The following is a 57,671-nucleotide window of genomic DNA, read 5'->3' on the forward strand; positions in this document are numbered from 1 at the left end:
TCTCGTCGCCCGGCATTGACCGGCCCCTGACCCGTCCCATCGACTTCGACCTGTTCGAGGGCGAGGAGGCGCGGCTGGAGACGGACCGGATGATCGAGGGGCGCAAGCGCTTCAAGGGCGTTCTGGCCGGCTATGAGGACGGCAATGTCCTGGTCGATCTGGACGGCGAGGAAGAGACCGCCCTGATCCCCTTCGACTGGTTGAGCGATGCGAAACTGGTCCTGACCGACGCCCTGATGAAACGGGGTGCCGCCATCCGCGCCGCGCGCGGCGAACCTGAAGACGACGGCCTGCCCGAAGGTGAGGCCGCCGAAGACACAACCGACACCACGACCCCTTCTGAGGACAACGCCTGATGGCCGTCACCGGTATTTCCGCCAACCGCCTCGAACTGCTGCAGATCGCCGAGGCCGTGGCCCGCGAAAAGAACATCGAGCGCGAAGTCGTCATCGAGGCGATTGAAGAAGCGATCCAGAAGGGCGCCAAGTCGCGTTACGGCGCCCATCACGACATCCGCGCCAAGATCGACCACAAGACCGGCGAGTTGGCCCTGACCCGTCACGTCACCATCGTCGAGGACGATTGGATGCCGGAAGACGAGCTGGAAGAGTTCAACGACAGCGCCATGGTGCGCCTGACCGACGCCTCCAAGCGCGATCCGGAAGCCGTCGTCGGCAAGGAATATGTCGAGACCCTGCCGCCGTTCGAGTTCGGCCGCGTCCAGACTCAGATGGCCCGCCAGGTCGTGACCGGCAAGGTCCGCGAGGCCGAGCGCGCCAACCAGTACGAAGAGTTCAAGGATCGCGTCGGCGAGATCGTCAACGGCACGGTCAAGCGCGTTGAATACGGCAACACCATCGTCGACCTGGGCCGGGGCGAGGGCGTCATGCGCCGCGACCAGTCCATCCCGCGCGAAGTGTTCAACATCGGCGACCGGATCCGCACCTACATCTACGACGTCCGGCCCGAGGCCAAGGGCCCGCAGGTCATGCTGTCGCGCGCGCACCCCGGCTTCATGGCCAAGCTGTTCGCCCAGGAAGTGCCGGAAGTCTATGACGGCGTGATCGAGATCCGCGCCGCCGCGCGGGACTCGGGCTCGCGCGCCAAGATGGCCGTCCTGTCGAACGACAGCTCGATCGATCCCGTCGGCGCCTGCGTCGGCATGCGCGGCTCGCGCGTTCAGGCGGTCGTCGCCGAACTGCAGGGCGAGAAGATCGACATCATCCAGTGGAACCCGGACGAGCCGACCTTCATCGTCAACGCCCTGGCCCCGGCCGAAGTCTCCAAGGTCGTGCTGGACGAAGAAGCCGGTCGCGTGGAAGTGGTCGTGCCCGACGAACAGCTGTCGCTGGCCATCGGCCGTCGCGGCCAGAACGTGCGCCTGGCCAGCCAGCTGACCGGCTGGCAGATCGACATCATCACCGAGTCCCAGGACTCCGAGCGCCGTCAGCGCGAGTTCAGCGAGCGCACCGGCCTGTTCCAGGAAGCCCTGGACGTGGACGAGGTCATCGCCCAGCTGCTGGTCACCGAAGGCTTCGCCACGATCGAAGACCTGGCCTATGTCGACCCCTATGAAGTCTCGGAAATCGAAGGCTTCGACGAGGAGACCGCCGAGGAACTGCAAGCCCGCGCCCGCGACTTCCTAGACCGCAAGGCCGCCGAGCTGGACGCCAAGCGCGTCGAACTGGGCGTCGAGGACGGCGTGTTGCAGGTGCCGGGCGTGACCCTGGCCATGGCCGTCGCCCTGGGCGAAGGCGGGGTCAAGACCGTCGAGGACCTGGCCGACCTGGCCACCGACGAGATCCGCGGCGGCTACGAAGTGAAGAACGGCGAACGGGTCAAGGTCCCGGGCGTGCTGGAAAGCTTCAACCTGGCCCAGGAAGACGCCGAAATGCTGATCCTCCAGGCCCGTGTCGCCGCCGGCTGGATCGACGCCTCGGAACTGCCGCAGCCTGCGCCGGAAGAGGCCGAGGAAGAGTTCGCCGACGGCGAATACGACCCGGACCAGGTGTTCGGCGACGCGCCGGCTGAAACCGAAGCCGACGCCGACGGTTCCGAAGACGCAACTTCCGACGATACGGAGGTCCTCGCCGAGGACGACTCCGAACCGTCGAACGCGTGATGGGAGACCTGGCCACATATGAGCTTGCGCGACGCAACGATTGATCGGGAACGCCGGGACCTCGTCTCTCACGAGGTCATGGACGAATCTCGCCTGATCCGTTTCGTCGCCGGGCCCGATGGCCAGGTGGTTCCCGACCTGGGCAGGAAACTGCCCGGACGCGGCCTGTGGGTCGAAGCCAGCCGCGCCTCGGTCGAGACGGCGGTCAAGAAGAACGGCTTCACCCGCGCCGCGAAAACCAAGCTGACCGCCCCGGCCGATCTGGCCGATGTCGTCGAACGGCTGCTGTTCCGGCGCTGTCTCGACCAGCTGGGTCTTGCCCGGCGCGAAGGCGTGCTTATCTCTGGCTTCGAAAAATCCGCCGCCAATCTGCGGGCCGGCAAGGTCGCCTGGGTGATCGAGGCCGCCGACGGCTCGGCCGACGGGCGTGGCAAAATCCTCGCCCTGGCCCGTCATCAGACCGCGAAAGTCTGCGGCGCGTTCACTGTGGACGATTTGAGTTTGGCCCTTGGGCTGGAAAATGCGATACACGCCGTCCTGCTTGCGGGCGGACGGGCCGATCGGTGGACCATGGAGGTCGAACGATTGGCTGGATTTCGGCCGCTTCGCCCCTCTCACTGGGATATTCCCAGGGACGGGGACGGATCGGCGGGAGCACCCCCGACTGACCTTGATAAAGGTGGGGCGAGCTAAGGATTTTGGCGGCCGAGGGCCTGTCTCCAAGGGCGGAGACGGGCTCACGGTCGTTCATGTGCATTGAGACGACGGCGGGATTTTCCGCCCTATTAAAGCGACCGTATGAGCGACGAAAACGACAAGACCAACCAAGGCCAGGGTTCGGGCCAGGGCAATTCGGGCGGCACGCCGTCCCAGACGGGGCCGCGCGCGCCGCTGAGCCTGAAGCCGCGCGTTGTGGGATCGGTTCCTACCGGAACCGTGAAGCAGAGCTTCAGCCACGGGCGGTCCAAGACGGTGGTGGTCGAGACCAAGCGCCGACCCGGCGCCGGCGGGCCGCAACGCCCGCAGGGCTTCGACGTCGCGCGCCCGCAACAGGCCGCTTCGCAGAACCGGCCCCAGGGCCAGCGTTCGTCGCAACCTGCCGGCGGCGCCCTGTCGCCTGAAGAGCAGGAAGCGCGTCGCCGCGCCATCGCCATGGCCACCCAGGCCAACGCCGCCAAGGCTGCAGCCGACGCCGCCGCCAAGGCTGCGGCTGAAGCCGCTGCGCGCGAACAGGCCGCCGCCACCGAACGCGCCGCCCAGGCCGCCCGTGACGAGGCCGCCGCCGCCAAGGCCGCAGCCGAAGCCGCCCGCGCCGAGGCCGCCAAGCTGACCGCCGCCGCGCCCGCCGTTCCGGCCAAGCCCGCGCCCAAGCCGGCCGCGCCCGTCGCCGCCGCGCCGACGCCGGCTCCGGCTCCGGTCGCCCCCACGCCGGCCCCGACGCCTGCCGCGCCCGCCGCTCCGGCGCGCCCGGCGGCTCCGGCCCGTCCGGTCGTCAACTTCGGCCAGCGCGTGCCCAAGCCCGGCAATCCCCAACGCGCGGCGCCCGAGCGTCCCGCCTTCGGCGGCCGTTCGGCCCGTGAACAGGCCATGGGCGGCGGCGAACGGTCCTATACGGATCGTCCGCAGACGGATCGTCCGCAAGCCGACCGTCCCCAGGGCGCCCGTCCGGGCCCCGGCGGCGCCGGCCGTCCGCAAGGCGCCAAGCCTGCTGAACCCGTCCGTTACTCGGCCCTGAACCCGCGTCCGGCTCCCGGCGCCGCCCGTCCCGGCGGTCCGCGCAACGGCCCTGGCGGCCGTCCGACCCCGAACGCACCCCCGGCCGAGGCCAATGTTCTGCGTCCGGCCCGAGCGCCCGGCGCCGGCTTCGGCCGTCCGGTCGGCCGCGACGACGATCGCGAGAAGCGTTTCTCCGACGCCGGCAAGGCGGTCAGCCGCACGCGCGGCGAGCCGAAGCGCCGCGAAGGCCGGATGACCATCCAGTCCGTGGTCGGCGACGGCGACGCCGCCGAGCGCATGCGCTCGCTGGCCTCGGTCCGCCGCGCCCGCGAACGCGAAAAGGAAAAGCGCAAGGGCGGCTCGACCGACGCGCCCAACCGCCCGCGCGAAGTGGTCATCCCCGACGTCATCACCGTGCAGGAGCTGTCCAACCGGATGGCCGTGCGCGGCGTCGACATCATCAAATTCCTGATGAAACAGGGCCTGATGATGAAGATCAACGACGTGATCGACTCCGACACCGCCGAACTGGTGGCCGAGGAGTTCGGCATGGCGGTGAAGCGCGTCTCTGAATCCGACATCGAGTTCGGCTTCCTGGGCGACGCCGACGACGCCGAGGCGGCCGACGTCCGCGCCCCCGTCGTGGCCATCATGGGCCACGTCGACCACGGCAAGACCTCGCTGCTGGACGCCCTGCGCACCACCGACGTGGCCGGCGGCGAAGCCGGCGGCATCACCCAGCATATCGGCGCCTATCAGGTGCGCCTGGAAGACGACCAGAAGGTCACCTTCCTGGACACCCCGGGCCACGCCGCCTTCTCGGCCATGCGGGCGCGCGGCGCCAATGTGACCGACATCGTGGTTCTGGTCGTGGCCGCCGACGACGGCGTCATGCCCCAGACGATCGAGGCCATCCAGCACGCCAAGGCGGCCAATGCGCCCCTGATCGTGGCGGTCAACAAGATGGACAAGCCGGGGGCCACGTCTCAGAAGGTCGTCAACGAACTGCTGCAGCACGAAGTCATCGCCGAAAACCTGGGCGGCGACACCCAGATCATCGAAGTCTCCGCCAAGGAGCGGATGAACCTCGACGGCCTGCTGGAAGCCATCCTGGTCCAGGCCGAGGTCATGGACCTGCGCGCCAACGCCGATCGCTCGGCCGAGGGCGTGGTCATCGAGGCCAAGCTGGACAAGGGCCGCGGCCCGGTCGGCACCGTGCTGGTCAAGCGCGGCACGCTGAAGCGCGGCGACATCGTCGTGGCCGGCGGATCGTGGGGCAAGGTTCGCGCCCTGCTGAACGAACGCAACGAGCAGCTGACCGAAGCCGGTCCGTCCGTCCCGGTCGAGATCCTGGGTCTGGACGAGGCCCCGTCTCCGGGCGACGTCTTCGCCGTGGTGGAATCCGAAGCCCGCGCCCGCGAGCTGACCGAATACCGTCAGCGGGTGAAGCGCGAAAAGGCCCAGGTTTCGGGCGGCTCGGTCTCGCTGGTCGACATGATGGCCAAGCTGGGCTCCAAGAAGGCCTCGGAACTGCCGGTCATCATCAAGGCCGACGTCCAGGGCTCCGCCGAAGCCATCATGGGTTCGCTGGACAAGATGAGCACCGACGAGGTGCGCGCCCGCACGGTCTATTCCGGCGCCGGCGGCATCACCGAGAGCGACGTCAACCTGGCCAAGTCGGCCGGGGCCCCGATCCTCGGCTTCAACGTCCGCGCCTCGAAACAGGCGCGCGACCTGGCCGAGCGCGAGGGTGTCGAGATCCGCTACTATTCGATCATCTACGACCTGCTCGACGATATTAAGGGCGTGCTGTCCGGCATGCTGGCGCCGCTGCAACGGGAAACCTTCCTGGGCAACGCCGCCGTGCTGCAGGTGTTCGACATCTCCAAGATCGGCAAGATCGCCGGTTGCCGGGTGTCGGAAGGCGTGGTCCGCAAGGGCGCCCGCGTCCGTATCGTCCGCGACGACGTGGTCGTGCTCGAACTGGGCACGCTCAACACGCTCAAACGCTTCAAGGACGAGGTCAACGAAGTCACGGCCGGCCAGGAATGCGGCATGCAGTTCCAGGGCTTCCAGGACATCAAGGAAGGCGACTACATCGAGTGCTTCACGGTCGAAGAGATCAAGCGCACCCTGGACTAGGTCCGGGGTCGTCAGCACCGACAGAGACAGGCCCGGAACCCAGGTTCCGGGCCTTTTTCTTTGCGTCGGTCCCGCGCATGATGCCAAGCGTGGCGGGAGACGCCGCGCGGGGATCGGTTCATGGCCAGGCCACATCTGTCGTCCGGCGACTTCTTCGGCGCCGCCTCGCGGACGGTCGAGGCCGGCGGGTTTCGCGTCGGCCTGTGGATCGCCGACCGGCCGCCCGAGAGCGTCGTGTTTCACGCCCATGACGACGCCCATTTCATCCTGGCGCTCGACGACGGCTATTGCAGCCTGGCGCACGATCCCCTGACGCCCACGGGCGCCGCCTTCGGCCCCGGCGCCCTGGTGTGGAATCCGCCGGGCGTCGAACACCGCGACTGTTTCACCGAGGCCGGCGGCCGCTTCCTGTCCATCAGTTTCGATCCCCCCAAGAGCGCCGGGCGCGGCGACCCTATGCGGTTGCGCGGCGCCCTGGCCGAAGGCGCGGCGCGACGTCTGATCGGGGTGGCCGGCCGGTTCGCGACGGGCGACGCCGTGGCCATGGAGGGGCTGACCCTGGATCTGGCGGCGGCGGTGCTGACCCCCGGCGACCTGAACGAGGACCCGGCGCCGGAGTGGCTGCTGCGGGCCCATGAGGTTCTGCACGACCTGGCCGACCAGCCGGGGCTGGAGGTGGCGACCGTGGCCCGCCTCGTCGGGGTCCATGCGGTCTCGCTGGCGCGCCGCTATCGTCGTCATTTCGGCCGTTCGCCGGCGGCCGCCATTCGCCAGGCGCGGGCCGATCGCGCCGCCGGACGTCTGGCCCGGGGCGTGGACCTGGCCGAACTGGCCGCGCTCGGCGGCTATGCCGACCAGAGCCATCTGACCCGCGAGTTCGGTCATATCTACGGCCTGACGCCCGGCCGCTACCGCGCCCTCTTCGCCTGAGCCGGTTTCACCTGTTCAAGACCCGGCGCGCGCCGTCTGCGACACGTCGGGTCTCGCCTCTCTCAAGGATTGTCATGCGTTCTCTGCTTGTCGCGGCCCTCGGGCTCGCTCTCGTCTCGTCCCCCGTCGCGGCCGAACCGGCCTGGCCCGTCGCTGCGCCTGAAAGCCAGGACGTCTCCGCCGAAGGGCTGGCGGCCATGGACGCCGCCGTCCGCGCCGGGACCTTCCAGAAGATCACCAGCGTCCTGATCGCCCGCCACGGCCGGCTGGTGCACGAGGTTTATTTCGATGACGCGGGTCGTGAAAGCCGACGCAACACCCGCTCCGTGACCAAGACCGTCACCGCCATGCTGGTCGGCGCCGCCGTCGCGCGCGGCGACATCGCCAGCGTCGACGCCCCGATCCTGCCCTTCGTCGCCGACCACGGGCCGTTCGACAATCCCGACCCGCGCAAGGCCGCGATCACGGTCGAGGATCTGCTGACCATGAGTTCGCTGCTGGAATGCGACGACGACAATTCCTTCTCGCGCGGCAACGAGGAGCGGATGTATCTGATCGAGGACTGGGTCAAGTTCGCCCTGGACCTGCCGATCCGGGGCTTTCCGGCCTGGATCCCCAAACCGGCGGACCAGCCCTATGGCCGGGCCTTCAGCTACTGCACCGCAGGCGTGACCACCCTGGGCGCCGTGGTCCAGTCGGCGACGGGCGAACCGCTTCAGGCCTTTGCGCGCGAGGCCCTGTTCGGCCCTCTGGGGATCGAGGGTGAGCAGTGGCAGATCTCGCCCCTGGGTCTGGCGCAGGGCGGCGGCGGACTGGGGCTGCGCAGCCGCGATCTGCTGACCCTGGGCCAGCTGTTGCTGAACCAGGGCCGCTGGGACGGGCGCCAAGTCCTGCCGGAGGCGTTCGCGAAGGCCATGACCGCCCCCCATTCCACGGTCGATCCCGAACGGGGCGACTACGGCTATCTGATCTGGCTGCCGACCTATCAGGTCAACGGCGTGGCCCACCCGGCCTGGGCGATGGCGGGGACCGGCGGCAACAAGGTGGTGATTGTTCCGGACCTGGACACGGTCGTAGTGGTGACGACCGAGAACTACAATGTCCGCAATCCGCACGGTCTGGCGGACGCCCTAATCGCCGGCCACGCCCTAGCGGCCATGAAATAGGCGGGCGCGCCCTGAAACGACAAAGGCCCGGAACCGCAGTTCCGGGCCTTTTCTTTGGCTTTGCGTTTTTCACAAACCCGCCTCTAGGTCACGCGTCATCCTCTAGGAAAACGGAAGGCTCCAAGGTCATCGTCGCCCCCTTCAGCCGGTCCTTTGCACAGGTGGAGTGAGCGTAAACGTCCTGCGCCGGGTCGTCGTCAGCATTCGATCCGTCGTGCCAAGCCCATAAACCGCGAACATGGACCAGCACGGCGCCGGGATCAGCGCGCTCTATCGGCCGGTCGCAGAACCAACAGGCGTAGCCACCGTCCGTCATTTCTCGCGCCCTATGGTTCCGGGCCTCAGCGCACCGGGCGGGTGACGCGTGTGGACAGGTTCTGGATCACTTCGCGGGCGTCGAAGGCGTTGGGGTCGCCGGCGGGCTTGGGACCGCGGCCCATGATGATCTCGGCATTGGCTTCGTAACGGTCGATCTGGCGGGTGTCGAAGTCGTCGGCGCCCCAGCGGTCCCACGGGCTCCAGAATCCGCCGCGGTAATAGCGCCATGACGGACCCCAGTAGGGGCCATAGAAGCTGTTGTAACGGCTGTAGAAGGGGTCCGGGGTGGTCACGTAGCGGGTGTCGCGGTCGGTGGCGCGGTTGACGGTGGCGAACCAGTCATAGCCGCTTTCGACCGTCAGTTCGGCCGAGCGCAGCAGCAGGCCCGTTTCGACCTGTTCGCGCGAGGTCACCGAGTTTCCGGCGAAGCTGACGCGGAAGCGGTTCGACTCGACCCGCTGTTCGGCATAGCCGCCGCGCTGGCCGTTGAAGCCGGCGGGCTGATAGGGGGTGGCGGTGGCGCAGGCGGCCAGGGTCAGGCCCGCGACGGCGGTCAGGGCCAGGGCCCGGAGCGTCGTTCTGTTTCTGGGTAGGGCTTTCATGAAATCAACTCCTTGATCGCCCATTCGGGCGCGCTGGCGGCTGAACGGCGCATGAACGGCCATGTTCCCCGTCAATCTAGGAGGAAGCTCGACTGCGTCTAGAGCCTTAATACAATCAGTACGGCCGCCGTCAGCAAAAGGATCCCCACGAACAGGCCGAAGCCGCGCCGGAACCGGGGCTGCTGCATCCGCTGAGACAGGGCGGCGCCGGACAGGGCGTAGGCGCTCATCGACATCATATCCATGCCGATCACGGCCAGGGCGAACAGGGCCAGCTGCGGCGCCACGGGCCGCTCGACGTCCAGGAAGGGCGGCAGGACGGCGGTGAAGAACAATATGGCCTTGGGATTGGCGATCTGGACCGCGAAACCGTCGACGAAGGCGCTGCGGCCTTTACGCACCGCGACGGCGTGGTCGGGCTGCTGGGGGTCGGTCGGGGCGGCGTTGCGCCTGGCGCCGCGCAGGGCCTTGATCCCCAGCCAGGCGACATAGAGGGCGCCCAGGATCGCGATCAGGTGGAAGGCGTCGGGGAAGGCCTTGACCAGGGCGCCCAGGCCCAGGGCGGCGGCGGCGAACCAGACCAGGGTGGCGCAGTTCATGCCGACCACCCCGACCAGGGCCGAGGCGCGACCCTTTTCCACCCCGGTCGCGACCGCGAACAGATTGGCGGGGCCCGGGGTTATGGCCATGACCACCATCACCCCCAGGAAGGTCGAATAGAGGTGCGGATCGACGGGGAGGGCGGCCATGCGGCGTCGTGTCGCCGTGATCGCGCGCGCGGTCAAGAAGAGGTCTCTCACCTCCCCGTTCGCGAAGGCGAACGGGGAGGACTGGCGAGAGCGTCAGCGAGCGCCAGGCGGGGGCGAGCCGGTGTCAGATGCTCTTGAGGTCGTCACCGCCGTCAGAGTCGCCCCCTCCTGGTCGCAAGCGCGACCTGTCCTCCCCCCGCGCCTTCGCGCGCGGAGAGGTGACGCCATCCCCCTTTCGTCATTTAGGGCGCAGCGTCAGGCGGTCGGCGTCTCGGGCGGCTCAGGGGCTTCGGGCGCTTCCGGTGCTTCGGGCGCCTCGTCTTCGGACTCGAGGGAGTCGCTCGCCTGATCCAGGGCGTACTGGGCGATCAGGCCGTAGGTCTCGAGCTGTTCGGCGTCGGGATTGGTCCAGGCGCTGTTGCGGACGATGCCGGTGCCGGCGGCCAGACCCTGCTCCATCGCCTGTTTGACCTCGGGGTCGTTCAGGGCCTGTTCGACCAGGGCGTCGACGTCGATGTCCTTCAGGGCCTCGGCGACCAGTTCGGAGGCGTGTCTGGTGGCCTCGGCGGTGAAGGCGGCGACGTCGGGGGCATAGTCGGACCACAGGGCGGCGATCCGCTGACCGCGCTCGCTCTCGCTCAGGCTCTCGTCTTCGGAAATGGCCTCGGCCCGTTCGCCGAAGGTCTCCATCCGCTTCTCGAAGGCGTCGGCGGCGGATTCCAGCCGGGCCTCGGCGGAGCCGGGCTGCGGGGCGGGCGGGGAGGCCGTTCCATCCTGCGCCAGGGCGGAGGACAGGGGCAGGAGGGCCAGGGCGGCGGTCAGGCTGAGTGCGCGGATCATGGGAACCTCCCCGTTGATGACCCGTGCAAACTCCGCCCAAGGCCGCCCCGCCTCAAGTGAAATCGCGGTAAGACTATTGGGGCGTGGCGGGCGCCGGCGCTGCGGCGGCGGCCTCGATCTGGGCGCGCACCATGGCGGGGATCGCCTTGATCTGCGCGACCGCCGCGGAAATCTCTTCCTCGGCCGCGCCCTGGTCGGCCGCGAAGGTCTGGAGCTCGGCGGCGAAGGCGTCGACTTCCGGTTGATACCTGGCCTGGAGAGCGTCGAGGTCGGTCTTGGCCTTGGCCGTGTCCGGCTGGGCGGCGGCGGCCTGCATCTCGGTCGACATGGTCTCGATCGACTTGCCGAAGGCCTCGGCGCGCGCCTCGAAGGCGGTTTCGTCGGGGGTCTCGGCAGACGGCGCCGCCGGAGCGGCGGGTGCGGTCTGGGCCGAGACGAGGCCAGGCGTGGCGCCCAGGATCAGGGCCGCGGCGGCGGCGCAGGAGAGAAGACGCATGGGCGGACACTCCAAAAGAGCGGCCGGTCGCCGCAGAATCCGTAGCTCATCGTAAGGTTGGTCGGCCGGCTTGAGCAAGACGAACCGCCTATGCGTGTTTCTACCTAGTTCTGAAAGAACGGGATTCTTACGCAATCTCCGTCAATTGAGCGGTATGGACGGGAGCAGAAAGACCTTGAGATGGGGGCGTTGGCGATTCTTCCGGCATGACGCCGGCCGCGAGGCGGGGCCGCCGCCCTGGCTGTATGTCCTGCTGTTCGTCACCGCCCTGGCCCTGGGCCAATGGAGCGTGGCGACGCTGCACGTCACCGTCATGTGGCCTGCCAACGCCGTCCTGCTGGCCGCCGTGCTGCAACTGCCCCGCGACAAGGCCCGGGGCGTCCTGATCGGCGGCGTCCTGATCAATCTGGCCAACAACATCGTCCGGGGCGATCCGACGGTCTTCGCGGTCGCCAATGTCGCCTTGAACCTGTTGCAGGTGGTGGTTGCGACCCTGCTGGCCCGGCGTCTGTGCGGCGCGGCCCTGGACATGAGGCGGCCCAAACGCCTGTTTCGTTTCGCCGTCGGCGCCGCCATCCCGGCCGTTGCCCTGTCCACCTTGCTGGCGGGCGTCATCCTCCTGATCACCCGGCGGCTGCCGCTGGAGGTGATCAATTTCCGCCTGCACCATCTGTTCGACATGGAACTGCTGGCGATGATGATCGTCACCCCGGCCCTGCTGCTGGTGGCGCGTCGGCACCGGTTCCATCATGACGCCCAGGCCTCTCGCGTCGAGGTGGGGGTGCTGATGGGGCTGATGTGCGCCGCCGCCCTGTGGGCCTTCGGCCAGACGACGGCGCCGATCCTGTTCATCATCTTCCCGCCCCTGATCCTGCTGGCCTTCCGCCTGTCCCCGCCGTGGACCGCCGGCGCGGTCGGCCTCATCTCCGTCATCGCCGTAGGGGCGACCCTGGTCGGCAGCGGCCCCGTGGTGCTGACCCGGCTGAGCCAGGATACTGCCCTCGCCTCCATCCCGACGGTGATGCGCCAGATGAATGTGCTTCACCTCTTCCTGCTGACGGTCGTGGCGACGGCCCTGCCGATCACCACCCTGTCGACCGAGCGCCGACGTCTGTTCGCCCGGCTGCATGACCGGACAGAGACGGCGCTCGCCGCCCTTCAGCGCGCCGAGAAGGCCGACGCCGCCAAGTCCCGCTTCCTGGCCATGATGAGCCACGAGATGCGCACCCCCCTGACGGGGATCACCGGCTATGCCGACCTGCTGTCGCGCCATCCCGAACTGGACGCCGAAGGCCGGCGTCAGGTGGAGGCCGTCCACCAATCCGGCGAAACCATGTTGCGGCTGATCGAGGATCTGCTGGAGGTGTCGAGCGGCGGCGTCGAAGTGACGTCAAAGCCCGTGGACATGCGCGCCCTGCTGGACGAAGCCCTGGGTTCGGCGCGCGAATGGGCTGCCGTGCGCGGTCTGGACTTCGTCGTGACCTTCGCGCCCGGCGCCGACGGCCCGGCCCTGACCGACGGTCGCCGCCTGCGCCAGATCCTGCATCATCTGGGGAGCAATGCGGTCAAGTTCACCGGCCAGGGCGGGGTGCGCATTCTGGTGGAGCGGCGCGAGGATCGGCTGCGGTTCGAGGTTCATGACACCGGTTGCGGCATGACCCAGGATGTCCTGACCGGGATCTTCAGCCTGTTCGAACAGGCCGACGCCACCACCCGCCGCACCCACGAGGGCGCCGGCGTGGGCCTGGCCCTGGCCAAGACCCATATCGACCGTCTGGGCGGCGCCGTCTGGGTGGAGAGCGCCCCGGCGATGGGCACGACCTTCACCATCGAGATTCCCGCCCCCGCCGTCGAGGTCGCCGCGACCCTCGACGCCCTGCCGGTTCAGGATCGGCGCATGCGGGTCCTGATCGTCGACGACCATCCGTCCAACCGCGACCTGATGCGGATCATGCTGGAGGCCGCCGACTGCGAGACGGCCGAGGCCTGCGACGGCCGCGCGGCGGTCGAGGCCGTGCGAGCCGGCGCCTTCGACCTGGTGCTGATGGATGTGCGCATGCCGGTGATGGACGGGGTCGCCGCCACCCGCGCCATCCGCGCCCTGGACGGGCCGGCGGCCGAGATCGCCGTCCTGGCCGTCACCGCCGAGGCCATGCCCGAGGACGTGGCCCGTTGCCTGACCGCCGGCATGGACGCCCATCTGGCCAAGCCCATCACCCAGGCCAAGCTCTACGCCGCCATGGACCAGGCCATGGACGCCGCCGAACACAGGGTCGACGACGTCCGGGCGGCCTGACGCCTCACCAGGTCAGGTTGACCCGCGCATAGACGAACCGCCCGTTGAAGCCGAACGGCGAGTTGTAGGGATAGCCCAGCACCCCGTTCGAGTTCAGCGACGCTGGCGTCGCGTCCGGATATTCGTCGAACAGATTGTCCGCCCCGACCGCCAGCCCGACCCGGTCGGTCAGCTGATACCGGCCCTCCAGATCGATCACCGTCTTCTCGCCGGTATGATAGTCGTTCGCCGCCACCGACCCCGGTTGCAGCACGTCGCCGTAATAGGTGGCCCGCAGGGTCGCGCCCCACTTGTCCAGATCCCAGTCGGCGCCGGCCGAGACCTTCACGTCCGGCGTGCCCTCTTCGATGGTCAGGATCCGCTGCCGGCCGAACAGGCGGGGCGCCAGGTCGGTGTCCAGCGAGACGTCGTTGAAGTTGGCGGCCACGGTGAAGTCGAAATCGCCCGCGCCCTCGGTCGGCAGGCGATAACGGCCGACCACGTCCACCCCTTCGGTCGAGGTCGAGACCCCGTTCAGGAAGAAACGCGCCGCCTGAACCCCCAGCGGGGTCAGCAGGGCGGGATCGCGGATCAGCTCGGACAGGACGATCTGGTCCTCGATGTCGATCTTATAGGCGTCCACCGTCAGGTCGAAGGCCCCCAGCCGCACCACGGCGCCCAGCGAGTAGTTGGTCGAGGTCTCGGGCTTCAGCGGCCGTCCGCCCAGGGCCGTCCCCACCGCGCTGACCGACGGGAAGGTGCCGGTCTCCACCACCGCCCCGTCCTGGATCACCGACGAGGTCGAGGTGAAATAGGATTGTTGCAGCGACGGGGCGCGGAAGCCGGTCGAGACCGAGCCGCGCAGGGCGAAGTTGGGCGAGAAGTCATACCGGCCCGACAGCTTGCCCGTCTGGGTGTCGCCGAAGTCGGAATAGTCCTCGAACCGCACGGCTCCGGCGACCGTCAGCTTGTCGGTGATCGGCAGTTCGATATCGGCATAGGCGGCGAAATTGTCGCGATCCACGTCCACTTCGTTCGACGGCTGGAAGCCGGGGAAGCCCTGGGCCCCGCTGGCCAGTACGACGGCCGGGGTCACGGGGCTGAAGTTCAGCGGGCCGCGATTATAGCTTTCCGGCTGCCCCGCCTCGATCTGATAGCTCTCCCAGCGCTGCTCCAGACCCCAGGCCAGGTTCAGCGGCCCGCCCGCCAGGCCGGCCTCGAACGGACGGCTGAAGTCGGCGCCCAGCACCAGCTGGTCATAGATCAGGCTGCCGGAATCGAAACTGGTCAGCGACGCCGCCCCATAGGTCGAGTTCAGCGTGTCCTCGGTGCGGAAATCCAGGGCGTTGCGGCCATAGACCAGGCTGACGTCGGCGTCCCATCCGGCGATGACGCCGCGGAGGCCGCCGGCCAGCGACGCGTCCTGTGAATTGACGGCGACCTTGGGCAGGAAGCCGTTCGGATAGACGGCCGTGACATTGTTGACGTTGTCCGACAGGCGCGGGAAGGCGGCGCCTGAACTGTCGCGGTCCTGGTAGCCAGCCCAGCCATAGGCCTCCCAACCGTTCCCCAGCCCCTTGCCGGCGTTGGCGAAGACGGTCCACTGCTCGACGTCCGGATCGCCGAACCGGGCGGTGACGGCGCCGTTGGCGGCGGCGCGGGGATCATAGTCCGAGCGGTTGGTCGATTCGCGGTTCAGATATTCGGCCGACAGGGTCAGGAAGCCGTCGTCGCCCAGGGCGAAACCCTGCCAGGCCGAGGCGGTCGTCGTGGCGCCGTCCTCCTCGTCGCGCTCGCCGCGCGCGGTCTTCACCGTGGTCAGATACTGGCCATAGGTGACGCTGGCGCCGCCGCCGCTGGAGGCCGCCTTCAGCCGCAGGTTCACCACCCCGGCGATGGCGTCCGAACCGTACTGGGCCGAGGCCCCGTCGCGCAGCACCTCGACCCGGTCCAGGGCCGCGGTCGGAATGGCGTTCAGATCCACGGCGGCCGAGCCGCGTCCGACGACGCCGTTGGTGTTGACCAGGGCCGAGGCGTGGCGGCGCGTGCCGTTGACCAGGACCAGGGTCTGGTCGGGCGACAGGCCGCGCAGGGTCGCCGGACGGATCGAGTCGCTGCCGTCATTGGCCGAGGGGCGCGGGAAGGTCAGGGACGGCACGGACTGGGCCAGGGCCGTCGCGAACTCGGTCGTGCCCCGGTTCTGCAGGCTCTGGGCCGTGACCACATCGACCGGCGCCAGGGTGTCGAGGCGCGAGCGATTGGGGACGCGGGTGCCGGTGACGACGATCTCGTCGACGGTCGCGGCGTCATCGACGGCGGCGTCTTGAGCGAAGGCGGGCGCGGCGCTCAGCAGGGCGACGGCGGAGACGGTGGCGAGAAGCGCCGGCGAGGCGGCTCGGAAGGCGGTGCGCATTGAGAGATTTCCTGATGATTGTTTCTTGGCGCGCACGGGCGCGCTGAACCGGCGTCTTCGACGTCCGGCCTAGGGGGTTGGATGTGACGGATCGGGCGGCTTCAGCCGCTACATCGTCCGCCGCGCCGATAAGGGCCGGCCTGTGTCAGGACTTTGGACATCGTCGTCTCCGACCGCGCGGTCAGGGGGAGCGCCTCGCGGTCATGGCCATATCAGGGCGGAGATGCGGCGGGTCAATGCGCGGGAGCGGCCATGTTTGCTGGGGGGATGGAATAGAAAATCTGCAGGTCGGCGTCGCCTCTCAACAGACCTTCCTCCGCTTGCGGGGGAAGTGTCAGCTCGTCGAGCGAAGCGAGACGGCTGACGATGGGGGAAGTCTTCTTGTTGAGAGACACTTCCCCCTCCGACCCTGGTCCGCTGCGCGGACGCCGGGCCACCTCCCCCGCAGGCGGGGGAGGGTCTTGGTGCGGCTCCGACGATGGGCTTGACCGGATCCGCTCACCCCGCCTCAAACGGAAACCGCTCCGCCCAGAACCCCCTGAGCTCCGGCAGTTCGTCCACCCGCTTCACCACCGCCGCCATCTTCGGCGCGACCTCATAAAACCGCGCGCGTTTCGGCGTCCACCGGCTGGCCACGGCCACATAGAGGTCCAGCACCGTCAGGCTCTCGCCCAGCAGGAACCGCCCCGGTTCGATCTGGCTGTCCATCATCCCCCAGCACTCCGCGATCCGGTCCTCGGTGCGTTGCAGGATGCGCGCCTGATCCTCGGGATCGTCGCCCGCCAGCCGTTCGGGCACGTCCCGCACCCAGTACATCGAATAGATGGCGGCCGGCACGAAGCTCATCCAGCGCAGGAACTGCCCGCGCCGGGCGTCGTCCGGCGCGGGGGCCAGCCCCGCCCCGGCCCGTCGAGCAGGGTGATGACGGTCCGCCAGCCAGATCAGTATGGCGGCGCTCTCGGTCAGGATTTCGCCCTCGGGCGTGACCAGAACCGGCAACTGCCGCATCGGATTGACCGGCGCCACCTTGTCCCGCTCGGCCTCCCCCTCCCAGGTCGGCGCCTCGACCACAGTGTAATCCAGCCCCAGCAGGGTCAGGGCCGCCTCGACCGGAACCGATCCGGACCCGGCGGCGCCATAGACGGTGAAACTCATCCGATCCTCCTGAATGTCGGGCATGATTTTATAGCTGACGCTCCCGCCTGTCCTCCCCGCCGGCCTTCGCCGACGGGGAGGTGAGCGAGAGCGCGGAACTGTCGCGGACTCGATCTCTCAGCATCCCCCGACAATGGTCATCGAAACAATTTTGCCCGACGGTCCAGCTTCTCAAATTTCAGTGCCTTAACCTCAAAAACCACCCTCTGAATATCCGCGTTCGGAACCGGGCTTACACTCGCGCCCATGACCGATGAACCCGATACCCAATCCGATCTCTGGCTCCGCATCCGCCACGACTTTCAATCCGGTGAAGCCGCCGCCGTCGTGCCGAACGTTACGGGGTGTCGGAGCGCTCCGTGCAACGCCACGCCGCCGCCGGGGGATGGCGACGCCAGGACCAGAGGCGCGACCCGGCGCGCGAACGCCTGGTCCGCCGCGGCGTCGTGCCGGACTTCTCCCTTCCGCCGGGCGACACGGAGCTGGAAAAGGCCCGGCTGGCGCATGAGAAGGACCTCTTCACCCTGCTGGTGGACCCCCAGCCCGCCGAACTGCGCCGCTACGCCTTCAAACAGGCCTGCGAGGCGGCGGCCATGCGGCGACCGGCCGAGGCGGCGAGCTGGATGCGGCTGGTCGTGCTCAGCCAGCGCACCGGCCGGACCCTGGAGCAGGAGGCCGGGCCGTTCCGCGACACCGACCATATCCTCGCCGCCTTCCTGGAAGCGACCAAGGCGGTGGAGGCGGTAGACGCCCTGGTGGCCGCGACGGCCGAAAGGGCGTCCGGCGTCTCAGGGCCTCCGGACGACGCGCCATGAGACTGCATGGATTTGGCGGTTTGGCGGTTTGTCACCCTGTTTTTACGACACGCCGCTGCATTCGCCGGCAGGAACGGTCGGCGGACCATCCCCAGGCCCGTCCCCAGTTTCCTCAATCCAAACCACAAGATGTAGCGGGTAGGACAATTTGTGATCACCAAATAGGTGATTTCCGACTTGGCGCCGGGCGCGTCGAGTCGCATGGTGAACCCCTCTCCGGAATCGCTCTTTCAGGTCCAGTTCGATGAACGCCATCACCCCGATCATCCGCCCCGACCGCGCCGGTCTTCTGACCCCGTCCGCCGCCTACAAGCCGTTCCGCTATCCGTGGGCGTTCGACATGTGGAAGAAGCAGCAGCAGGTCCACTGGATGCCGGAAGAGGTGCCGTTGGGCGAGGACGTCAAGGACTGGGCCTCGACCCTGAACGACAATGAACGCAATCTGCTGACCCAGATCTTCCGCTTCTTCACCCAGGCGGACATCGAGGTTCAGGACAACTACATGGAACGCTACGGCCGGGTGTTCAAACCGACCGAAGTCAAGATGATGCTGGCCGCCTTCGGCAATATGGAGACCATCCATATCGCCGCCTACGCCCTGCTGCTCGAGACCATCGGCATGCCCGAGAGCGAGTTCGGCGCCTTCATGGAATATGAGGCCATGCGGGACAAGCACGACTATATGGGCCAGTTCGGCGTGGATTCAGACGCCGACATCTGCCGGACCCTGGCCATGTTCGGCGGGTTCTCGGAGGGGGTTCAGCTGTTCGCCTCCTTCGCCATGCTGATGAACTTCCCGCGCATGAACAAGATGAAGGGCATGGGCCAGATCGTCTCCTGGTCGGTGCGCGACGAAAGCCTGCACTGCGAGGGGATCATCAAGCTCTACCACGCCTTCAACCAGGAGACGGGGGCCGTCACCAAGACCGTGGCCGACGACATCGTCGACTGCTGCAAGACGGTGGTGAACATGGAGGACAAATTCATCGACCTGGCCTTCGAAATGGGCGCGGTCGAAGGCATGACCCCGGACGACATCAAGCAGTATATCCGCTTCATCGCCGACTGGCGCCTGCGCCAGCTGAAGCTGCCGGAAGTCTATGGGGTCAAGGAAAACCCGCTGCCCTGGCTGCAGTCCCTGCTGTCGGGGGTCGAGCACGCCAACTTCTTCGAGGCCCGCGCCACCGAATATTCCAAGGCGGCGACGCAAGGGAACTGGCACGGCGCCGACGGCGTCTGGACCGAGTTCGACCGGATGATGGCCCGCCGCGACATGAGCCTGGTCGCCGGCTAATCCCGTTTATGGCTGCGGCCTGACCCAGGCGGGTCGGGCCGTGCAGGCCTCGCGGAAGCCCGACTGGCACAGCCGCACCTGCTCGCGCCAGGCCGCATAGTCGCGGTCATACTGGTCCTGGGCCGCCCGGGTCGCCTGGGCCGCCGCCCGGGCCTGATCCTCGATCTGGCGGACCTCGAGCTGGTGACGGGCCAGGGCCGCGTCATATTCCAGCCGGGCCGCCGCGTCGGCCCGGTCGGCCAAGCTGTTCTGGGCCGCGATCTCGGCGTTCAGGGCCCGGGTCAGCCGCAGTTCTTCCTCGGTCTGTTTGGAGTCTTCGGCCCGGTGATAGGCCTCGCCCCGCGCCCGCTCCATCGCCTCGCGCGCCGCCGGGTCGTTGGGATCGGGCAGGGCCCGCTGGTCGCGGTAGGGGTCGGGGGCCGCCTGAGGGCCTGCCTGCACCGGCGCCGCCGCTAGCAGGGCGCAGATCAGGGACGCGCGGATGATCATGGATATCTCCAGGGTTCGGACCCAGCTTGGCCTTTGCAAAGCTCCGCCGCAACAACGTCCTCGTGACGAAAAGGTGGCGCCCGGCGCGGCTTCGGGTCATGGTTCAGGTCCTCTCTGACGTCATCCCCGCCACCGAGCCCAAGCCATGATCCTAAGCACCTCGTCCGGAGACTTCCCCATCCCCGCCGAAGTGGCGCGCCAGCTGCCCAACATCCCACCCCTGCCTGATCCCGCAGCACCCAACGCCAAGCTGCAGATCGAGGACTTCCGCCACTGGCTGGACGCCTCGCCGGAACACGCCATCAACTATGAACGCCTGCGCCGCTGGCATCTGGTCCAGGACGAACTGGCCGCCCAGGCCAAGGCGTCGAACCGGCCCTTCGTCGTCTCCGACGACGGGCTGGAATAGGGATCAGATCTAGGCGGGCAGCCGGAGCTCGAAGACCGCCCCGGCTCCTTCGCTGGGGACAAGCCTCAGCTCGCCGCCGTGCAGGGCCGCCAGTTCGCGGGATATCGTCAGGCCCAGACCCGATCCGTCGGAACTCTTGGAGCTGACGAAGGGCTCGAACAGCCGCTCGGCCAGGCGTGGCGGAATGCCCGGCCCGTCGTCGGCGATGCGGACCACGCAGAAGCCGTCCTGCCCGAAGGCGCTGACGGTGATCGCCCCCTTGCCCCGCCGCTCGGGCGAACGCCCCGCATCGGCCTCGATGGCCTGCCGCGCGTTGCGCATCAGATTGACCAGGATACGATACAGCTGATCCGGATCGGCCTCGACCGCGAACCGGGCGGGCAGTTGCTTGACCAGCCGCACCCCCTCCGGCTCCAGCCCCGCATCCTCGGCCGCCAGGGTCAGGGCCTTGGTCAGGACCACGCGGGTCTTCTGGGGCGCCGGCTCCTCGCTGCGGCCATACTCCAGCACATTGCGCGACAGGCTTGCGGCCCGGCTCAGCGCCCGCTCCAGTCGAGGCAGGGCCTTGGCCACCTGCGGATCCGCCGAGGTCGCCAGCCGTTCGGACGCCATCTGGGCCGAGGTCAGCATGTTGCGCAGGTCGTGGTTGATCTTGGCCACCGCCTCGCCCAGGGCGACCAGCCGCGCGCGAGAACGCAAGGATTGACGGACCTCCTCCTGCATCCGCGACAGCTCGCGCTCGACCCGGCCGATTTCGTCATGCCGGTCGGAGGGCGCCTCAGCCTCGCTCTCGGGGTCGGCGGCGAACCGCTCCATCGACCGGGTGACGCGCCGCAGGGGCCGCAGCACCAGCAAGGCCAGACCGCCATAGAGCAACGCCCCGGCCGTCAGGGACACCAGCAGGGACACCAGCAGGCTGTTGAGCAGGAAGGATTTCAGCTCCAGTTTCAGCGGCTGGGCCGGGGTGACGATCTCGATGAAGTCGCCCGAGCGATAGCGCGGCTTGGCCTGGACGCGTAGCGACCGGTCCGGGTGGCCAAACAGGGTGCGCCAGGGATCGGTCAGCCGCGCCCAGCTGTTTTGCTGGCGCAGGTCGATCAGCTCGGGCGCGCGCGGCAGATTGGGGGCCTGCAGCAGCAGCCTGCGCACCCCCTGTTCGGTCAGGGCCACGGCCTGGACGCCGCCGATCCGCATAAGCTCGGCCGCCGTATCGTCCTCGACCGCGCTGTAGGGCAGGGCCTCGACCCCGACCGAGGCCAGTTCGGCGGCCTGGAGCCGGTCGCGCAGCCAGCGCTCGTGGAAGGCGGCCAGATTGGGCCCCATGATCAGGGCCTCGACCGCCAGGGTGAAGGCCACGGTCAGCAGCAACAGCCGGGCCGACAGGCCGTCGGGCGCGCGGGGCCGCAAGCGTTCGCGCCAGGTCTCCACCGCCTCGGGCGACAGTTTCAGCGCCGCCGCCGCCTTGTCGAACAGAGGGCTCATGCCGGGGCGGCCTCCGCTCGTCGGGCGCGGATCATCTGGACCAGTTTGATGCCGATGGGCAGCAGCAGCGACAGGAAGACCACCCCCATCAACGGCCAGAAGAACTGGCGCAGCAGCATCGGCAGGTCCGGCCGCACCCCGGCCCGCAGCAGGTCGCCCAGCTGCGATCCGATCCAGGTGTAGATAAAGGTGGAGGGCAGCAGGCCGATGAAGGTGGCGATCACATAGGGCCGCAGCGGCACCGCCATCATGCCCGCCGTGGCGTTGACCAGGACGAAGGGCACGCTGGGGATCACACGCAGGGTGAACAGGGTGGTGAAGGCGTTGCGGTCGATGCCCTTGGCCAGCCGATCCATGAAGCCGGCGTCGGCCTCGAACTTGGCCCGCAGCCAGGTCCCGATCGAGGTGCGATAGACAGAATAGATGACGACCGAGCCGATTGTGGCGCCGCTGGCCTGGGCCAGGGCGCCGACATAGGGCCCGAACATCATCCCTCCCAGCAGGGTCAGAAAGACCGGCCCGGGGATGGTGGAGGCGGTGGCGAGGGCGTAAACGGCGATGAAGGCGACCAAGGCGATCCACCAATGGGTCTGGGCGTAGGCTTGGAGATTCAGCCCGTGCTCGCGGATAAGATCCATCGATAGACAGCGGTTCCAGCCCAGGGCGAAGAAGGCGACCACCAGGCCGGCGATGACCGCCAGCGGCAGCAATCGCAGGCCCCATTCCTTCGCCGTTCGTTTCGCCATACGCGCTTCATTCCCGAAATGCCGTCCGAGCGTTGACTCACGCGGACATGCGACTTATACGCCCGCCCTTCCTGCGACGGACGCCTCTTGCCCCGTCGCCCAACCTTTTAACGTCAGGAGCCGACCGTGAAGCGGACCTATCAGCCGTCGCGACTCGTGCGCAAGCGCCGTCACGGCTTCCGCAGCCGGATGGCCACCAAGAACGGCCAGAAGATTGTTGCGCGCCGTCGCGCCAAGGGCCGCAAGCGCCTGACGGCGTAAGCGGCTCTCGCGTCCGGAGCCAAGGACGCATGAGCGACCCTTTACAGATCAAACGTCTGTTGCGGCGGCCCCAGTTCCTGGCGGCCGCCAAAGGCGTTTCCGAGGCGCGCGGCGGCGTGGTGATCCAGAGGTTGGAGCGCGGCGACGGTTCGCCGCACATCGGCCTGGGCTTCACCGCCACCCGCAAAATCGGCGGCGCCGTGGTGCGAAATCGCGCCAAACGCCGGCTGCGCGAGGCTGCGCGGGCCATGTTGCCCGTGTATGGCGTGCCCGGCAGCGACTATGTCTTCATCGCCCGCATGGGCACGACCGAGCGTGCGTGGGACCGTCTGCTTGACGACGTGAAATCGACGCTTACAAGGCTGGCGACACCGAGAAACGATCGGGGGGCCGCCCGGCCTTCGCCCGCCCCCGCCCCCTCCGGCCAGGACCGCCCGAATCCATGAAAAACGAGAACTCGCGCAACACGATCATCTTCATCGTGTGCTCGGCCCTGATCCTGGGAATTTACTGGTTCACTGTGCTGCGTCCGCAGGCCGAGCGCCGCGCCGTCCAGCAGCAGGCCCAGGCCGAACAGTCGCAGACGGCCGAGAACGCCGCCCGCACGGCCTTGAGCCCGCAGGGACCGACCTTCGTCACCGACCGCAGCCAGGCGCTGAGCACGGCCGCACGCGTGCCGATCCAGTCGGGCACGCTGAAGGGCTCTCTTTCGCTGCAGGGCGGCCGCATCGACGACCTGTTCCTGACCGACTACAAAGAGACGCAGGACAAGCCCGAGCCGGTCGAGCTGTTCCGCCCGCAGGGGATGCAGAACGCCTATTTCGCCCAGTTCGGCTGGACCGGCCCCAATGTGGTCGGCGGCGTGCCGGGACCGAACACCGTCTGGCGCCTGACCGCCGGTTCGACCCTGACGCCGACCAGCCCGATCACCCTGACCTGGGACAACGGCCAAGGCCTGCGGTTCACCCGCCTGGTGTCGGTCGATGACCGCTATGTCTTCTCGGTCAAGGACACGGTCCAGAACCTGGGAACCCAGGCCATCACCATCGCCCCCTACGGCAGCGTTCAGCGCCAGGGCGTGCCGCCGCTGGCCGGTTCGTCCCACATCGTCCACGAGGGCGCCATCGGCACCTTCGGCAAGCCGGGCGCCTATCGCACCGAGCAGAAGAAGTACAAGGACTGGCTGAAGGAGCCGCGGATCGAGAACGCCTCGACCGGCGGCTGGCTGGGCATCACCGACAAATACTGGCTGGCGGCCCTGCTGCCGCAACAGAACGAGGCGGTCGAGACCGAATTCCGCGTCCGCGACGTCAACGGCGGCCAGCAGCTGGAAGCCAATATCCTGGGCGCGAGCCGCACCATCCAGCCGGGCGCGACCGCGACCGAGACCCAGCGCCTGTTCGCCGGCGTCAAGCGGGCCGAGGTGCTGAAGACCTATGAAGAGAGCCTGGGCCTGCCGCGGTTCGTCTATGCGATCGACTGGGGCATGTTCTGGTTCCTGACGCGTCCGATCTTCTGGATCCTGGAGAACGTCTATGGCCTGGTCGGCAGCTTCGGCGTCGCCATTCTGGCCCTGACCGTCATCGTCAAGCTGGTGATGTTCCCGCTGGCCAACAACGCCTACGCCAGCATGTCCAAGATGCGGAACCTCCAGCCCAAGATGGAGGAGATCAAGAAGAAGTTCAAAGACGATCCGCAGAAGCAGCAGCAGGAGACGATGGCCCTTTACCAGAAGGAGAAGATCAATCCGGTCGCCGGCTGTCTTCCGCTTCTGCTGCAGATCCCGGTCTTCTACGCCCTGTACAAGGTGCTGACCGTCACCATCGAAATGCGTCACCAGCCCTTCCTGGGCTTCATCAACGACCTGTCGGCGCGCGACCCGTCCGTGGTGTGGAACCTGTTCGGCCTGATCCCGTGGGATCCGGCCAACCTGCCCCTGCTGGGCGCCCTGCTGGTTGGGCCGCTGGGCATCGGCCTGCTGGCGGTGGCCTATGGGCTGACCATGTGGCTGCAGACGGCGATGAACCCGCCGGCGGCCGATCCGGTCCAGCGCCAGATCTTCCAGTTCATGCCGCTGGTCTTCACCTTCATCATGGCGCCCTTCGCGGCGGGCCTGCTGGTCTACTGGGCCTGGTCGAACATCCTGACCATCCTGCAGCAGTATTACATCATGCACCGCTACAAGGCGGAGAACCCGATCGACGACTTCATCGCGCGCATCCGGAAGACGAAGGCCGCGTGATCGACGAAACCGAGTTCACCCCTGAGGACATCGAGGCCGCGCGGATCCTGTTCGCGCGGCCAGCGACCTTCATCATGGGCGCCGCCAAGATCGAGCAGCTGCCCGATCCTGACCTGCCCGAGATCGCCTTCGCCGGTCGCTCGAACGTCGGCAAGTCCAGCCTGATCAACGGCCTGGTCGGCATGCACAAGCTGGCCCGCGCCTCGAACGAGCCGGGCCGGACGCGCGAGGTCAACTTCTTTGACCTGGACGGACGGATGCGTCTGGTCGACCTGCCCGGCTACGGCTGGGCCAAGGCGTCCAAGACCACGGTGAAGAAGTTCCAGGATCTGGGCCGCGACTATCTGCGCGGCCGGGTGACGCTGAAACGGGTCTATCTGCTGATCGACAGCCGTCATGGGCTGAAGAGCGTGGATAAGGAGGCGCTGGACGCCCTGGACTTGGCCGCCGTCAGCTATCAGATCGTCCTGACCAAGGCCGACAAGCTGAAGAAGGGCGAGGGCGAGGTCGTTCAGGAAGCCACGCTGAAAGCCATCTCCAAACGCCCCGCCGCCTTCCCGGTCGTGGCCCTGACCTCGTCCGAGAAGGGGTTGGGCCTGCCCGAACTGCGCGCCGAGATCATGCGCACGACCGGCGCGACGATCGACTGATATCTTTCGTCATCCTCCGGCGAGCGTAGCGAGACCGGAGGACCCAGCGGCGCCGCAGGCGATGTTTCCGCCGGGGGATCCTTGAAGACCGAATCCGCGACAGGTTCGCGCTCACGCGCGCCGCTGGGTCCCCCGGTCTGCGCCGCGAAGACGCGGCTTGCCGGAGGATGACGAAAACAGGATCGCACGAAAAAGGCCCGGAGATCGCTCTCCGGGCCTTCTTCGTTTCAGGCTGTGGCCCGCCCTACTGGGCCGGAGCCGCCGAGCGGACCTCGACCGGCAGGCCCAGGGCGTCGAGCTGGGGCTTGACCACCGAGGCGTCGCCGACGACGACCCAGACGAAGCGCGACGGGTCGAGGGCGGTTCTGACCGCCGCATCCATCTGCGCCGCCGTCAGGGCGTTGGTGCGGGCGGCGACCGTCTCGGGATAGTCGTCCGGACGGCCCAGCATGTCGTTGCCGCGCATGGCGCCCAGAACCGCCCACGAGGTCTCGTAGCTGCCGGCCAGACGACGGGTGTTGCCGTTGACGGTGCGCTCCAGCTCGGCCGGGGTCACACCCTTGCCACCCTTCAGGAAGTCGTTGAACTGGGTGTTCAGCGCGGCGATGGCGGGGCCGGTCTGGTCGGCCTGGACCGGGGCGGTGACCAGATAGGGGACGCGTCCGGCGAAGCCGGCGGCCGAGGCGTTGACCCCATAGGACCAGCCCTTGGTTTCACGAAGGTCGGTGTTGATGCGCGACAGGAAGTCGTTGCCCAGCACATTGTTGGCCGCATTGAACACCAGCAGGTCGTCCGTGCCCCGCGCCGCCAGAACCTCGCCGCCCAGGATGTAGGACTGGGGCGATTGCGGCCGGTCGATCAGCACGATCCTGGACGTGGTGGCGGGGATCGAACCGGAGAAGTCCTTCATGCCCTTGGCGACGGCCGGGGCGGTCCAGCGGCCGAACTCGGCCTCCAGAACCGGGGTGATTTCCGACAGGGGCTTGTCAGAGACCACGAAGATCTTGGCGTTGTCCGGTCGGATCCACTCGGCGTAGTCGGCGCGGATATCGGCCTCGGTGATCGACTTGACGCTGGCTTCATCGCCATTGCCGCTGAAGGGCCGGCCATAGGGGCTGGACGCGCCGTAGATCAGTTCCGGCAGGGCGCGGCTGGCCAGGGCGGCCGGCTGGGTCCGTTCGGCGGCGATGCGTGACAGGCGGGTGGCGCGCAGACGCTCCAGCTCGGACGCGGCGAAGGCCGGGTTCTTGACCACATCGGCCAGCAGGGCCACCGATGGCTGCAGGTTCGGCGTCACGGCCGAGAGCTGGACCACCGAACGGTCCATCGAGGCGCCGGTCGAGATGGTGGCGCCCAGGGTTTCCTGGGCCTCGGCCAGCTGGGTCGCATTCAGGGTGCGGGTGCCCTCGTCCATCAGGTCCAGCATCAGGCTTTGCAGGCCCAGTTTCGACGCGTCGTCGGCGGCGAGGCCGGCGTCGAAGTCGATGGCGATCTTGGTCGCGGGCACGGCGTCACGCTGGGCGTAGACCACCTCGACGCCGTTCGACAGGCGGGTGCGCTGGACCGACGGGAAATCGACATTGGCGACTGCGGCGATCTCGGGCTTGGGCATGCGGGCCACGCGCTCGATCGGTGGGGCCGGGGTGTGGTTGGCCCCCGACGGCGCCTCGGCCGCCTCTTCATAGGCTTCGCGTTCGCCCGGCAGGGTCGTCAGCGTATAGGCCGGACGGGTCAGCCACTTCCGCATGGCCGTCTGGACCTGGGCGGGTGTGACCGCCGCATAGGCCTGAAGCTCCTTCTTGTAGTGTTCCGGATCGCCGGCGTAGAGCTGGCCCTCGGCTAGGGCGACGGCCTTGCCGCCGAAGCCGCCGACCTGTTCCAGCCCCTGGACGGTGCGCGAGACATACTGGGTCTTGACTCGCTCCACCTCGGCGGCGGTCGGACCGTCGGCGATCAGGCCATTCAGGATCTCGCGGGCGCGGGCCTCGACAGCCGCCGGGTCCTGGCCCGGTTTGACGTCGATGGTGATCTCGAACATGCCGACGCGGTGATAGGCGCCGTTGGAGGCGCTGACCGAGACGGCGCTCTGCTCGCCGCGCACCAGGGCGTTGTCGAGGCGTGAACTGGCCAGGCCGCCCAGCACCGAGGCGCCGACGCTGAGGGGCACGGCGTCCGCGTCCAGCATGCCGGGAACAGCCCAGCTGATCTCGACCCGGGCGTTCGAGACGCGGTCCTGGGTGGTTTCGCTGATCGGGGCCGGCAAGGTCGGGACAGCGGCCTGGGCCGGGGTGTTGACCGGACCGCGCGGGATGGGGCCGAAATATTTCTCGGTCAGTTCACGCGCCTTGGCGGGCGTGATGTCGCCGGCCAGGACCAGCACCGAGTTGTTCGGGCCATAGTTGGAACGGAACCAGTCGCGCACCGTCTCCATCGACGCGGCGTCCAGATCGGCCATCGAACCGATGGTCGAGTGACGATAGGGATGGCCTTCGGGGAACAGGGCCTCCAGTTGCTTGTACTGGTTCAGGCCATAGGGCTGGTTGTCGCCCTGGCGTTTCTCGTTCTGGACCACGCCGCGCTGCAGATCGAGCGTCTCCTGGGTGATGGCGCCCAGCATATATCCCATGCGGTCGCTTTCCATGAACAGGGCCTGTTCCAGCGCCGGGGTCGGGACGGTCTCGAAATAGTTGGTGCGGTCGAACCAGGTGGTGCCGTTCATGTCCGTCGCGCCCATGTTGCGCATCGGGGTGAAATAGCTGCCCGGCGCATTCTCGGACCCGCCGAACATCAGGTGTTCGAACAGGTGGGCGAAGCCGGTCTTTCCGGCCGGTTCATCCTTGGACCCGACATTGTACCAGACCGACACGGCCACGACCGGGGCCTTGTGGTCCTCGTGCACCAGGACGGTCAGGCCGTTCTCGAGGGTGAACTTGGTGTAGGGAATATCGACTTCGGCGACCAGTTCGGACACCGGCGCGGCCTGGATCGCGGGCGCGGCGGCCAGAGCGGGGGACGCCTGAACCGGTGCGGCGGGCGCCGAGGCCCAGACCGGAGTGGTGACCGCCAGAAGGGCGGCCGCAGCGACGAGGGAACCTGTGCGGCGCATGGAAGACATCCTTGGGTTACAGTTGGATCGGACCATAACGACGGTCGGTGCGCTGGCAACGCGACCCATTGAACATGAACAAAGCTTCATGTTCGCGCGCCCGAGCCCCGGAAAAGGTTGCATCCCCGGACCCCCGGTCTTATGCGCGCGTCAACTCCCCGATCCCTGATGCTGAGTTTACCGAAAGAGCCGCCATGTCCGCCCCCGCCGACAAGCCCGTGAAGAAAGTCGTCCTCGCCTATTCCGGCGGGCTGGACACCTCGATCATCCTGAAGTGGCTGCAGACCGAATATAACGCCGAGGTCGTGACCTTCACCGCCGACCTGGGCCAGGGCGAGGAGCTTGGCCCGGCGCGCGAGAAGGCGCTGAAGCTGGGCATCAAGCCCGAGAACATCTTCATCGACGACCTGCGCGAGGAGTTCGTGCGCGACTTCGTCTTCCCGATGTTCCGCGCCAACGCCCAATATGAGGGCGACTATCTGCTGGGCACCTCCATCGCCCGTCCGCTGATCTCCAAGCGCCAGATCGAGATCGCCCGTCAGGTCGGCGCCGACGCCGTCTGTCACGGCGCCACCGGCAAGGGCAACGACCAGGTCCGTTTCGAGCTGGGCTATTATGCGCTTGAGCCCGACATCCGCGTCATCGCCCCCTGGCGCGAGTGGGAGTTCCGCAGCCGCGAGGCCCTGCTGGACTTCGCCGAGAAGAACCAGATCCCGATCTCCAAGGACAAGCGCGGCGAGGCGCCGTTCTCGGTCGACGCCAACCTTCTGCACTCGTCCTCCGAGGGCAAGGTGCTGGAAGACCCGGCGGTCGAGGCCCCCGAGTTCGTCCACCAGCGCACCATCTCGCCGGAAGACGCGCCGGACGTGGCGACCGTCATCGAGATCGGTTTCGAGAAGGGCGACGCCGTCTCGATCAACGGCGAGGCCATGAGCCCCGCCACGATCCTGACCGCCCTGAATCAGTATGGCCATGACAATGGCATCGGCCGTCTGGACCTGGTCGAGAACCGCTTCGTCGGCATGAAGTCGCGCGGCGTCTATGAGACTCCCGGCGGGACCATCTTGATCGCGGCCCACCGCGGCATCGAAAGCATCACCCTGGACGGCGGCTCCATGCACCTGAAGGACCAGCTGATGCCGAAATACGCCGAGCTGATCTACAACGGCTTCTGGTTCTCGCCTGAGCGCGAGATGCTGCAGGCCGCCATCGACCTCAGCCAGGAAAAGGTCTCGGGCACGGTCAAGGTCAAGCTGTACAAGGGCAATGTCTCGGTCATCGGCCGCGAGAGCCCCAACAGCCTGTACGACCAGGATCTGGTGACCTTCGAGGAAGGCGTTCAGGCCTATGACCATAAGGACGCCGCCGGCTTCATCAAGCTAAACGCTCTGCGCCTGCGCGTTCTGGCCAAACGCGACGCCCGCAAGGCCTAGCGCCAGACCGCCCGAGGAAGCCGATGACCGTCAAGGACCGTCTCAGGATCCATGAGACCCGGCTTCTCTCGGACAACTGGTATGTGCTGAAGACGACCCGGTTCGACTGGAAGCGGCGCGACGGCGTCTGGCAGACCCAGAACCGCGAACATTACGACCGGGGCAATGGGGCGGTGCTGTTGCCCTATAATCCGGCGGCGCGCACCGTGCTGCTGGTGCGGCAGTTCCGGCTGCCGGCCTATCTGAACGGTTACGACGACCTGTTGATCGAGGCGGCGGCCGGCCTGCTGGACGACGCCGAGCCCGAGGTGCGGATCCGCGCCGAGGTCGAGGAAGAGCTGGGCTATCGGCTCGGCGCGGTGCGCAAGGTGTTCGAGGCCTTCATGAGCCCCGGCTCCGTCACCGAAATCCTGCACTTCTTCGTCGCCGAATATGACGCGACCATGCGGATCGGCGACGGCGGCGGTCATCCGGACGAGGGCGAGGACATCGAGGTGCTTGAGCTGACCCTGGATGAGGCCCTGGCCATGATCGCCGACGGTCGTATTCGCGACGCCAAGACCATCCTGCTGTTGCAGCATCTGGCTTTGACGCTTCGGACCTAGGCGCGCCGTTCCGGCCTAGTCGGCGATCTCGGACCGGGCGATCCTGAGGATCGCCCGGCTGCGGTCGTCCGTGACCCAGATCGACCCGTCGGCGGCGACCGCCAGGACCACGGGTGATCCACGCGGCTGGCGACCCGCGACTGTGTCCCAGCCCGGCGTCAGCACCTTGCCGCGCACGCTGGGCGCGCCGGCCGGATAGGGCAGGGCGCCGCGCGGGTAGATGGCGTAGCGTCCGCCGATGTCGGTCAGGGGACGGCCTTGCGCGTCGGTCTCGGCCGCCACGATCCGTCCGGCGGCGCGACGATACCCGTGCCAGCTCATCAACAACCGGCCGCGCAGTTCGGGGAACATCGCCCCCTCGTAATAGATCAGGTCCAGCGGCGCGGCGTGCGGCGGCAAGAGGGCGACCGGTTGGTCGCGCCGGTCGCAGCGGGCCCGGGCCGCGCTCCAGCCCGGCAGGGGCGTCGTCAGATCCACGCAATAGGGCCAGCCGTAATGGCCGCCCTGACGCAGCACATTGATCTCGTCATAGGGATGGTCCGGCGTGGTCAGGTCGACCGAGTTCTCGCCTTGCAGGATCGTCCCCGACCCATGCCGCACCAGGGCGATGGAGTTGCGCAGGCCCGAGGCGAAGACCGTGCTGTCCTCGGCCCACCGGCCATTACCCAGATAGGCGTGGCGCCGCACCTGGGCCGTTTCGGCGCTGTCGGCGCATCCGCCTGAGCCATCGGTGCGCGGCCGACCCCGAACGTCAAGGCAACGGTCGCTGGGCGCCCCGACATTGACCAGCAGGGCGCCGTCGCCGTCGAAGACGAAACTGGACAGGGGATGGCGGTTGTCGTGCAGCCGGTTGTCCGGCAGGTCGCCGATCACCGTCCGCACCGTCGCCGCCGGATCGGCCGCGTCGGGGTCCAGGGTCAGGATTCGGTTCATCTCGGACACATAGATCCGTCCGTCCGGTCCCCGCGCCACCGTGTGCGGCATGGAAAGTCCGTGGGCCAGTCGCCGCCAGCGCGCCGCGCCGTCCGCATCGAACGACAATCGCCAGACCGCGCCGCGTCCCGGTTCCCACCCGCCCAGATCGGTGACCAGCCAGTCGCCGCCGGACAGGGGCAGCAGTCCGCGCGGCATACGGGGGCCGTCAGTCCCCGCGCCCTGCCAGACGAGGCCCAGGCAATAGCCTTGCGCCATCCGCACCGTGGTCGCGGGCCGCCCGCCGCAGTCGCCGTCCACGGCATAGGCGCGCGAGGCGGCGTGGGCGCTGGCCGGAAGGCTCAGCAGGGTGAGCGCGAGGAGCGTAAGCAGGGTGCGGATGGGACGGCGCATGGCCTCTTGGTAAGGCCAGGCTGGATAGATTGCGAGCCTTGGGGGCAGTCCCTAGGGGGCGAACAGGATCCACAGGCCCGTGGCGGCGAAGCCGACGGCGGCGGCCAGGCGAATCCATTTCAGCGGCAAGGTCTTCGCCGCCTTTTCCCCCAGCAGGACGGCGGGGCCGTTGACCAGCATCATGCCCAGGGTGGACCCGGCCACGACCAGCGGCAGGTTCTCGAACCGGGCGGCCAGCATGGCGGTGGCGACCTGGGTCTTGTCGCCCATCTCGATCAGGAAGAAGGCCGAGGCGGTGGTCCAGAAGATGGCCCAGAAGCCGCGCTGAACCTCGCCCTTCTGTTCGTCCAGGGTGTCGGGGATCAGGGCCCAGGCGGCGAAGCCCAGGAAGGCCACGCCGACGATCCAGCGCATCCATTCGCCGGTGATGAAGTGGGCCAGAACCGTGCCGGCCAGGGCCGCAAAGGCGTGGTTCAGCAGGGTGGCGGCCAGAATACCCAGGATGATGGGCGTCGGCCGTCGCCAGGTCGCCGCCATGACGATGGACAACAACATGGTCTTGTCCCCGATCTCCGCGATGGAGACCAGGCCGGTCGAGATCAGAAAGGCTTCCAAAACGGAATCATATGCGCGGGAGCCTCGGCGGACGGACCTGTGGCGTTCGCAGCCGGGCCCCGCGTGGACGTCCCTGCGAAAGCCGCCGGTCTTGCCGTAGTCCCGGACCCCCAAAAGGGCCTCGGACCGTTCCCGCGCCATCCTCTCCGGGAGAGGAAGTATGTTGACGCGAGCCCCGCTGATCGCTGCGGGCGGCTACTCCCCGATGACGAGGCGGGGTTTAGGCCGCGCTGTCGGAAATGAAAAGTCGATAACGACTCGCAAGATTTGGTTCAGATCAGACCCTGTCGCCCGGCCTCCGCCGTCAGGTCGTCGCGGAACTGGGGCGCGGCCAGGGCGATCAGGGCGCGGGCCCGCTCGCCGGTCGACTTGCCCTTCAGGTTGGTCCAGCCATGTTCGGTGACGATGATGTGGACGTCGTTCCGAGGCGTGGTGACCGGGCCGTCCAGCCGGGCGACGATGCGCGAACAGGTCCCCCTGGCCGCCGTCGCATGACAGGCGATGATCGACTTGCCCCCTTCGGAGCCATAGGCCCCGCGCACGAAGTCCAGTTGTCCGCCCGAGGCGGTGAACTGGCGGCCGTTCAGGAACTCCGAACAACAGGCGCCGCTCAGATCGATCTGAAGCGTGGCGTTGACCGAGACCATCTTCGCATTGCGGGCGATCACCGCCGGGTCGTTCACATAGGAGACGGGACGGGCCTCCAGGCCGCGATTGCCGTCCAGGAAGTCATAGGTGTTCTGGTCGCCCATCGAGAAGGCGAAGACCCCGACGCCGGGGTGCAGGGTCTTGCGGGCGTGGTTGGCGACGCCGGCCTGCATCAGTTCGACCAGGCCCGGCGTCAGCATTTCGGTATGAACCCCCAGGTCGCGGTGGTCCATCAGGGCGTCGCAGACGGCGTTGGGCAGGGCGCCGATCCCCATCTGCAGCGTCGCTCCGTCCTCGACCAGGTCTGCGATGATCCGGCCGATGGCGCGGTCGGCCTGCTGGGGCTCGGCCCTGGGCACGACCAGCAGCGGGGCGGCGTGTTCGACAATGCCGGACACCCTCGAGACATGGACGGTGCAGTCGCCGAACACCCGCGGCATGTGCGGATTGACCTCCACCACGATGGTCCGGGCCGTCTCCGACACCGGCTTGGCGTAGTCCGTGTTCGTCCCGAACGAGAAGAAACCGTCGGCGTCCATCGGCGAGACGGTGCAGACCAGCGTATCCACCCCGACTTCGTCGCACAGCAGCCGGGGCGACTGCTGGAAGCCGGTCGGGATGAACTGGACCGGATTGGGCCGCCCTTCCTCGAAGGCGCGCTGTTCCAGCCGGCGCTCGACGGCGCTGTGGAACAGGCTCCAGGGCCGGATCCGGTCCATCAGTTCGTAGCGCAGCACGGTGTCGCCGGCGATGGCGGTGGAGAGCAGATAATAGAGGTTCACGTCCTCGACCTCGCCCCGCTCGGCCCGTTCGGCCAGGGCCTTCAGCAGGGCGGGGGGCTGGGCCACGCCCAGGCCCATGGCGACCTTGGCCCCCGACCGGATCAGGGCCGCAGCCTGGTCCGGCGTCTTCAGCCGTTCGGCATAGAGGGCGGCAGGGTCCATGGCGTATCTCCCGTCTGCGCGCCGCCCCTGTTCAGATCGAGGCGGCGTCGTAGGGCAGACTATCCTGCGTCTGGCGGCGGAGCGGGTCTAGACTTTGGTCGGAACGTCCATGGTTTCCGGCTCTATCGGCGTCGGCTCGTCCTGCAGGGGCGCCTGATGGCCCTTCTGCCAGCGGGCGACCCCATAGGCGACCAGCCACAGGACCATCGCCCAGGCCGAACCCACCGCCCAGCCGGCGAAGACGTCCGTCGCCCAGTGGGCGCCCAGATAGATGCGGGTCAGCCCCACCAGCAGGGCCATCAGAATGCCGACGCCCAGGACGAAGATCTTGAACCTCTGGCGCGGAAAGGCCCGCGTCAGCATGACGGCGACGCTGAGATAGAAGACCGTCGCCAGCAGGGCGTGGCCGGAGGGGAAGCTGGCGTTGAGCGTCTCGACCGCCTGCATGAGCTGGGGCGGGCGCTCGCGTTCGAACACCGCCTTCAGCCCTTCGCTCAGCATCACCCCGCCGACGAGGCCCAGGGCCAGCAGCAGGGACGACAGCCATTTCCTTTGGCTGATCAGGAAGACGATGACGATCAGGGCGAACAGGCCCAGAACCGATATGCCGCCCAGAGAGGTGATGTCGGCCGCCGCCTCCTTCAGCCACCACGGTCCCCAGGGGCGGCCGGGATCGTCGGCATAGGGGCGCAGTAGGGCCAGCACCTGCTGATCGAACGCCTGACCGTCGGCCTCGGTCATGTCATCGGCGATCTCGATGAAGGTCATGACGCCCAGCGCCGCGACGAACAGCGCGGTCATCGCCGCTATTTCGGTGCGCGCGACCGTCAGGGCGCGTATCAAAAAGGGACGAAAATCTGAAACAGCCATGGGGCGTCGAAACGGCCAAGCTCGGCTTGTGTTCCGATCACGCGTTCGTGATATCGCAACTGCGAAGGCCTATGAGGGGTTTGCTGGCTTGCTCGCTGGATTTTCCCCAGGCGTGGACGACTTGTCCGACCGATTCGCCGACAAAGCGAGCGTCAAGGCGTTGACGGGTTATTAGGCATGTGCGCCCTATATGTGGGCTCGGGGAGCGTTGAAGCCACTAGATGATGTGGTTACAGCGCAGGTGGCTCTAGGCTCTTTATTGTTCAGGACGCAGATGACCATGGCTGGCGGCGAGGCTTTGAAGACGACGGAATTCCAAGGTGTTGTGACGAATACGACCCCTGAGAAGCCGCATCTGACTGTCGTGAAATCGGTCCAGGTGGATCGTTCGCGCGACGCCCTGCTGACCGACTTCGGCAAGAAGACGCTGGAAGACCGCTATTTGCTGGCGGGCGAGAGCTATCAGGACATGTTCGCCCGCGTCTCGACCGCATTCTCGGACGACGCCGAGCACGCCCAGCGCCTGTACGACTATATGAGCCGCCTGTGGTTCATGCCGGCGACCCCGGTCCTGTCGAACGGCGGCGCGGATCGCGGCCTGCCGATCTCCTGCTTCCTGAACGCGGTCGGCGACAGCCTGGACGGTATCCAGAGCGTCTGGAACGAGAACGTCGCCCTGGCCTCGAACGGCGGCGGCATCGGCACCTACTGGGGCGGGGTCCGCTCCATCGGCGAGAAGGTCAAGGGCGCGGGCAAGACCTCGGGCATCATCCCCTTCATCCGCGTGATGGACTCGCTGACCCTGGCGATCAGCCAGGGCTCGCTGCGTCGCGGCTCGGCCGCCGTCTATCTGGACATCCATCACCCCGAGATCGAGGAGTTCCTCGAGATCCGCAAACCCTCGGGCGACTTCAATCGCAAGTCCCTGAACCTGCACCACGGCGTCAACGTCACCGACGAGTTCATGGAGGCGGTGAAGGCCGGCGCCACATTCGACCTGAAGTCGCCCAAGGACGGCGCGGTCATCAAGACCGTGGACGCCCGCTCGCTGTGGACCAAGCTGCTCGACATCCGGATGCAGACCGGCGAGCCCTATATGATCTTCTCGGACACGGTGAACCGCCAGATGGCGCCGCACCAGCGCGACCTGGGCCTGAAGGTCAAACAGTCGAACCTGTGCGCCGAGATCATGCTGCACACCGGCCGCGATCACCTGGGCGTGGACCGGACCGCCGTCTGCTGCCTGTCGTCGGTCAATGCCGAGACCTTCCTGGAATGGCGCGAAGAGCCCCGCTTCATCGAAGACATCATGCGCTTCCTGGACAATGTCCTGGAGGATTTCATCCGCCGCGCGCCGCCGGAAATGAAGGCCGCCGTCTATTCGGCCAAGCGCGAGCGTTCGGTCGGCCTGGGCCTGATGGGCTTCCACTCCTTCCTGCAGGGCCAGGGCGTCGCCTTCGAAAGCGCCATGGCCAAGTCGTGGAACATGCGCCTGTTCAAGCACCTGCGTCGCGAGGCCGATAAGGCCAGCCGCGTCCTGGCTGAAGAAAAGGGCCCCTGCCTCGACGCCGAGGAGCGCGGCGTTATGGAGCGGTTCAGCCACAAGCTGGCCATCGCCCCGACCGCCTCGATCTCGATCATCTGCGGCGGCACCTCGGCCGGCATCGAGCCGATCCCGGCCAATATCTACACCCACAAGACCCTGTCGGGCTCGTTCGCGGTCAAGAACCCCTATCTGGAGCGTCTGCTCGACGAGAAGGGGATCAACACCGAGGCGGTCTGGAACTCGATCCTCGAACATGAGGGGTCGGTCCAGCACCTGGACGCCCTGAACGAGGACGAGAAGGGCATCTACAAGACCGCCTTCGAACTGGACCAGCGCTGGGTGGTGGAACTGGCCGCCGACCGTGCGCCTGAAATCTGCCAGGCCCAGTCGCTGAACCTGTTCATCCCCGGCGACGTCAACAAATGGGACCTGCACATGCTGCACTGGTCGGCCTGGGAGCGCGGCGTGAAGTCGCTGTATTATCTGCGCTCCAAGTCGGTGCAGCGCGCCGCCTTCGCCGGCGCCGAGGACAAGGCCGAGGCGGTCATCGACCCGAACCAGCCCGACCTCTTCTCCATGCCCAAGACCGACTACGACGAGTGCCTGGCCTGCCAGTAGGCGGTTAGGCCCAAGACCAGAAAGGGCTCCGCGCAGGCGGGGCCCTTTTTTCACGCCTGGAACCGCCGCGTGGCGGCGTCGTTTCAAAAGGGACCAAAGAGTGTCGTGAAAATGTCTGTTGGACTCTGATTGCATCTGGTGCAAGCTGGATAACAGCGGACGGTGGGGAGACCGAATGCGCGTTGCGGTGTCGAGCCTTGGAGTGGGAATTGTCCTGGCGACAGTCGGTTTTGCCGACTCGCGCGCCCAGGCCTGGATCCCCGACGCCTTCGACGACGCACCTGCTACGGCGCAAGGTCTGACGACACGTCTCAATGAGCAGGGTGGTTTCCGGGTCACGCCCGACGCCCGCTTCGGGTCCGAAATCGAGATCAGCGCTCCAGTCAGGCCGACCGAGACCGAAGGTTTGGCCGCCACCAGCCGGAACGACATCTGGATCGATCGCAAGGCCTTCACCGACCGGGTCACCCTGGAAACCGCCGGGCGGCTGCGTCGCGCCGACGGTTCGCCCCTGCCGGTCACGCCGATCGACCGGGCCGAACTGGAGGCCGAGGCTTATGACCTGCGCTATGTTCGCGGCTTCCGCGGCGCCGTCGGACGCACCCCTTCCGGTCTGGAGGTCAGCCTGACGCCCCACGCCGGTTTCGGCCTGGGCAGCGACGGCGGATCGGCCGAGGCCGGCGCCACCCTGAAGATCGGCGAGGGCCTGGATCGTCTCGCCCCCGACGGAACTGCACGCTTCGGCGAGCGTCCCCGGTGGTATCTCTACGCCGCCGGGTCCGGCCGGGCGGTCGGCTATAATTTCGCGCGCACCCGCGACGGCGACTACGCCCGCTCCGGCTATACCCAAGATCGCGGCGGTTTCCTGGGCGACGCCTCGGTCGGCGTGGCCTATCGTCGGGGCGACGTCCAGACCTCGGTCGGCCTGGTCTATCGCGAGATCGACGCCGGCAAGGGTTTGCGCGGCATGAACGGCCTGGACACCGATGTGGACGAGGGCCTGATCGCCTTCCAGCTGTCGATCAAACCGCGCCGCTGATCCGCCGACAGGTCTCCGAACCTCAGCGGACCTCCGACACCGCCACGCCTTCTCGCCTTGGATCGGCGCCGCCGTCCCAACGGCCGTCGCGCCATATCGCTCCGTGCAGGCCCGAGGTCTCGGTCGCATTGGGCCGCAGGCTGATCCCCGCCGCCGCCAGGGCGTCGCGGATGTCCGGCGCGATCAGGGCGGTGTCCGCGCCGACCATTTCGCCCCGCACCACCAGATTGGGCAGATTGATCGCCGCCTGCACCGACAGGTCCCAGTCGATGATCCCGACCAGGGCCTTGGCCACATAGGCCAGGATGCTGGACCCGCCCGGCGAGCCGATGGCCCCCACCAGACGGCCCTGGCGATCCAGGATCAGCACCGGCGTCATCGACGAGCGGGGCCGCTTGCCCGCCGCCACCGCATTGGCCGCCGGGTGGCCGTCCTCCATCGGCGTGAAGGAGAAGTCGGTCAGCTGGTTGTTGAGGAAGAAGCCTTCGACCATCCGGCCGTTGCCGAAGATGCTCTCGACCGTGGTGGTCATGCTGACCGCATTCCCCTCGGCGTCGATGATGACCATGTGCGAGGTGCCGCCCGGCTCGGCCGTCCGGTCCTCGCTGCGCGGGGGCGAGCCCGTGGGGGCGCCGGCCGTCGCGGGACCGTTCAGGCTGGGAACCAGGGCCGCGCGGGCGGCTACATAGTCGGGGTCCAGCAGGCCGGCGATCGGCACCCCGACGAAGTCCGCATCCCCGACATAGCGGTCGCGGTCGGCGTACATCAGCCGCTGCAACCGGCCGAAGGCGACCCAGGCGTCCTGACTGTCGGCGCCCTTCTGCAGATCCGGCGTCTGTTCGGCCATCTCCAGAAACTGCAACAGGGCCACGCCGCTGGACGGCGGCGGGGGCACGCAGACGACATAGATCCGATAGGGCCGGCACAGGGCGTCGCGCCGCAAGGGCCGATAGGCGGCGATGTCCGCCTCGGTCAGACCGCCGGGACGCGGCCCTTCCGCCACCGTCCGCGCGATCTCCTGACCGATGCGGCCGCCATAGAACAAGCCTGGCCCTTCCTCGGCCAGGGCCGCGACTGTCCGGGCGTAGGCAGGGTTCTTCAGTATGTCGCCGGCCTGATACCGCTCGCCGTCCGCCTTGGTGAAATAGGCCTGGGCCCACCGGCTGCGCGCCTGGGGCACGGGGCCGTTGATCATGCCGGCCAGGCGCGGGCTGACCACGAAGCCGTCGCGCGCCAGCCGTTCGGCCTCGCCGAACAGATCGCGCCACGCCAGCTTGCCGTGATCCTTCTGCGCCATGGCCAGCATGGCCACGACGCCCGGCGCGCCGGTCGAACGCCCCGACAACAGGGCGTCGACGAAGCTCAGCGGCTTGCCGCTCTCGTAGAACAGCTCGGGCGTGGCCGAGGCCGGCGCCGTCTCGCGCCCGTCATAGGCCGTCACCTGCCCGGTGGCCGCCTCATAGCTCATCAGGAAGGCCCCGCCGCCCAGACCCGACGACTGCGGCTCCACCAGGCCCAGAACCGCCTGCACGGCCACGGCCGCATCCGCCGCCGAGCCGCCTTGCCGCAAGACCTTCATCCCCGCCTCGACCGCCAGCGGATTGGCCGCCGCCACGAAGGGGCCGCGGGCGGGCGTTGCAGCCTGTGTCTGGGCTTGCGGCTGAACTGGGCTCGGCGCGGCTGCGGTCCGTGTCGTCAAGACGCCGGTCTGACACCCGGCGACCAGGAGGGGAATGAGCAAGGCGACGAGGCGACGGCTTAGCAGATACATTGGCGTGGTCCGGACGAGGGAGGGCGTCGCCTCCCGACCTAGGCCGTCCCGGCCCCCACGCCAACCGCCGGCCGCGCATAAACTGCACTCCCCCGCTTGCGCCCGCCGATTTCTACCGCTAAAGACCCGCCCTCGCCGCAAGGCAGCCGCACCCGTAGCTCAGCTGGATAGAGCACCAGACTACGAATCTGGGGGTCGGGCGTTCGAATCGCTCCGGGTGCGCCACTTCGGTTTAAAACCGAGAACTCCGCCAGCGGCGGCATAACTTCCACCATCGCTAGACGCCAAGGCCCTCAGAAGCTCGGTTCGTGAGCCAATGATGCGCGCCTCGGTCTTGCTGATGACCTCCACCCGCTGCGTCAGGGCGCGCAGATGATCCCGACGATAGCCGCTGGAGCGATCCCGTAGCTTGCGCCGTGCGGTGGTGGCGAAACGCGCCAAGGCGTCCGTTGTGATCGTGGGAGCCAGCCGATCCACGGACGCGCTGATCCGCTCAGCATCCGCTCTGGCCTGATCGCGGACGCTGGAGAGTTCAGCGACGCGATCCTTCAGCGAGGCGCCGTCCGGCGACAGCAGACCGTTCTCGATGGCTTCATAGAGCCGATTGAGCTTGGCGTCGGCCTCGGTGGCGCGCTTGCGCATCTCCGCGATGTGGCTGCGCCGCTGGTCGGCCCATTCCTCCCGACGATCCAGAAGCTGCTCCATCAGCGCGGCGAGGCGCTCCGGATCAAGTAGACGGGTTTCGAGGTGATCAATGATGGCGTCGTCCAACTTGTGCATGGGGACGGCGAGGCCCTTGCAGCCCGCGTCGCCCATGCGGGCATTGGTCGAGCAGGCGTAGTAGCGATACTGGCCGCCCGCGCCGCCTTTGCCCGTCCTCAAGGTCATGGCCCCGCCACAGGCGCCGCAGAAGCAGATGCCCGTCAGCAGGTTCGGCCCGGTCGAGACACGCGGCGGCGTCCACTGGGGATTTCGCGACGTAAGGCGCGCCCGGACGGCGTCGTAGTCCGCCTTGGACACAATGGCTGGCACCGCCATGATGGCGTGCTCGGACTCGGGCTTCGGCGCCTTGGTTTTGTGGTCGCGGGTGTTGAACCGGTGCTCGCCCATATAGGTCGAGCGGGTCAGGATCTGATGGACAGCGCTGATGCCCCAGCGCCCGCCGTCGCGGGTTCGAACGTTCTGTTCGTTCAGCCGGGTGGCGATGGTCTTCAAACCCATCGGCCCCAAGCGTGCGATTGGCTTTGTCATCGGCTCATGCATTCCCCAAGGGATCGTGCGAAAACGCTCGCAGACAGCGATCTACCTCCGCCCAATGAGGGCCGCCCCCGCTGGGTACCAAGCGCCGTAGTCGTGTCGATAGTTGAGCCCATTTCGAACTTTCGAAAGAAAACTGCCGTTCGGATTGTCATGGGCCAACAGGGAGGCCAAGTGCGCGAGAAAGCCGCTGACTTCCTGGGCCGTGAGGGTCAGCGTCGCATCCGTTACCATCCTTGTCTGCAGGTCGCCCAGCAATAGGCGAAGTTGCTTCCACGTGTCCAAGTGGGGACCGCCATCAAATGGCTGCGCCGAAATGGTCCGCCCGTCGGCCGACAGTGAGAAAACGTACAACTTCTCGTGCGCTTGAAAGTCGGGAATGCCGGACTGGCGGGCCGTAATACGGAGAGCTGCCGTCTCATCCCTGCCAAGAGTCGAGAGACTGCGGCCGAAGATTCTGGTGAAAGCGTGAGCTGCGAAGAATGCGGCATAGTACGCGCGGATGTCGTCGGCGGATCGGCAGGTGAGAATCCTCCGCCCGATTGTTCTCTCGCAGTCGGCCGGGGGAATGCAGATGGCGCAGCCCAAGTTGGCCCAAGGCCGCCTGGTATGATGGGAGCCCATCGGTCACGATCTTCTCTGGCTCGAGCGGCTGGTTTCGCAGCAGACGCCGGAGCAGCTTCAAGGCCGCATCATTATCCCGTCGTGGCTGAAAGACGACGTCCAGCGCGTCGCCCTCATCATCCACGGCGTGCCAAAGGAACATGCGCTTCCCACCGATCTCCGATCAAACCGTTCGGCGGTCCTGAAGTGGAGACAAGGTCGCGTTGGACTGACAGCACCCCATGTCGGCCTAGCCTGAAAGCGCTGCCGGAGTCGTTCTGCGCTCGAAACTGCGAAGGGTGTTGATGATCCCGACATGGGTGAAGGCCTGGGGGAAGTTGCCGACCAGGCGCCCGGCGACGGGGTCGTACTCTTCGCTGACCAAGCCGAGATCGTTGCTGACCAAAAGCACCCGGTCGATGACGGCCCTAGCCTCAGTCCGTCGTCCCAGGCCGATCAGATTGTCGGCGTACCAGAAGGTGCAGGGGAGAAAGGCCCCTTCGCCTCCCGACAAACCGTCGGTGGTCTGGTTCGATGTTTGGTATCGAAGAATGAAGCCGTCCCGCATCAGGTCGCGGCCGATCGCTTCGACCGTGCCTATGACGCGGGGATCGTCCTGTGGCAGAAAGCCGGTGTGAGAGATCAGCAGCAGGCTGGCGTCCAGCGCCTTCGATCCATACGACTGTACGAAGCTGTTCAACCCGAGGTCGAAGCCCTTCTCACAGACCTCGGCGTGGATCGTCGCGCGGATTTCGCGCCATCTCGCGACCTGTTCCGCTTCGGCGAATGTCGGAGTCTTATCTTGAATGCGCAGGGCGCGATCAAAGGCGACCCAGGCCATGACCTTAGAATGAACGAAGTGTTGGCGACCCCCGCGCACCTCCCATATGCCTTCGTCGGGTTCGGACCACGTCTTTTCCAGATGTCCGATGATGGCCCGCGCCACCTTCAACGCCTCTGGGCTGATGGAAAGGCCACGCGCTTCGGCCTGATGCAGGGCGTTGAACAGCTCTCCGAACACGTCGATCTGGAACTGGGTCGACGCGGCATTGCCCACACGGACGGGCTTGGAGCCTTCGTAGCCGGGCAGCCAGTCCAGTTCGGCCTCGGGCAGCATGCGTTCGCCGGCGATGCCGTAGAGGATCTGCATCTGATCGGGATCGCCAGCCACCGCCCTGACCAGCCACGACAGCCAGCGGCGAGCTTCCTCGGTGAAGCCGCTTTCCATCAGGGCGATCAGGGTCAGGGTCGAGTCCCTGAGCCAACAATATCGATAATCCCAGTTTCGGACGCCTCCGAGGTCTTCCGGCAGCGCCGTCGTCGGCGCGGCGACCATTCCACCGGTGGGATGATAGATCAGCGCCTTCAAGGTCAGCAGCGAACGCCGCATGACGGCGTCCCACTTGGAACCCGTCTCGCAGCGCTTCGACCACTCCCGCCAATGTAAATCCGTGGCCTCCAGCTCAGCCATCGGCTCGATGGCGGCAGGGTCAGCCTCGTGGGAGAGACCGTAACTCAGCGTGAAATGCCGCCGGTCGCCACAGCGGATCGTGAACTCGGAGACCAGATCGGCAGGGTCGCCGTCATCGACGGCCAAGTCGGATCGCAGCACGACCTTGTGCGGCCCCGCGATGGCGCGAAGGTCGCCTTGCTCGGAGCGCGAAACCCAGGGATGGGCGGAGCCGTAGTCAAAGCGGATGGCCAGCGTCATCCGCATCGCCACTTCGCCACGGATCCCCTCGACGATTCTGACGAGATGACGACCGGATCCCACCGGCATGAAATTGATGACCAGAACTTCGCCCTGCGGCGTGACGTGCCGCGTTTCCAGAACGAGGCTGCCGTCCCGGTATGACCAACGGCTCTGCGTTTCGGCCGCCGTCGGAGCGAGCGTCCACGATCCGTGTCGAGCCGACCCAAGCAGCGCGGTGAACACCGAGGGCGAATCGAAGCGCGGCCAGCAGAGCCAGTCCACGTTGCCGTTTCGGCTCACTAGCGCCGCCGTGTGGCCATCTCCGATCAAAGCATAGTCTTCGAGGCGTGACGCCATCAGCATTGAGACCTTTCGTCTGTGCGACCGGTTCGTGTCAGGCGCCCCCGAGCCCCGTCGGGGCCCGATCCCAGCGCCACCCATTGTCGTCCGTCGCGCGCCATCAAGGCGTCTGCGGCCGCCGGGCCATCCCCGCCCGAAACGTAGGGCGCTGGATCGCCGGAGGTCCAGGCTGCGATGACGGGATCGAGCGCCTGCCAGGCCGCTTCTATGGCGTCGGCGCGCTGGAACAGTGTCGCATCGCCGGTCATACAGCTGTGCAGCAGGGTCTCGTAGCCGACGTTCGGCGAGCGAGCGAAGGCGCCGTTGCGACGGAAGGTCTCGACCACCGGAGCCGTGTCCAGGGCCAGCCCCGGCGCCTTGACCTGAAATTCCGTACTGACGCCCGCGTCCCCATCGATGTGGATCACAAGGCGGTCGGGACGGGGAGGGCCGCCATCCCCACCCTGGAACAACGTGTGGGACGGCGGCTTGAATTCGACGACCACCTCCGTCTTATGCGCCGCCAAATGCTTTCCGGTGCGCAGATAAAAAGGCGAACCTGCCCAACGCGGCGTGTCGATGTCCAGCTTCAGCGCGACGTAGGTTTCTACGCGGCTGTCGGTCGCGACGCCGGGCTCCGCCCGGTAAGCATCCACCGGGCGCCCATCGACCGACCCTGTCCTGTACTGACCCCGAACAGCGTCCTGGATGCGAACGGGCGCGATGGCTTTCAACACGTCGGCCTTGGCGTCGCGGAAGGCTTGCGCCTGCAGATCGCGAGGCGCTTCCATCGCCGTCATCGCCAGCATCTGAAACAGGTGGTTCGGCACCATGTCGCGCAGCGCGCCCGCCTGCTCGTAAAAGCCGCCCCGACCCTCGACGCCGAGCGTTTCGGCGGCGGTGATCTGGACGTGATCGATATGCTCAGACGACCAGACGGGCTCGAATAGCCTGTTGGCGAATCGCAGGGCCAGGATGGACTGCACCGTGTCCTTGCCCATGAAATGATCGATCCGATAAATCTGCGTTTCGTCGGCGATCGCAAGAAGGCGTTGGTTCAAAGTCTTGGCGGACGCCAAGTCATGGCCGAATGGCTTTTCGAGGATGATGCGCCGAAACGCGCCGGCGTCCTCGTTCAGCAAGCCTGCGGCGGCGAGCCCCTCCGCCGTCGTGGCGAAGAAGCGGCCTGCGAGGGCGAAATAGAAGATGGCCGGTCCCTGAATGCGATCAGCCAGGACTTCGAATGTCTCGGGCTTGAGAATGTCGCCCTTGAGATAGGAAAGCCTTGCCGACAGATCGCGCCAGATGTCCTGACGAAGGCTGTCAGCATGAAACTCGGCGTCTGGGTCGGCGGCGAGACGGTTCAGCATGGTCCCGAGCTCATCGCGCCAGCCGTCGTCGTCCAGATCCTTGCGGTCCACGCCGATGACCGTCGTGGTCGGGTCGATGTGTCCCGCGACAGAGAGATTATAGATCGCCGGCATCAGGAGACGTTTGACCAGATCGCCGGCCGCGCCGAACAGGACCAAGGTGCAGGCAGGGGCGACCTCGGAAGCCAAGGGACGGTTACTCATGATGGCGCGACTTCTCTCGTCAGGTTGGTTGGCCCCAAGCGAGCGGCGATGTGATCGGCCACTCTCAGGGCATTAGCGATGATGGTGAGCGTCGGGTTCACGGCGCCGATAGAGGGAAAGAAACTGGCGTCGGCGACATAGAGATTGTCGATGCCATGAACGCGGCAGTTCAAGTCCAGGACGCTGGTCCTGGGATCTTCGCCAAACCGCATAGTGCCAGCCTGGTGGGCCGTGCCGCTGATGGGCGTGTCCTTGCCGAGGTAGAGGGAGCGGTCGAACAGGTGCGGATGGATCTCCACCTTGTCGCAAATGTCACGGAGCGTGTCCCTCAGCAAAGCATGCGCTTTCATGTTCGTGGGGGTGACGTCCAGGTGCACGGAGCCCGCCTTATAGTGGATCCGGTTATCGACGAGCGGCAGGTCTTCTGATGACAGCCAGAAGTCGATCGCATGCTCGGCCAGCCAGTCAAAAGGTTTTTCGGGAAGCCACTGAAGCAGACCAGGCAGTCCTTCGATCTCGATCTGCGCGCCATCTGATTTGCCCACCATCTGAATGTGGCCGAGAGCGAATTCATGAGGGTTCGACGGCGACAGCGCGTGGCCGTGGTAGAAGTCGTTCAAGCCGAGCGTCTTTTGAAACTGCGTCGGATTAGGCGTCCGGGAGATGGCCAGAACCGTCGAGTTGTTGTGGCGCATGTAGTTGCGGCCGACCAGGCCTGAGCGATTTCCGAGTCCGTCTGGATGACGGTCATTGCTGGAGCGGAGAAAGAGCAGGGCGGAGGAAAGCGCACCGCATGCAACGACCACGATGTCGCCGTGAATGGTGTGGTGGCGGCCCTCGATCATCGTCTCGACGCCGAGGATCGTGGAGCCCGCCGCGTTGGTATTCAGGCGTTCAACATAGGCGTTGGTCAGAAGCGTCAGGTTCGGATGCGCGGCCAGGGCGGGATCGACGCATATAACTTGAGCGTCGGCCTTGCCGTTGGTCAGGCTGGGATAGCCGTCGAAGGGATCGCAGCGCAGCAGGCGCGACTGCGGGGTCGCCTGGCCGGTCTCGTCCTGATCCAGTAGGCCGCCGATGGGAAGGTGGAAGGGGTGGAGACCTTCACGTTTCAGGCCTTCGGAAAGCGCTTCGATCCGGGCCTCATGCCGGATCGGTGGATAGGCGTAGGGGCTGGCCGCAGGTGGTTCGGTCGGATCTTCGCCGCGCTGACCCCGAACCTGAAACAGCTCTTCGGCCGCCTGATAGTAGGGCTCGAAGACATCGTATTTGACGGGCCATTCCGGCGACACCCCGTCGGCGTGACGAATGGCTGAGAAGTCGGTTTCGCGAAGGCGGAACAGGGCGGCGCCGTAAACCTTGGAATTGCCGCCGACACAATAATGGAGGCCTGGCCTGAACTGGTCGCCGCTGGCCGAGGTCCAGGTCTCGTCAACCTGATAGCGCGCCTTGCCGAACACTTCTCGCGTGTCCCAATTCTGTCGCTCGCGCTTCAGGTAATCGCCGCGCTCGATCAGAAGCACGCGACGGCCCGTCTGTGCCAGTTTCCAGGCCACGTTTGCCCCGCCGGGACCAGAACCGACGATCACGACGTCGTACCGATCTTCGATCAAACCTTCGCTCCCTCGTCCGGTTCACCGATTGGAAAAGCCCCCGAGAGGGTTGTCATGAAGCGACGTGGGCCGGTGGACCGTTAAGCGGACGTCGTTTGCGTCCAGCCAAGCTGTGAACGGTCACGCTTTTGGCTCGTTCCTCGAGATCAGGAGATTCATTCTTGAACGTGGCGTTGAACGTTACGAAAGCGCGCGCGTCTGGAGGACACAGACAAATCGACGGGCGAAACACCCATCGGCTACGAGGATCGACCGATAACGGTTTCACCGAAATGCGATCTCCGGTCAGAGCGTTAAGTGGACCTGAAGTGTAGACAAGTTAGCGTTAGGCTGACAGCACCGCCACTTCAGTCCCAAGCTGGACATCCCGAAGAACGACCCATGCCGATATGGCTGATGCTGCGGGCAGTGAGCGCAGGGAGCAGCAGCATCCTTCGGAGCCAGATCGTATGCGAGTTCAATCTGAAACTCGCCCAGGTTGGCTGGGATCGAGGGGTGGACGTTTGGTAGGGACATTGGGTCGTCGGTCGACCACTGAACCAACAGAAGCTGATCATCCGTTAGGCTGTCCCAGCCTTGCTCGACATATGAGGCTGACGCGCCCGCGTGGTTTTGGATCGTCTTGGGCATTAGAAGCCTTCCGAAAATCAAGCAGGCCGCGCCGCACGCGTCTATGGACCGACGACGGCATGGCGTCCTCATCGATCAGGGCGTCACTCATAATACCTTTACTGCGGGACCGCGCAGTCGAATGTCGTGTTGACGGCGTGCAATCAGTGGCGGCTTCTCGCGCATTCTAGACTTCACCCCGCCAGCGTGACGCTGGCGAAGTAGTTCTCAGTCTCGTCCACGGCGGCGCGCCATCTATTTTCTTATATAAATTATTTGCTTGGGTAGGTTGTGCTGTGAGTGCAGCCGCTGGTCCTCGCCGTAACATTGCCCAGCAGTCATATCCAAGTCTCTGGTTTCTAAACGTGGCCCCGGTCGGTTCAGTCTGGAGCTCCCGAAGAGGCTCGACGCTCGGGACCGCATCCGGTGTTTCCAGCGACCACAACGTCTCAAGTCAGCCAGCGCCTCGCCTTGGTCTGCATCGAACATGCACACCGTTTGCGATGACAATCCACGGTCGGCGCAATCGATCTGAACGGCCATAGCAGAGAAGTCCTTCCCGAAAGGGAGGCCCCGATGCTTCACATAACCGTTCTGCCTCGATCATCATTCTGGATCAGGGTCGGCGTCGGCGCCGTCCTTGTCGGGCTCGCCGACCTGCTGTTCCTCGCTCATGCTCCCGGAACGAGCCTCGGCCTGTTCGCCTTCGCGGTCCTGGGGGGCGCGCTCTTCGGTCGGAAGGACCTGCCGCGAAATCGTCGCGGCCTGGGCTTCATCCTGGCCGGCGCCGCCTTCGCCCTGGTCCTGGCGGATCGACCTAGTCTGCTGGCCTGGGCCCTGTTCGGGGCCTCGATGAGCCTCGGGGCGTTGTCGAGCCGGGTGGGGCCGAAGGAGACAGCCTGGGGCTGGACCCAAAGACTGGCTCTTCACTGGGTTTTCGCCCTGTTTGGCCCCGTCGTCGACCTGTTCAAGGTTTCACGGCTGCGGCGCGGTCGCGGCGGAATGTCCGCCCTTGGCCAGCTCGGCCTCCTCGTCATGCCCGTGGTCGGCGGCGTGGTCTTCCTCGCCCTGTTCTCGGCGGCGAATCCGGTCATCTCGAACGCCCTCGCCAACCTTTCCCTGCCGTCTCTATCGCCCCAGAACGCCCTTCGCGTCCTGTTCTGGGCCGTCGTCTTCATCGGCGTTATGAGCCTCTTGCGGTCGCGCTGGCGCAAGCCCTTGCTCGCCCTGCCTGAACGCAAGATCGGCAAGCCTTCCGCCTTCCTGACTCGCACGATCACCCTGTCCCTGATCGTCTTCAATGGGGTCTTCGCGCTCCAGAACGGCCTCGACCTCGCCTTCCTGTGGAGCGGCGCGCCGCTTCCCGGCGACATGGGCTTGGCGGAGTACGCCCATCGCGGCGCCTATCCCCTGATCGTCACCGCCCTGCTCGCCGGGCTGTTTGTGCTGGCAGCGCTCCAGCCGGGTTCCGACACAGCGAGCAGGCCGCTGGTTCGTCGTCTGGTGGTCGTCTGGATCGCCCAGAACATGATCCTGGTCGCGTCGAGTCTGTTGCGCACCGCCGACTATGTCGAGGCCTACGCCCTGACCCGTTTCCGCATCGCCGCGATGATCTGGATGACCCTGGTCGCGGTCGGGCTGATACTGATCTGCTGGCGTATGCTGGCTGGCAAGTCGGCGCATTGGTTGATCAACGCCAACGCCATGGCTGCGCTGGTCGTGCTGGCGGTCGTCAGCGTCGTCGACCTCGGCGCCGTCGTGGCCGGCTGGAACGTGCGGCATGCCAGGGAGGTCGGAGGACGCGGGGTCGCCCTTGATCTCGGCTATCTCCATACGCTGGGCGCGCCCGCTCTCGTTTCGCTAGTCGAACTGGAAACGACCCTCGACGACGCCGTTCTGCGCGACCGGGTCGCCGCCGTCCGCCAGGACATCTTGCTGAACGTCCGGCGGCGACAGAGCGAATGGCGCGGCTGGACCTGGCGCGATCAGCGTCGTCTGGATCGTATCGCCGCTCTGCAACCGAACGGCGCATTGGCGGCGCCGGCGCCGGGCGCCCGTCACTGGAACGGGCGGCTCATCCAAATGCCGCCGCCTGCAGCCCCAACGCCCGTCGTCGCCCCGCCGTCTGTCCCGTTGACCTCGCGGACGGAAGGCTGAACATGGCCATCATGCAAAGCACCGTCCTGGTGGTCGATGACGACCCGCACATCCGCGACCTGCTGACTTTTGCCCTCCAGAAGGCGGGTCTGGCGACGCGTGAGGCCGCCGACGGCGAAGCCGCGCTGGCCGACATCGCCTTGTACAGGCCGAACCTTGTCGTGCTGGACATCAACATGCCGCGCATGGACGGGATCGAGGCCTGTCGTAGAATCCGCGCCCAGGGCGACCTGCCGATCCTGTTCCTGTCGTCGCGCGACGATGAGATCGACCGGATTCTCGGCATGGAGCTGGGGGCGGACGACTATGTGACCAAACCCTTCAGTCCGCGCGAGGTGGTGGCGCGGGTCGCCGCCATCCTGCGCCGGATCGCGCGAAGCCCGCCCCTGCCGACGCCGGGTCAGTTCGCCTTGGGCGGCCTTGGCCTGGACGCGGACGGATGGCGGGCGACGTGGCGCAATATCGAGGTGCCGCTGACCGTGACGGAGTTCAGCATCGTGCGCACCCTGGCCGATGCGCCGCGCCGCGTCTTCACGCGAGACGCCATCATTGACCGGGTTCATGGCCCAGGCTTCGCCATGACCGACCGTACGATCGACAGCCATGTCCGCAACCTGCGGGCCAAGTTTACAGCGGTGGGCGGGGCTGACGTGATCGAGACCAGACCGGGCATCGGCTACCAGCTTGGCCCCTGCCTTGGCGCGCCGGGGGCGTCGGAGGCGTGATCGCACGCCTGCGCGCCTTCGTCCGCCGTCACTGGCCGGCGCTCAGACTTCGGACGATCCTGCTGTCCGTGCTGATCTTCGCGGGCGTCCTGCCAGGGCTCAGCGCCATCTTCCTGCGGGTGTACGAGAACACCCTCGTGCGCCAGACGGAGGCGGAACTGGTCGCCCAGGCCGTCGTCCTGTCGGCCGTCGCCGCCTCGGATTGGCCCGGCGCCGTCGTGGTCCCGCTCGATCCCGCCCGGCGCGAGGATCCGGGCTATTACAGGCCGGAACCCGCGACGATCGACCTGGGGTCCACGCCGGTCCTGCCGGCTCGCCCCTCGCCACGCGCCGCCGCTGCGCCTGAGGCCGGGGCGGTCGAAGTCTCCGCCCGGCTTGGTCCCGTCATCGAGCGCACCAGCCGCACCACCCTGGCCTCGATCCTCTTGCTGGATCGCAACGGGACGATCGTCCACGGCTACGGCCAGGGCGGCGGTCTTGCCGATCTGACCGAAGTGCGGTCGGCGCTTGCGGGCGAGCCCCGGACGGTTTTGCGCCGCAACGACGCCTATCATCCGCGCTATTCCATGGAATGGCTCAGTCGCGCAGCGGGCGTCCGCATTCACCATGCGCGGCCGGTCATGGTGAATGGCCGGGTCGAGGGGGTCGTCGTGGCGTCCCGCTCACCCCGCGCCCTGTTCAAGGGTCTGTACCAGGACCGGATCAAGATCGGGCTGGGCGTCGTCGGAACCCTGGGGGTGATCGCCCTGCTGGCGGTGCTGGTCTCGCGCGGCATCGCCCGTCCGATCGAGGCGCTCAGTCGGGCGACGCGCGATGTCGCCAGCGGCGGCGGCGTACTTCCCCCCGCGCCGGCCACCGCCGCCGTCGAGATCCGGACCCTCTACGAGGACTTCGGCCGCATGGCCCAGGCGGTCGATCGCCGGTCCCGCTATCTGCGCGATTTCGCCGCCGCCGTCAGCCACGAGTTCAAGACGCCCCTGTCCGGGATTCAGGGCGCCGTCGAACTGCTCCAGGACCACGAGATGGACCCCGCCCAGCGTCGGCGGTTCCTCGACAACATCGCCGCCGACGCCCGCCGTCTCTCAGCCCTTGTGACGCGCCTGCTTGACCTGGCGCGAGCCGATATGGCGCGCCCTCAAGCCGGGCTTTCGGTCGATGTGCGTCCTCCGATCGCCAAGGCGGTCGATGCGAGATCAAGCCAACTGGCGATCTCGGTTACGTTCGCGGACGAAACGCCGAGGGTCGCCCTCCCGGCTTCGACCATTGAGATGGTGGTCTCGACGCTACTGGAAAACAGCCGACAGGCGGGGGCGACAGCCGTCAATATCAGCGCTGCGGCCTTGCCCGACCGACTGGTCGTCACCTTGGCGGACAATGGCCCAGGCGTCGCGCCGGCCGACGCCGGTCGCGTCTTCGAACCCTTCTTCACCACGCGACGCGGGGAGGGCGGCGCGGGTCTTGGCCTGTCCATCGCCCGCGCCCTGCTGGCGGCCGACGACGCCACTCTCGACCTGCTGCCGACGACTGAGGGCGCTGTATTCGAGCTGGTCATGCCGCTCGCCGACTAATATGCGCGACGGCGCAGCATAGGGCTGGGCGCGGTCTCGAGACACATGCTTGCTCCCCCCTCAGGCCAGATCGGGTTTAAGGGGCCGGCGCCGCCAGACCCGACCGGATTGATAGACGGGGCTTCGCTTGTCGATAGGGGGTGGCGGGCGTCTGCGGCTGCTTGCGGTCACAGACGCCGTAGGCCATCCAGAGATCATGTTGAGATCGGAGCAGGGTATGTCGGCCAGAAAGCCCACCATTGATGATGTGGCGCGCCTGTCCGGCGTCGGGCGGACGACTGTGTCGAGAGTTCTCAACGGCGGGCCCAACGTCCGCGAGCCTGTTCGGCGAAAGGTTCTGGAGGCGGTGCAGGCGCTGGACTACCATGTAAACCCGCAAGCTCGATCCCTGGCCGGAGGCGGCAGCAGAGTGCTGGCGCTGGTTCTCGCGTCGGATCTGGATGCGGAACCCAACTCCTTCTACGCCTCCGCGCTGGAACTGGGGGCGGTGCGTGAATGTCTGCAGTCCGGGTTCCAGCTGATTACGCGTCATGTGCCGCAGGACGATCCCGCTGCGGTCCAACAGGTGATCGACATCGCGATGAACCAGAGATGTCAGGGGGTGATCCTGACGCCGCCCTTTTCGGATAACGCGGACCTGATCCAGCAGCTGCGGGCGCGCGGCGTGCATCTGGCCGCCATTTCGCCGGGCGGCGGCGGGCGGGGGCTGGTCGACGCCGTCGGCATCGACGACGAGGCCGGGGGCCGCGACATTGCGCATTATCTGCTGGAACTCGGCCATCGCCACATCGCCTATCTCGGCGGCATCCCCGGACACTTGTCAGCCGAAAGCCGGCTGGACGGGGTAAGACGGGCGATGCGGGAGGTGGGGCTGCCCGACGACGCCCTTCGGGTGGAGCGCGGGGACTTCACCTTCCGGTCAGGAGGTCTGATCGCCGCACGCCTGCTGGCGCTTTCGCCACGGCCCACAGCGCTGATCTGCGCCAATGACGATATGGCGGCCGGCGCGTTGTCGGTCGCTCATGCCCGGGGTTTGCAGGTGCCGGGCGACCTGTCGATCTCCGGCTTCGACGACACCCCGGTCTCGGCCATCGTCTGGCCGCCCCTGACCACTGTCCATCAGCCGCTGAAGGCCATGGGCGGCGAGGCTGTACGACTGGTCTCGCGGCGGATCACCGGGGCTGCCGGGGACTGGGCGTTCCGCACCTTGCCCCATGCCGTGGTGGTGCGGGACTCTGCGGGAGCCTGGCCGACCTAATGAGGCGGGCGCTTGACGATCTCGTTCGCGGCGTCATTATGGAAGCGCTTCCAATTTTAAAGGGCGCGTCCGAGACGTCCACAGGGAGGAAGGCATGAAACGACGGGATCGGCTGCGGGTGACAACCTGCGCCCTGGTTTTGGCCACGCTTTCAGCGGCCGGATGCGCGTCGGCTCCGGACGGAGCCTGGGTGACGTCGGGCGATCAGTCGCGGCTGTTGTCGCCGGAGCGGCTGGTGATGAAAGCCGAAGACCGGGGCGCTGCAGCGCCGGCGATTCTCCTTGATCCGGCTACGCCGCTTCAAGCCATGGTCGGGTTCGGCGCCGCCGTGACGGATGCGACGGCGCATCTGATCCAGACCCGGATGACGGCGCGTCAGCGTGACGCCCTGTTACGTGATCTTTTCGGACGGGAGAACGGCGGCCTCGGGTTCGATTTCACGCGGGTGACGATCGGGGCGTCGGACTTTTCGCTGAACCACTACAGTCTGGCGGACGCCGAGGATCCGTCGCTGGCCGGCTTTTCGGTTGAGCCCATGGCGGCCGAGGTCTTTCCGACGGTGCGCCAGGCGCTGGCGATCAATCCCGAGCTCAAGGTGATGGCCACGCCCTGGAGCGCGCCGGGCTGGATGAAGTCCACGGGGGCGATGATCCAGGGCGAGCTCAAGCCGGAATACTATTCCACCTACGCCGACTATCTGACCCGCTATATCTCGGCGGCCGCCGCCGAGGGCGTGCCGACCGACTATATCAGCATCCAGAACGAGCCGGACTTCGAGCCGGATTCCTATCCCGGCATGCGCTGGGGCGCCGAGGGGAGGGCGCGGTTTATCGGACGCGACCTGGGACCCCGGCTGCAACAGCACGGTCTGGAAACGAAGATCCTCGACTGGGATCACAACTGGGACAAGCCGGAACAGCCCCTGGGCGTGCTGAACGACGCCACGGCGCGGTCCTATGTGTCCGGCGTGGCCTGGCATTGCTACGCCGGGAACGTGGCCGCCCAGTCCCGGGTGTTTGACGCTCACCCTGACAAGGATGTCTTCTTCACTGAGTGCTCGGGCGGAGACTGGGCGCCCGGCTTCAAGGACAGCTTCGTCTGGACGATGAAGACCCTGATCATCGGTTCGGTCGAGAATCATGCGCGCGGCGTGCTGATGTGGAACATCGCCCTGGACGAGAACCATGGCCCTCATGCCGGCGGATGCGGCGACTGCCGGGGCGTGGTCACGATCGACAGCCGCACGGGCGCGGTTCAGAGAAACCAGGAATATTACGCCTTCGGGCACGCCAGCCGGTTTGTGCGCCAAGGCGCCCGCCGCGTCGCCGTCTCCAAGACGGACGGACTTGAGGCGGTCGGCTTCGTCAATCCCGACGGCCGACGGGTGCTGGTGGTTCTCAACGCCTCTGACGCGGAAGCACGGTTCGAGATCGGCGAAGACCGGCTAAGGGCCGCGGTCGCCTTGCCGCCGGCAAGCGCTGCGACCTACGTCTGGAGCGGACCCCGCTAAAGCCTGTGTTGCCAAAAACGAATAAGGCGGTATTGTATTGGAAGCGCTTCCAATATGGCGCCAAAAAGATGGACGTCGGGCTAAAAGGGTCCGCGCCAAGGGAAACGTGAGGGGAGATCACATGCGCAGCGCATTTGCTGGGTTTCATTCAATTCGTCCGCGCGCGAGCGCGCTTCACCTGACGGCCTCGGCCCTGGCGCTGGCCATGGCGCTGCCGGCGGTCGCCCTCGCCCAGACGGCGCCTCAGGCCGAGGATGGCGCGACCGAGGTCGAGGAGATCGTCGTCACGGGGCTGCGCCGCGGCCTGGCGGACTCCATCGCCACCAAGCGCCGGGAGACCTCCATCGTCGAGGCGGTCTCGGCCGAGGACATCGGCAAGCTGCCGGACGTCTCGATCGCCGAGTCCATCGCCCGCCTGCCGGGTCTGGCGGCGCAGCGCGTCAACGGCCGGGCCCAGGTCATCTCGATCCGCGGCCTGGCGCCGGACTTCACCACCACCTTGCTGAACGGCCGCCAGCAGGCCAGCTCGGGCGACAACCGGGCGGTAGAATTCGACCAGTATCCGTCCGAGCTCCTGTCCGGCGTGGTGATCTACAAGACGCCGGACGCCGAGGTGTCGGGCATGGGTCTGTCGGGTACGGCAGACCTGCAGACGGTGCGGCCGCTGGCCTTCGGCCAGCGCGCCCTCGCCGTAAACATGCGCGGCGAAATGACCGAAGGCGACAAGCTGAACGATGACGTCCGCAACTACGGCGGCCGTTTCTCGATCAGCTATATCGATCAACTGGCCGATGGCACGCTGGGGCTGGCTCTGGGTTACGCCCACCTGGATTCACCGTCGCAGAACAAGCATTACAAGGCCTATGGCTACGAGGTCTTCGGCGGTGTCTGCGAGCCCAGTCTGCCAGACTCGACGTGTACGGTCGATTCCGTCCAGCCCGACAGCGCCGACAGCGCCCTGCTGGTGAACGGACAGGAAGTATTCGCCACCTCGCGCTTGAATCAGCGAGACGCCGTCATCGGCATTCTGGAATGGCGCCCGAACGATCGGCTCCATTCGACCCTGGACGTCTATTATTCCAAGTTCGAGCAGGAGGAGACGACGCGCGGCGCCCAGTGGTACTCCAACGCCTGGGCTGACGACGCCTATTTCACGGACGTCGTGACCGAGGATCGAGGCGGCTCCCTGATCGGTCGCAGCGGCACGATCAATAACGCCGTGCCCATTATCCGGAACGACTACAACACCCGCGAAGACGAGATTTTCTCCATCGGCCTGAACACCGAATATGAGATCAATGATCGGACGCGGTTGGTCGCGGACCTGTCCTATTCCAACAATCGCCGCCGCGAGACCATTCTGGAAACCTACGCCGGCTACGGGCAGGGCACGGGCGGCGTGACGCAGGCGACCCCGAACGTCGGCCGTACCCTGGACGTCATCGGTTTCACCATAAATGACGACGGCTATCCGACTTACTCAGAAGGCTTGGATTATGCCGACGCCTCTCAGGTGACCCTGGGTGACCGCGCGGCCTGGGGCGGCTGGGGTCACGATGGCTCCATTCGGTTCCCCGACGTCGAGGAAACCATCAGCTCCGCCGATCTGAAGATCGAGCGCGATATGGACGGCTTCTTCAACACCTTCACCGCCGGTGTGAATTACGCCAATCGCGAAAAATCCAAGCGGGTCGAAGACTATGACCTGTTCCTGAAGAACGGACGTCAACAGGTCTATGTGGACGCTCAGTATCTGGAGACCCCGACGTCTCTGGCCTGGGCGGGCTTCGGCGACGTTCTGGCCATCGATCTGAGCCGCGCTCTGGACGTCTATTACGATCGCGCGCCGATCCTCGACGCCAACTATTTTGACAAGAACTGGGACATCGAGGAACAGGTCACCACGGCCTTCGTCAAACTGGACTTCGAAGGCGGCCGGTGGCGCGGCAACGTCGGGATGCAGGCGGTGGTCCAAAATCAGGAATCGACCGGCGTCGTCATTAACGGCACCGAGCGCGGCGCCCCCATCGAACCGATCTCGGTGACCAAGGGCGCCGACTATCTTGATATTCTGCCAAGCCTCAATCTGATCTACGACCTGGGCGGCGGCCACCGTCTTCGCTTCGCCGCCTCGCGCACCATGGCGCGGCCGCGCATGGACGAGATGCGGGCCAATGTGACGCCGGGCTTCAACGCGCTGGTCTGTTCGACCCAAGCTTGTCCGCGGGGATCGACGGTCAACCCTTGGTCAGCCTCAGGCGGCAATCCGGAGTTGGAGCCCTGGCGCGCGAACGCCTTCGATCTAGCCTACGAGTGGTATGTGGATTCCACCACGTATCTGTCGATCGCAGGCTTCTACAAGGACCTGGAAACCTACATCTACGTGCAGAACGGCACGTTCGACTTCACCGGAATTCCCTTGCCCAAGGACGGACAGGCTCTTCTCGATGAAGGTCTGATTATCAGCCCTATCGGCCAGATCAGTCTTCCGGCCAACGGCGACGGCGGCACGGTGCAGGGGTTGGAAGTCAGCGGCGCTCTGAACTTCGGGACCGTGTGGGAGCCGCTGGACGGTCTGGGCGTGCTGGGCAGCATCTCGTTCACGGAGTCGGATCTTAATCCGGCTCCGGATGGCCAAGAAGTCCGGATTCCGGGCCTGTCGGGCACGGTCTACAATATGACCGCCTATTACGAGCGCGGGGGCTTCCAGGCCCGGATCAGCAAGCGGTTCCGCGAGGCCTTCAAGGGCGAGGTCGTGCAGTTGTTCGCCACGCGTGGCTACACCGAAATCCTGGACGACGAACAGATCGACGCCCAGATCGGCTACACCTTCGAACAGGGGCCGCTGGAAGGCCTGGGCCTGCTGTTCCAGGTCAACAACCTTACCAACTCGCCCTACCGGACCCGCCTCGGACTGGACAGCGGCGGCACG

At 66.8% G+C, this 57,671-nt stretch carries 44 protein-coding genes, 1 tRNA gene, 1 pseudogene and 1 riboswitch (2 of these 47 only partly in view); of the genes and pseudogenes, 25 read left to right on the forward strand and 21 right to left on the reverse strand.

All coding sequences use genetic code 11. The features are described 5' to 3' along the window. From rimP to ACVPT3_RS17780, 6 genes are all read left to right on the forward strand, one after another. Nucleotides 1–356 carry the 3' portion of a ribosome maturation factor RimP gene (gene rimP / locus ACVPT3_RS17755; RefSeq protein ID WP_492042146.1) on the forward strand. The gene continues 244 nt to the left of window position 1, outside the view, so only the last 356 of its 600 coding nucleotides appear in the window; the start codon falls outside the window, past its left edge; its stop codon occupies nt 354–356. Continuing rightward, the gene (nusA, locus tag ACVPT3_RS17760; RefSeq protein WP_492042147.1) at nt 356–2,122 is read left to right on the forward strand and encodes a transcription termination factor NusA; all 1,767 of its coding nucleotides are present in this window, start codon (nt 356–358) and stop codon (nt 2,120–2,122) included. The genes rimP and nusA overlap by 1 nt, the downstream gene beginning before the upstream one ends. A gap of 18 nt (nt 2,123–2,140) precedes the next feature. After that, nucleotides 2,141–2,815 (forward strand): RNA-binding protein, encoded by a 675-nt coding sequence (locus tag ACVPT3_RS17765; protein ID WP_492042148.1) that lies wholly within the window; start codon nt 2,141–2,143, stop codon nt 2,813–2,815. 105 nt (nt 2,816–2,920) lie between these two features. Then, nucleotides 2,921–5,980 carry a translation initiation factor IF-2 gene (gene infB / locus ACVPT3_RS17770; RefSeq protein ID WP_492042149.1) on the forward strand — a complete coding sequence of 1,020 codons (3,060 nt, stop codon included), beginning with the start codon at nt 2,921–2,923 and terminating at the stop codon, nt 5,978–5,980. A 120-nt stretch (nt 5,981–6,100) separates the two neighbouring features. Next, nucleotides 6,101–6,910 (forward strand): helix-turn-helix domain-containing protein, encoded by an 810-nt coding sequence (locus ACVPT3_RS17775; RefSeq protein ID WP_492042150.1) that lies wholly within the window; start codon nt 6,101–6,103, stop codon nt 6,908–6,910. A gap of 74 nt (nt 6,911–6,984) precedes the next feature. After that, nucleotides 6,985–8,076: a serine hydrolase domain-containing protein gene (locus ACVPT3_RS17780; protein ID WP_492042151.1), complete on the forward strand. Its 1,092-nt coding sequence runs from the start codon at nt 6,985–6,987 to the stop codon at nt 8,074–8,076. Nucleotides 8,077–8,417: 341 nt separating this feature from the next. On the opposite strand, the gene ACVPT3_RS17785 is transcribed toward ACVPT3_RS17780, so the two are convergent. The 4 genes from ACVPT3_RS17785 to ACVPT3_RS17800 form a co-directional block, all read right to left on the reverse strand. Next, nucleotides 8,418–8,996 (reverse strand): CC0125/CC1285 family lipoprotein, encoded by a 579-nt coding sequence (locus ACVPT3_RS17785; protein WP_492042152.1) that lies wholly within the window; start codon nt 8,994–8,996, stop codon nt 8,418–8,420. 98 nt (nt 8,997–9,094) lie between these two features. Beyond that, the gene (locus ACVPT3_RS17790; protein ID WP_492042153.1) at nt 9,095–9,745 is read right to left on the reverse strand and encodes a LysE family translocator; all 651 of its coding nucleotides are present in this window, start codon (nt 9,743–9,745) and stop codon (nt 9,095–9,097) included. Between the two features lie 255 nt (nt 9,746–10,000). Beyond that, complete coding sequence (locus ACVPT3_RS17795) at nt 10,001–10,585, reverse strand: hypothetical protein (RefSeq protein ID WP_492042154.1); 585 nt, start codon at nt 10,583–10,585, stop codon at nt 10,001–10,003. A gap of 73 nt (nt 10,586–10,658) precedes the next feature. Next, nucleotides 10,659–11,081, reverse strand: a complete 423-nt coding sequence (locus tag ACVPT3_RS17800) for a translation initiation factor IF-2 (protein WP_492042155.1) — start codon at nt 11,079–11,081, stop codon at nt 10,659–10,661. A gap of 154 nt (nt 11,082–11,235) precedes the next feature. On the opposite strand from ACVPT3_RS17800, the gene ACVPT3_RS17805 reads away from it, so the two are divergent. Next, the gene (locus tag ACVPT3_RS17805) at nt 11,236–13,377 is read left to right on the forward strand and encodes a response regulator (RefSeq protein ID WP_492042156.1); all 2,142 of its coding nucleotides are present in this window, start codon (nt 11,236–11,238) and stop codon (nt 13,375–13,377) included. 4 nt (nt 13,378–13,381) lie between these two features. On the opposite strand, the gene ACVPT3_RS17810 is transcribed toward ACVPT3_RS17805, so the two are convergent. From ACVPT3_RS17810 to ACVPT3_RS17820, 3 genes are all read right to left on the reverse strand, one after another. After that, the gene (locus ACVPT3_RS17810; protein WP_492042157.1) at nt 13,382–15,769 is read right to left on the reverse strand and encodes a TonB-dependent receptor plug domain-containing protein; all 2,388 of its coding nucleotides are present in this window, start codon (nt 15,767–15,769) and stop codon (nt 13,382–13,384) included. A 233-nt stretch (nt 15,770–16,002) separates the two neighbouring features. Next, a complete protein-coding gene (locus tag ACVPT3_RS17815; RefSeq protein WP_492042158.1) occupies nt 16,003–16,164 on the reverse strand; it encodes a hypothetical protein in 162 nt (53 codons plus the stop codon). Between the two features lie 103 nt (nt 16,165–16,267). Then, nucleotides 16,268–16,948 (reverse strand): glutathione S-transferase family protein, encoded by a 681-nt coding sequence (locus ACVPT3_RS17820; protein ID WP_492042159.1) that lies wholly within the window; start codon nt 16,946–16,948, stop codon nt 16,268–16,270. Between the two features lie 335 nt (nt 16,949–17,283). On the opposite strand from ACVPT3_RS17820, the gene ACVPT3_RS17825 reads away from it, so the two are divergent. Then, nucleotides 17,284–17,739, forward strand: a complete 456-nt coding sequence (locus ACVPT3_RS17825) for a hypothetical protein (protein ID WP_492042160.1) — start codon at nt 17,284–17,286, stop codon at nt 17,737–17,739. Between the two features lie 244 nt (nt 17,740–17,983). After that, nucleotides 17,984–19,033, forward strand: coding sequence for a ribonucleotide-diphosphate reductase subunit beta (locus tag ACVPT3_RS17830; RefSeq protein WP_492042161.1), 1,050 nt, complete (start codon nt 17,984–17,986; stop codon nt 19,031–19,033). A 6-nt stretch (nt 19,034–19,039) separates the two neighbouring features. On the opposite strand, the gene ACVPT3_RS17835 is transcribed toward ACVPT3_RS17830, so the two are convergent. Next, complete coding sequence (locus ACVPT3_RS17835) at nt 19,040–19,522, reverse strand: hypothetical protein (protein ID WP_492042162.1); 483 nt, start codon at nt 19,520–19,522, stop codon at nt 19,040–19,042. A 145-nt stretch (nt 19,523–19,667) separates the two neighbouring features. Between ACVPT3_RS17835 and ACVPT3_RS17840 the strand changes: the two genes are divergently transcribed. Further along, the gene (locus tag ACVPT3_RS17840; protein ID WP_492042163.1) at nt 19,668–19,931 is read left to right on the forward strand and encodes a hypothetical protein; all 264 of its coding nucleotides are present in this window, start codon (nt 19,668–19,670) and stop codon (nt 19,929–19,931) included. A gap of 9 nt (nt 19,932–19,940) precedes the next feature. Here the strand turns inward: ACVPT3_RS17840 and ACVPT3_RS17845 are convergent, their stop codons facing one another. After that, nucleotides 19,941–21,413 (reverse strand): sensor histidine kinase, encoded by a 1,473-nt coding sequence (locus tag ACVPT3_RS17845; RefSeq protein ID WP_492042164.1) that lies wholly within the window; start codon nt 21,411–21,413, stop codon nt 19,941–19,943. Beyond that, on the reverse strand, nt 21,410–22,159 hold the full coding sequence (locus ACVPT3_RS17850; RefSeq protein ID WP_492042165.1) for a TVP38/TMEM64 family protein: 750 nt from the start codon (nt 22,157–22,159) through the stop codon (nt 21,410–21,412). Before ACVPT3_RS17850 ends, ACVPT3_RS17845 begins: the two co-directional genes overlap by 4 nt. A gap of 126 nt (nt 22,160–22,285) precedes the next feature. On the opposite strand from ACVPT3_RS17850, the gene rpmH reads away from it, so the two are divergent. The 4 genes from rpmH to yihA are packed head-to-tail and all read left to right on the forward strand — an operon-like array spanning nt 22,286 to nt 25,312. Further along, the gene (gene rpmH / locus ACVPT3_RS17855; RefSeq protein ID WP_003164000.1) at nt 22,286–22,420 is read left to right on the forward strand and encodes a 50S ribosomal protein L34; all 135 of its coding nucleotides are present in this window, start codon (nt 22,286–22,288) and stop codon (nt 22,418–22,420) included. A 29-nt stretch (nt 22,421–22,449) separates the two neighbouring features. Further along, nucleotides 22,450–22,866 carry a ribonuclease P protein component gene (gene rnpA, locus ACVPT3_RS17860; RefSeq protein ID WP_492042166.1) on the forward strand — a complete coding sequence of 139 codons (417 nt, stop codon included), beginning with the start codon at nt 22,450–22,452 and terminating at the stop codon, nt 22,864–22,866. After that, on the forward strand, nt 22,863–24,662 hold the full coding sequence (gene yidC, locus ACVPT3_RS17865) for a membrane protein insertase YidC (RefSeq protein ID WP_492042167.1): 1,800 nt from the start codon (nt 22,863–22,865) through the stop codon (nt 24,660–24,662). Before rnpA ends, yidC begins: the two co-directional genes overlap by 4 nt. After that, on the forward strand, nt 24,659–25,312 hold the full coding sequence (gene yihA / locus ACVPT3_RS17870; protein ID WP_492042168.1) for a ribosome biogenesis GTP-binding protein YihA/YsxC: 654 nt from the start codon (nt 24,659–24,661) through the stop codon (nt 25,310–25,312). Before yidC ends, yihA begins: the two co-directional genes overlap by 4 nt. Nucleotides 25,313–25,556: 244 nt before the next feature. Here yihA and ACVPT3_RS17875 read toward each other — a convergent pair whose 3' ends face one another. After that, nucleotides 25,557–28,418, reverse strand: a complete 2,862-nt coding sequence (locus ACVPT3_RS17875; protein ID WP_492042169.1) for a M16 family metallopeptidase — start codon at nt 28,416–28,418, stop codon at nt 25,557–25,559. A 194-nt stretch (nt 28,419–28,612) separates the two neighbouring features. Between ACVPT3_RS17875 and ACVPT3_RS17880 the strand changes: the two genes are divergently transcribed. After that, nucleotides 28,613–29,851 carry an argininosuccinate synthase gene (locus ACVPT3_RS17880; RefSeq protein WP_492042170.1) on the forward strand — a complete coding sequence of 413 codons (1,239 nt, stop codon included), beginning with the start codon at nt 28,613–28,615 and terminating at the stop codon, nt 29,849–29,851. 23 nt (nt 29,852–29,874) lie between these two features. Then, nucleotides 29,875–30,456 carry an NUDIX domain-containing protein gene (locus tag ACVPT3_RS17885; RefSeq protein ID WP_492042171.1) on the forward strand — a complete coding sequence of 194 codons (582 nt, stop codon included), beginning with the start codon at nt 29,875–29,877 and terminating at the stop codon, nt 30,454–30,456. Nucleotides 30,457–30,471: 15 nt separating this feature from the next. On the opposite strand, the gene ACVPT3_RS17890 is transcribed toward ACVPT3_RS17885, so the two are convergent. From ACVPT3_RS17890 to ACVPT3_RS17905, 4 genes are all read right to left on the reverse strand, one after another. Next, on the reverse strand, nt 30,472–31,782 hold the full coding sequence (locus ACVPT3_RS17890) for a PQQ-dependent sugar dehydrogenase (protein ID WP_492042172.1): 1,311 nt from the start codon (nt 31,780–31,782) through the stop codon (nt 30,472–30,474). Between the two features lie 51 nt (nt 31,783–31,833). Next, nucleotides 31,834–32,397 (reverse strand): TMEM165/GDT1 family protein, encoded by a 564-nt coding sequence (locus ACVPT3_RS17895; protein WP_492042173.1) that lies wholly within the window; start codon nt 32,395–32,397, stop codon nt 31,834–31,836. Nucleotides 32,398–32,495: 98 nt separating this feature from the next. Continuing rightward, a riboswitch (yybP-ykoY riboswitch) is annotated at nt 32,496–32,613 on the reverse strand. Nucleotides 32,614–32,669: 56 nt separating this feature from the next. Then, the gene (locus ACVPT3_RS17900; protein WP_492042174.1) at nt 32,670–33,989 is read right to left on the reverse strand and encodes an acetyl-CoA hydrolase/transferase family protein; all 1,320 of its coding nucleotides are present in this window, start codon (nt 33,987–33,989) and stop codon (nt 32,670–32,672) included. A gap of 87 nt (nt 33,990–34,076) precedes the next feature. Further along, complete coding sequence (locus ACVPT3_RS17905; RefSeq protein WP_492042175.1) at nt 34,077–34,790, reverse strand: phosphatase PAP2 family protein; 714 nt, start codon at nt 34,788–34,790, stop codon at nt 34,077–34,079. 343 nt (nt 34,791–35,133) lie between these two features. On the opposite strand from ACVPT3_RS17905, the gene ACVPT3_RS17910 reads away from it, so the two are divergent. Both ACVPT3_RS17910 and ACVPT3_RS17915 read left to right on the forward strand, forming a co-directional pair. After that, nucleotides 35,134–37,023: a ribonucleoside-diphosphate reductase subunit alpha gene (locus ACVPT3_RS17910; protein ID WP_492042176.1), complete on the forward strand. Its 1,890-nt coding sequence runs from the start codon at nt 35,134–35,136 to the stop codon at nt 37,021–37,023. Between the two features lie 175 nt (nt 37,024–37,198). Next, a complete protein-coding gene (locus ACVPT3_RS17915; RefSeq protein ID WP_492042177.1) occupies nt 37,199–38,062 on the forward strand; it encodes a lipid A-modifier LpxR family protein in 864 nt (287 codons plus the stop codon). A 22-nt stretch (nt 38,063–38,084) separates the two neighbouring features. On the opposite strand, the gene ACVPT3_RS17920 is transcribed toward ACVPT3_RS17915, so the two are convergent. Further along, nucleotides 38,085–39,833, reverse strand: coding sequence for a gamma-glutamyltransferase family protein (locus ACVPT3_RS17920; RefSeq protein ID WP_492042178.1), 1,749 nt, complete (start codon nt 39,831–39,833; stop codon nt 38,085–38,087). A 148-nt stretch (nt 39,834–39,981) separates the two neighbouring features. Here ACVPT3_RS17920 and ACVPT3_RS17925 point away from each other — a divergent pair. Continuing rightward, nucleotides 39,982–40,058, forward strand: a tRNA-Arg gene (locus ACVPT3_RS17925). Here ACVPT3_RS17925 and ACVPT3_RS17930 read toward each other — a convergent pair. The 5 genes and pseudogenes from ACVPT3_RS17930 to ACVPT3_RS17950 all read right to left on the reverse strand — a co-directional run bounded on the left by ACVPT3_RS17930 (nt 40,014) and on the right by ACVPT3_RS17950 (nt 46,912). Next, nucleotides 40,014–41,096 carry a recombinase family protein gene (locus ACVPT3_RS17930; RefSeq protein WP_492043849.1) on the reverse strand — a complete coding sequence of 361 codons (1,083 nt, stop codon included), beginning with the start codon at nt 41,094–41,096 and terminating at the stop codon, nt 40,014–40,016. The genes ACVPT3_RS17925 and ACVPT3_RS17930 overlap by 45 nt on opposite strands. A gap of 499 nt (nt 41,097–41,595) precedes the next feature. Further along, a pseudogene (locus tag ACVPT3_RS17935) lies at nt 41,596–41,871 on the reverse strand (DDE-type integrase/transposase/recombinase); the annotation flags it as partial. 72 nt (nt 41,872–41,943) lie between these two features. Then, complete coding sequence (locus ACVPT3_RS17940) at nt 41,944–43,743, reverse strand: glycoside hydrolase family 15 protein (RefSeq protein ID WP_492042179.1); 1,800 nt, start codon at nt 43,741–43,743, stop codon at nt 41,944–41,946. Then, complete coding sequence (zwf, locus tag ACVPT3_RS17945; RefSeq protein ID WP_492042180.1) at nt 43,743–45,299, reverse strand: glucose-6-phosphate dehydrogenase; 1,557 nt, start codon at nt 45,297–45,299, stop codon at nt 43,743–43,745. The genes ACVPT3_RS17940 and zwf overlap by 1 nt, the downstream gene beginning before the upstream one ends. Then, the gene (locus ACVPT3_RS17950; protein ID WP_492042181.1) at nt 45,296–46,912 is read right to left on the reverse strand and encodes an FAD-dependent oxidoreductase; all 1,617 of its coding nucleotides are present in this window, start codon (nt 46,910–46,912) and stop codon (nt 45,296–45,298) included. The genes zwf and ACVPT3_RS17950 overlap by 4 nt, the downstream gene beginning before the upstream one ends. 1,185 nt (nt 46,913–48,097) lie before the next feature. On the opposite strand from ACVPT3_RS17950, the gene ACVPT3_RS17955 reads away from it, so the two are divergent. The 6 genes from ACVPT3_RS17955 to ACVPT3_RS17980 form a co-directional block, all read left to right on the forward strand. After that, the gene (locus tag ACVPT3_RS17955; RefSeq protein WP_492042182.1) at nt 48,098–49,678 is read left to right on the forward strand and encodes a DUF4153 domain-containing protein; all 1,581 of its coding nucleotides are present in this window, start codon (nt 48,098–48,100) and stop codon (nt 49,676–49,678) included. Between the two features lie 2 nt (nt 49,679–49,680). Beyond that, a complete protein-coding gene (locus ACVPT3_RS17960) occupies nt 49,681–50,403 on the forward strand; it encodes a response regulator transcription factor (protein ID WP_492042183.1) in 723 nt (240 codons plus the stop codon). Further along, nucleotides 50,400–51,971, forward strand: a complete 1,572-nt coding sequence (locus tag ACVPT3_RS17965; RefSeq protein ID WP_492042184.1) for a sensor histidine kinase — start codon at nt 50,400–50,402, stop codon at nt 51,969–51,971. Before ACVPT3_RS17960 ends, ACVPT3_RS17965 begins: the two co-directional genes overlap by 4 nt. A gap of 217 nt (nt 51,972–52,188) precedes the next feature. After that, entirely contained in the window at nt 52,189–53,229 is a 1,041-nt protein-coding gene (locus tag ACVPT3_RS17970) for a LacI family DNA-binding transcriptional regulator (protein ID WP_492042185.1), read from the forward strand. Between the two features lie 94 nt (nt 53,230–53,323). Beyond that, nucleotides 53,324–54,739, forward strand: a complete 1,416-nt coding sequence (locus tag ACVPT3_RS17975; protein ID WP_492042186.1) for a glycoside hydrolase family 30 protein — start codon at nt 53,324–53,326, stop codon at nt 54,737–54,739. 121 nt (nt 54,740–54,860) lie between these two features. Further along, nucleotides 54,861–57,671, forward strand: the 5' portion of a protein-coding gene (locus tag ACVPT3_RS17980; protein ID WP_492042187.1) for a TonB-dependent receptor. It continues 84 nt past the right edge of the window; the window shows 2,811 of its 2,895 coding nt (coding positions 1–2,811); its start codon is at nt 54,861–54,863; its stop codon lies off the right edge, out of view.

The organism is Brevundimonas sp. FV1ps31S, assembly GCF_058681265.1.

Excerpts from the sequence above, each read along its gene's own strand:
- nusA (WP_492042147.1), top strand. The coding sequence starts at position 356 with ATGGCCGTCACCGGTATTTCCGCCAACCGCCTCGAACTGCTGCAGATC.
- ACVPT3_RS17765 (WP_492042148.1), top strand. The coding sequence starts at position 2,141 with ATGAGCTTGCGCGACGCAACGATTGATCGGGAACGCCGGGACCTCGTC.
- infB (WP_492042149.1), top strand. The coding sequence starts at position 2,921 with ATGAGCGACGAAAACGACAAGACCAACCAAGGCCAGGGTTCGGGCCAG.
- ACVPT3_RS17775 (WP_492042150.1), top strand. The coding sequence starts at position 6,101 with ATGGCCAGGCCACATCTGTCGTCCGGCGACTTCTTCGGCGCCGCCTCG.
- ACVPT3_RS17780 (WP_492042151.1), top strand. The coding sequence starts at position 6,985 with ATGCGTTCTCTGCTTGTCGCGGCCCTCGGGCTCGCTCTCGTCTCGTCC.
- ACVPT3_RS17785 (WP_492042152.1), bottom strand. The coding sequence starts at position 8,996 with ATGAAAGCCCTACCCAGAAACAGAACGACGCTCCGGGCCCTGGCCCTG.
- ACVPT3_RS17790 (WP_492042153.1), bottom strand. The coding sequence starts at position 9,745 with ATGGCCGCCCTCCCCGTCGATCCGCACCTCTATTCGACCTTCCTGGGG.
- ACVPT3_RS17795 (WP_492042154.1), bottom strand. The coding sequence starts at position 10,585 with ATGATCCGCGCACTCAGCCTGACCGCCGCCCTGGCCCTCCTGCCCCTG.
- ACVPT3_RS17800 (WP_492042155.1), bottom strand. The coding sequence starts at position 11,081 with ATGCGTCTTCTCTCCTGCGCCGCCGCCGCGGCCCTGATCCTGGGCGCC.
- ACVPT3_RS17805 (WP_492042156.1), top strand. The coding sequence starts at position 11,236 with ATGGACGGGAGCAGAAAGACCTTGAGATGGGGGCGTTGGCGATTCTTC.
- ACVPT3_RS17810 (WP_492042157.1), bottom strand. The coding sequence starts at position 15,769 with ATGCGCACCGCCTTCCGAGCCGCCTCGCCGGCGCTTCTCGCCACCGTC.
- ACVPT3_RS17820 (WP_492042159.1), bottom strand. The coding sequence starts at position 16,948 with ATGCCCGACATTCAGGAGGATCGGATGAGTTTCACCGTCTATGGCGCC.
- ACVPT3_RS17830 (WP_492042161.1), top strand. The coding sequence starts at position 17,984 with ATGAACGCCATCACCCCGATCATCCGCCCCGACCGCGCCGGTCTTCTG.
- ACVPT3_RS17835 (WP_492042162.1), bottom strand. The coding sequence starts at position 19,522 with ATGATCATCCGCGCGTCCCTGATCTGCGCCCTGCTAGCGGCGGCGCCG.
- ACVPT3_RS17840 (WP_492042163.1), top strand. The coding sequence starts at position 19,668 with ATGATCCTAAGCACCTCGTCCGGAGACTTCCCCATCCCCGCCGAAGTG.
- ACVPT3_RS17845 (WP_492042164.1), bottom strand. The coding sequence starts at position 21,413 with ATGAGCCCTCTGTTCGACAAGGCGGCGGCGGCGCTGAAACTGTCGCCC.
- ACVPT3_RS17850 (WP_492042165.1), bottom strand. The coding sequence starts at position 22,159 with ATGGCGAAACGAACGGCGAAGGAATGGGGCCTGCGATTGCTGCCGCTG.
- rnpA (WP_492042166.1), top strand. The coding sequence starts at position 22,450 with ATGAGCGACCCTTTACAGATCAAACGTCTGTTGCGGCGGCCCCAGTTC.
- yidC (WP_492042167.1), top strand. The coding sequence starts at position 22,863 with ATGAAAAACGAGAACTCGCGCAACACGATCATCTTCATCGTGTGCTCG.
- ACVPT3_RS17875 (WP_492042169.1), bottom strand. The coding sequence starts at position 28,418 with ATGCGCCGCACAGGTTCCCTCGTCGCTGCGGCCGCCCTTCTGGCGGTC.
- ACVPT3_RS17880 (WP_492042170.1), top strand. The coding sequence starts at position 28,613 with ATGTCCGCCCCCGCCGACAAGCCCGTGAAGAAAGTCGTCCTCGCCTAT.
- ACVPT3_RS17885 (WP_492042171.1), top strand. The coding sequence starts at position 29,875 with ATGACCGTCAAGGACCGTCTCAGGATCCATGAGACCCGGCTTCTCTCG.
- ACVPT3_RS17890 (WP_492042172.1), bottom strand. The coding sequence starts at position 31,782 with ATGCGCCGTCCCATCCGCACCCTGCTTACGCTCCTCGCGCTCACCCTG.
- ACVPT3_RS17900 (WP_492042174.1), bottom strand. The coding sequence starts at position 33,989 with ATGGACCCTGCCGCCCTCTATGCCGAACGGCTGAAGACGCCGGACCAG.
- ACVPT3_RS17905 (WP_492042175.1), bottom strand. The coding sequence starts at position 34,790 with ATGACCGCGCTGTTCGTCGCGGCGCTGGGCGTCATGACCTTCATCGAG.
- ACVPT3_RS17910 (WP_492042176.1), top strand. The coding sequence starts at position 35,134 with ATGACCATGGCTGGCGGCGAGGCTTTGAAGACGACGGAATTCCAAGGT.
- ACVPT3_RS17915 (WP_492042177.1), top strand. The coding sequence starts at position 37,199 with ATGCGCGTTGCGGTGTCGAGCCTTGGAGTGGGAATTGTCCTGGCGACA.
- ACVPT3_RS17920 (WP_492042178.1), bottom strand. The coding sequence starts at position 39,833 with ATGTATCTGCTAAGCCGTCGCCTCGTCGCCTTGCTCATTCCCCTCCTG.
- ACVPT3_RS17930 (WP_492043849.1), bottom strand. The coding sequence starts at position 41,096 with ATGCATGAGCCGATGACAAAGCCAATCGCACGCTTGGGGCCGATGGGT.
- ACVPT3_RS17940 (WP_492042179.1), bottom strand. The coding sequence starts at position 43,743 with ATGGCGTCACGCCTCGAAGACTATGCTTTGATCGGAGATGGCCACACG.
- zwf (WP_492042180.1), bottom strand. The coding sequence starts at position 45,299 with ATGAGTAACCGTCCCTTGGCTTCCGAGGTCGCCCCTGCCTGCACCTTG.
- ACVPT3_RS17955 (WP_492042182.1), top strand. The coding sequence starts at position 48,098 with ATGCTTCACATAACCGTTCTGCCTCGATCATCATTCTGGATCAGGGTC.
- ACVPT3_RS17960 (WP_492042183.1), top strand. The coding sequence starts at position 49,681 with ATGGCCATCATGCAAAGCACCGTCCTGGTGGTCGATGACGACCCGCAC.
- ACVPT3_RS17970 (WP_492042185.1), top strand. The coding sequence starts at position 52,189 with ATGTCGGCCAGAAAGCCCACCATTGATGATGTGGCGCGCCTGTCCGGC.
- ACVPT3_RS17975 (WP_492042186.1), top strand. The coding sequence starts at position 53,324 with ATGAAACGACGGGATCGGCTGCGGGTGACAACCTGCGCCCTGGTTTTG.